At 63.6% G+C, this 57,671-nt stretch carries 49 protein-coding genes (1 of these 49 running past the window's edge); 18 read left to right on the forward strand and 31 right to left on the reverse strand.

Features of this window, described 5'->3' with window-relative positions; genetic code table 11:
• From BLV45_RS25470 to BLV45_RS25500, 7 genes are all read right to left on the reverse strand, one after another.
• Nucleotides 1–582: electron transfer flavoprotein subunit beta/FixA family protein (locus tag BLV45_RS25470; protein WP_090538011.1), on the reverse strand; the 582-nt coding region annotated here is incomplete at its 3' end.
• A gap of 51 nt (nucleotides 583–633) precedes the next feature.
• Nucleotides 634–1,593: an ABC transporter permease gene (locus BLV45_RS25475; RefSeq protein ID WP_090537871.1), complete on the reverse strand. Its 960-nt coding sequence runs from the start codon at nucleotides 1,591–1,593 to the stop codon at nucleotides 634–636.
• A gap of 7 nt (nucleotides 1,594–1,600) precedes the next feature.
• Entirely contained in the window at nucleotides 1,601–3,100 is a 1,500-nt protein-coding gene (locus BLV45_RS25480; RefSeq protein WP_090537873.1) for a sugar ABC transporter ATP-binding protein, read from the reverse strand.
• A gap of 17 nt (nucleotides 3,101–3,117) precedes the next feature.
• Nucleotides 3,118–4,137, reverse strand: a complete 1,020-nt coding sequence (locus BLV45_RS25485; protein ID WP_090537875.1) for an ABC transporter permease — start codon at nucleotides 4,135–4,137, stop codon at nucleotides 3,118–3,120.
• Nucleotides 4,134–5,213 carry a sugar ABC transporter substrate-binding protein gene (locus tag BLV45_RS25490; protein WP_090537876.1) on the reverse strand — a complete coding sequence of 360 codons (1,080 nt, stop codon included), beginning with the start codon at nucleotides 5,211–5,213 and terminating at the stop codon, nucleotides 4,134–4,136. The genes BLV45_RS25485 and BLV45_RS25490 overlap by 4 nt, the downstream gene beginning before the upstream one ends.
• Before the next feature lie 125 nt (nucleotides 5,214–5,338).
• Nucleotides 5,339–7,012: a GMC family oxidoreductase gene (locus BLV45_RS25495; RefSeq protein ID WP_090537878.1), complete on the reverse strand. Its 1,674-nt coding sequence runs from the start codon at nucleotides 7,010–7,012 to the stop codon at nucleotides 5,339–5,341.
• 105 nt (nucleotides 7,013–7,117) lie between these two features.
• Complete coding sequence (locus BLV45_RS25500) at nucleotides 7,118–8,626, reverse strand: aldehyde dehydrogenase family protein (RefSeq protein ID WP_090537880.1); 1,509 nt, start codon at nucleotides 8,624–8,626, stop codon at nucleotides 7,118–7,120.
• 211 nt (nucleotides 8,627–8,837) lie between these two features.
• Between BLV45_RS25500 and BLV45_RS25505 the strand changes: the two genes are divergently transcribed.
• Nucleotides 8,838–9,518: a TetR/AcrR family transcriptional regulator gene (locus tag BLV45_RS25505; RefSeq protein ID WP_090537882.1), complete on the forward strand. Its 681-nt coding sequence runs from the start codon at nucleotides 8,838–8,840 to the stop codon at nucleotides 9,516–9,518.
• Between the two features lie 53 nt (nucleotides 9,519–9,571).
• Here BLV45_RS25505 and BLV45_RS25510 read toward each other — a convergent pair whose 3' ends face one another.
• Nucleotides 9,572–11,104, reverse strand: coding sequence for an acyl CoA:acetate/3-ketoacid CoA transferase (locus BLV45_RS25510; protein ID WP_090538013.1), 1,533 nt, complete (start codon nucleotides 11,102–11,104; stop codon nucleotides 9,572–9,574).
• A gap of 213 nt (nucleotides 11,105–11,317) precedes the next feature.
• On the opposite strand from BLV45_RS25510, the gene BLV45_RS25515 reads away from it, so the two are divergent.
• From BLV45_RS25515 to BLV45_RS25540, 6 genes are read left to right on the forward strand one after another with little or no spacing between them, the layout of a single operon-like run.
• Nucleotides 11,318–12,463 (forward strand): acyl-CoA dehydrogenase family protein, encoded by a 1,146-nt coding sequence (locus BLV45_RS25515; RefSeq protein ID WP_090537884.1) that lies wholly within the window; start codon nucleotides 11,318–11,320, stop codon nucleotides 12,461–12,463.
• Nucleotides 12,460–13,239: a 3-ketoacyl-ACP reductase gene (locus BLV45_RS25520; RefSeq protein ID WP_090537886.1), complete on the forward strand. Its 780-nt coding sequence runs from the start codon at nucleotides 12,460–12,462 to the stop codon at nucleotides 13,237–13,239. The genes BLV45_RS25515 and BLV45_RS25520 overlap by 4 nt, the downstream gene beginning before the upstream one ends.
• Nucleotides 13,240–13,246: 7 nt before the next feature.
• Complete coding sequence (locus BLV45_RS25525) at nucleotides 13,247–14,416, forward strand: dihydrodipicolinate synthase family protein (protein ID WP_090537888.1); 1,170 nt, start codon at nucleotides 13,247–13,249, stop codon at nucleotides 14,414–14,416.
• Nucleotides 14,417–14,418: 2 nt separating this feature from the next.
• The gene (locus BLV45_RS25530; RefSeq protein ID WP_090537890.1) at nucleotides 14,419–14,838 is read left to right on the forward strand and encodes a Dabb family protein; all 420 of its coding nucleotides are present in this window, start codon (nucleotides 14,419–14,421) and stop codon (nucleotides 14,836–14,838) included.
• Entirely contained in the window at nucleotides 14,753–15,604 is an 852-nt protein-coding gene (locus tag BLV45_RS25535) for a sugar phosphate isomerase/epimerase family protein (protein ID WP_090537892.1), read from the forward strand. The genes BLV45_RS25530 and BLV45_RS25535 overlap by 86 nt, the downstream gene beginning before the upstream one ends.
• Before the next feature lie 39 nt (nucleotides 15,605–15,643).
• Nucleotides 15,644–16,612 (forward strand): Gfo/Idh/MocA family protein, encoded by a 969-nt coding sequence (locus BLV45_RS25540; RefSeq protein WP_090537894.1) that lies wholly within the window; start codon nucleotides 15,644–15,646, stop codon nucleotides 16,610–16,612.
• Between the two features lie 201 nt (nucleotides 16,613–16,813).
• Here BLV45_RS25540 and BLV45_RS25545 read toward each other — a convergent pair whose 3' ends face one another.
• Both BLV45_RS25545 and BLV45_RS25550 read right to left on the reverse strand, forming a co-directional pair.
• A complete protein-coding gene (locus BLV45_RS25545; protein ID WP_090537896.1) occupies nucleotides 16,814–18,061 on the reverse strand; it encodes an ABC transporter substrate-binding protein in 1,248 nt (415 codons plus the stop codon).
• A 102-nt stretch (nucleotides 18,062–18,163) separates the two neighbouring features.
• Nucleotides 18,164–19,408 carry a DUF1479 domain-containing protein gene (locus BLV45_RS25550; RefSeq protein WP_090537898.1) on the reverse strand — a complete coding sequence of 415 codons (1,245 nt, stop codon included), beginning with the start codon at nucleotides 19,406–19,408 and terminating at the stop codon, nucleotides 18,164–18,166.
• Between the two features lie 93 nt (nucleotides 19,409–19,501).
• On the opposite strand from BLV45_RS25550, the gene BLV45_RS25555 reads away from it, so the two are divergent.
• The 3 genes from BLV45_RS25555 (at nucleotide 19,502) to BLV45_RS25570 (ending at nucleotide 23,738) form a co-directional block, all read left to right on the forward strand.
• The gene (locus BLV45_RS25555; protein ID WP_090537900.1) at nucleotides 19,502–20,488 is read left to right on the forward strand and encodes a helix-turn-helix domain-containing protein; all 987 of its coding nucleotides are present in this window, start codon (nucleotides 19,502–19,504) and stop codon (nucleotides 20,486–20,488) included.
• A gap of 405 nt (nucleotides 20,489–20,893) precedes the next feature.
• Nucleotides 20,894–22,174: a YihY/virulence factor BrkB family protein gene (locus tag BLV45_RS25565; protein ID WP_090537902.1), complete on the forward strand. Its 1,281-nt coding sequence runs from the start codon at nucleotides 20,894–20,896 to the stop codon at nucleotides 22,172–22,174.
• 412 nt (nucleotides 22,175–22,586) lie between these two features.
• Entirely contained in the window at nucleotides 22,587–23,738 is a 1,152-nt protein-coding gene (locus tag BLV45_RS25570; RefSeq protein ID WP_090538015.1) for a porin, read from the forward strand.
• Between the two features lie 165 nt (nucleotides 23,739–23,903).
• Here the strand turns inward: BLV45_RS25570 and BLV45_RS25575 are convergent, their stop codons facing one another.
• The 16 genes from BLV45_RS25575 to BLV45_RS25655 all read right to left on the reverse strand — a co-directional run bounded on the left by BLV45_RS25575 (nucleotide 23,904) and on the right by BLV45_RS25655 (nucleotide 45,505).
• Complete coding sequence (locus BLV45_RS25575; protein WP_090538017.1) at nucleotides 23,904–24,797, reverse strand: proteasome-type protease; 894 nt, start codon at nucleotides 24,795–24,797, stop codon at nucleotides 23,904–23,906.
• Between the two features lie 138 nt (nucleotides 24,798–24,935).
• Nucleotides 24,936–25,736: a transglutaminase family protein gene (locus tag BLV45_RS25580; protein ID WP_090537904.1), complete on the reverse strand. Its 801-nt coding sequence runs from the start codon at nucleotides 25,734–25,736 to the stop codon at nucleotides 24,936–24,938.
• Nucleotides 25,737–25,749: 13 nt separating this feature from the next.
• The gene (locus BLV45_RS25585) at nucleotides 25,750–26,700 is read right to left on the reverse strand and encodes an alpha-E domain-containing protein (RefSeq protein ID WP_090537906.1); all 951 of its coding nucleotides are present in this window, start codon (nucleotides 26,698–26,700) and stop codon (nucleotides 25,750–25,752) included.
• Between the two features lie 143 nt (nucleotides 26,701–26,843).
• The gene (locus BLV45_RS25590) at nucleotides 26,844–28,253 is read right to left on the reverse strand and encodes a circularly permuted type 2 ATP-grasp protein (protein ID WP_090537908.1); all 1,410 of its coding nucleotides are present in this window, start codon (nucleotides 28,251–28,253) and stop codon (nucleotides 26,844–26,846) included.
• Nucleotides 28,254–28,678: 425 nt separating this feature from the next.
• Nucleotides 28,679–29,122 carry an HU family DNA-binding protein gene (locus BLV45_RS25600; RefSeq protein ID WP_090537912.1) on the reverse strand — a complete coding sequence of 148 codons (444 nt, stop codon included), beginning with the start codon at nucleotides 29,120–29,122 and terminating at the stop codon, nucleotides 28,679–28,681.
• 317 nt (nucleotides 29,123–29,439) lie between these two features.
• Nucleotides 29,440–30,900 carry a MocR-like pyridoxine biosynthesis transcription factor PdxR gene (pdxR, locus tag BLV45_RS25605; RefSeq protein WP_090537914.1) on the reverse strand — a complete coding sequence of 487 codons (1,461 nt, stop codon included), beginning with the start codon at nucleotides 30,898–30,900 and terminating at the stop codon, nucleotides 29,440–29,442.
• A 41-nt stretch (nucleotides 30,901–30,941) separates the two neighbouring features.
• Complete coding sequence (gene panE, locus BLV45_RS25610) at nucleotides 30,942–31,880, reverse strand: 2-dehydropantoate 2-reductase (RefSeq protein WP_090537916.1); 939 nt, start codon at nucleotides 31,878–31,880, stop codon at nucleotides 30,942–30,944.
• 133 nt (nucleotides 31,881–32,013) lie between these two features.
• On the reverse strand, nucleotides 32,014–33,198 hold the full coding sequence (locus tag BLV45_RS25615; protein WP_090537918.1) for a thiolase family protein: 1,185 nt from the start codon (nucleotides 33,196–33,198) through the stop codon (nucleotides 32,014–32,016).
• A gap of 44 nt (nucleotides 33,199–33,242) precedes the next feature.
• A complete protein-coding gene (locus BLV45_RS25620; protein WP_090537920.1) occupies nucleotides 33,243–34,694 on the reverse strand; it encodes an efflux transporter outer membrane subunit in 1,452 nt (483 codons plus the stop codon).
• Between the two features lie 10 nt (nucleotides 34,695–34,704).
• Nucleotides 34,705–36,294: a DHA2 family efflux MFS transporter permease subunit gene (locus tag BLV45_RS25625; RefSeq protein WP_090537922.1), complete on the reverse strand. Its 1,590-nt coding sequence runs from the start codon at nucleotides 36,292–36,294 to the stop codon at nucleotides 34,705–34,707.
• Nucleotides 36,295–36,312: 18 nt separating this feature from the next.
• Nucleotides 36,313–37,398 (reverse strand): HlyD family secretion protein, encoded by a 1,086-nt coding sequence (locus BLV45_RS25630; protein WP_176954251.1) that lies wholly within the window; start codon nucleotides 37,396–37,398, stop codon nucleotides 36,313–36,315.
• Between the two features lie 93 nt (nucleotides 37,399–37,491).
• A complete protein-coding gene (locus BLV45_RS25635) occupies nucleotides 37,492–37,917 on the reverse strand; it encodes a MarR family winged helix-turn-helix transcriptional regulator (RefSeq protein WP_090537926.1) in 426 nt (141 codons plus the stop codon).
• 62 nt (nucleotides 37,918–37,979) lie between these two features.
• Nucleotides 37,980–38,402: a MarR family winged helix-turn-helix transcriptional regulator gene (locus BLV45_RS25640; protein ID WP_090537928.1), complete on the reverse strand. Its 423-nt coding sequence runs from the start codon at nucleotides 38,400–38,402 to the stop codon at nucleotides 37,980–37,982.
• Nucleotides 38,403–38,499: 97 nt separating this feature from the next.
• Entirely contained in the window at nucleotides 38,500–39,390 is an 891-nt protein-coding gene (locus tag BLV45_RS25645; protein ID WP_090537931.1) for a transglutaminase family protein, read from the reverse strand.
• Nucleotides 39,387–41,972, reverse strand: coding sequence for a circularly permuted type 2 ATP-grasp protein (locus BLV45_RS25650; RefSeq protein WP_090537933.1), 2,586 nt, complete (start codon nucleotides 41,970–41,972; stop codon nucleotides 39,387–39,389). The genes BLV45_RS25645 and BLV45_RS25650 overlap by 4 nt, the downstream gene beginning before the upstream one ends.
• A gap of 26 nt (nucleotides 41,973–41,998) precedes the next feature.
• The gene (locus BLV45_RS25655; protein WP_090537935.1) at nucleotides 41,999–45,505 is read right to left on the reverse strand and encodes a transglutaminase family protein; all 3,507 of its coding nucleotides are present in this window, start codon (nucleotides 45,503–45,505) and stop codon (nucleotides 41,999–42,001) included.
• A 305-nt stretch (nucleotides 45,506–45,810) separates the two neighbouring features.
• Here BLV45_RS25655 and BLV45_RS25660 point away from each other — a divergent pair, with 305 nt between their 5' ends.
• The gene (locus BLV45_RS25660; protein ID WP_090537937.1) at nucleotides 45,811–46,881 is read left to right on the forward strand and encodes a zinc-binding metallopeptidase family protein; all 1,071 of its coding nucleotides are present in this window, start codon (nucleotides 45,811–45,813) and stop codon (nucleotides 46,879–46,881) included.
• A 93-nt stretch (nucleotides 46,882–46,974) separates the two neighbouring features.
• On the opposite strand, the gene BLV45_RS25665 is transcribed toward BLV45_RS25660, so the two are convergent.
• Nucleotides 46,975–47,385 (reverse strand): phasin family protein, encoded by a 411-nt coding sequence (locus BLV45_RS25665; RefSeq protein WP_090537939.1) that lies wholly within the window; start codon nucleotides 47,383–47,385, stop codon nucleotides 46,975–46,977.
• Nucleotides 47,386–47,702: 317 nt separating this feature from the next.
• Here BLV45_RS25665 and BLV45_RS25670 point away from each other — a divergent pair, with 317 nt between their 5' ends.
• Nucleotides 47,703–49,133: a cytochrome P450 gene (locus tag BLV45_RS25670; protein ID WP_245753558.1), complete on the forward strand. Its 1,431-nt coding sequence runs from the start codon at nucleotides 47,703–47,705 to the stop codon at nucleotides 49,131–49,133.
• Between the two features lie 34 nt (nucleotides 49,134–49,167).
• Here the strand turns inward: BLV45_RS25670 and BLV45_RS25675 are convergent, their stop codons facing one another.
• Nucleotides 49,168–49,704, reverse strand: coding sequence for a carboxymuconolactone decarboxylase family protein (locus BLV45_RS25675; protein ID WP_090537944.1), 537 nt, complete (start codon nucleotides 49,702–49,704; stop codon nucleotides 49,168–49,170).
• Between the two features lie 152 nt (nucleotides 49,705–49,856).
• Nucleotides 49,857–50,168, reverse strand: coding sequence for a hypothetical protein (locus BLV45_RS25680; RefSeq protein ID WP_090537946.1), 312 nt, complete (start codon nucleotides 50,166–50,168; stop codon nucleotides 49,857–49,859).
• A gap of 273 nt (nucleotides 50,169–50,441) precedes the next feature.
• Between BLV45_RS25680 and BLV45_RS25685 the strand changes: the two genes are divergently transcribed.
• Nucleotides 50,442–51,065 (forward strand): ABC transporter ATP-binding protein, encoded by a 624-nt coding sequence (locus BLV45_RS25685; RefSeq protein WP_090537949.1) that lies wholly within the window; start codon nucleotides 50,442–50,444, stop codon nucleotides 51,063–51,065.
• Between the two features lie 6 nt (nucleotides 51,066–51,071).
• On the opposite strand, the gene cynR is transcribed toward BLV45_RS25685, so the two are convergent.
• Nucleotides 51,072–51,986 carry a transcriptional regulator CynR gene (gene cynR / locus BLV45_RS25690; RefSeq protein ID WP_245753559.1) on the reverse strand — a complete coding sequence of 305 codons (915 nt, stop codon included), beginning with the start codon at nucleotides 51,984–51,986 and terminating at the stop codon, nucleotides 51,072–51,074.
• A 99-nt stretch (nucleotides 51,987–52,085) separates the two neighbouring features.
• Between cynR and BLV45_RS25695 the strand changes: the two genes are divergently transcribed.
• Nucleotides 52,086–52,298, forward strand: a complete 213-nt coding sequence (locus tag BLV45_RS25695; protein WP_090537953.1) for a hypothetical protein — start codon at nucleotides 52,086–52,088, stop codon at nucleotides 52,296–52,298.
• 180 nt (nucleotides 52,299–52,478) lie between these two features.
• Here the strand turns inward: BLV45_RS25695 and BLV45_RS25700 are convergent, their stop codons facing one another.
• On the reverse strand, nucleotides 52,479–53,564 hold the full coding sequence (locus tag BLV45_RS25700; RefSeq protein WP_245753562.1) for a LacI family DNA-binding transcriptional regulator: 1,086 nt from the start codon (nucleotides 53,562–53,564) through the stop codon (nucleotides 52,479–52,481).
• A 174-nt stretch (nucleotides 53,565–53,738) separates the two neighbouring features.
• On the opposite strand from BLV45_RS25700, the gene BLV45_RS25705 reads away from it, so the two are divergent.
• The 4 genes in view from BLV45_RS25705 to BLV45_RS25720 are tightly spaced (at most 40 nt apart) and all read left to right on the forward strand, a layout consistent with a single transcriptional unit that may run on beyond the window.
• Nucleotides 53,739–54,761 (forward strand): TRAP transporter substrate-binding protein, encoded by a 1,023-nt coding sequence (locus BLV45_RS25705; protein ID WP_090537956.1) that lies wholly within the window; start codon nucleotides 53,739–53,741, stop codon nucleotides 54,759–54,761.
• Between the two features lie 40 nt (nucleotides 54,762–54,801).
• Nucleotides 54,802–56,685 carry a TRAP transporter large permease gene (locus BLV45_RS25710; RefSeq protein WP_090537958.1) on the forward strand — a complete coding sequence of 628 codons (1,884 nt, stop codon included), beginning with the start codon at nucleotides 54,802–54,804 and terminating at the stop codon, nucleotides 56,683–56,685.
• 25 nt (nucleotides 56,686–56,710) lie between these two features.
• Nucleotides 56,711–57,250 (forward strand): VOC family protein, encoded by a 540-nt coding sequence (locus BLV45_RS25715; protein WP_090537960.1) that lies wholly within the window; start codon nucleotides 56,711–56,713, stop codon nucleotides 57,248–57,250.
• Nucleotides 57,247–57,671 carry the start of a ribulose-bisphosphate carboxylase large subunit family protein gene (locus tag BLV45_RS25720; RefSeq protein WP_090537962.1) on the forward strand. Its footprint extends 862 nt past the window's final position, so 425 of the gene's 1,287 nt are visible here — the first part of the coding sequence; its start codon is at nucleotides 57,247–57,249; its stop codon lies beyond the right edge, outside the window. The genes BLV45_RS25715 and BLV45_RS25720 overlap by 4 nt, the downstream gene beginning before the upstream one ends.

Consider the following 57,671-nt stretch of genomic DNA (forward strand, 5'->3'; position numbering starts at 1 on the left):
CGCCTTCATGATGTTGGGCAGCGTCACGTAGCGCGGCTCGTTCAGGCGCAGATCGGTGGTGACCACCGCCGGCAGCGTCAACGACAGCGTTTCCGCGCCGCCGTCCACTTCGCGCGACACCGTCGCCTTGCCGTCCGCTATCACCACCTTCGACGCGAACGTCGCCTGCGGCAGGTTGGCCAGCGCAGCCAGCATCTGGCCGGTCTGGTTCGAATCGTCGTCGATCGCCTGTTTGCCCAGAATAACCAGCGAGGGCTGTTCCCTGTCGACCAGCGCCTTGAGCAGCTTCGCAACCGCCAGCGGCTGCAGCTCCTCACTGGATTCGATCAGGATCGCGTGGTCCGCGCCGATCGCGAGCGCCGTGCGCAGCGTTTCCTGCGACTGCGTCACGCCGCACGACACCGCGATCACTTCGGTCGCGATGCCCGCCTCGCGAAGCCGCACCGCTTCCTCAACCGCGATCTCGTCGAACGGATTCATCGACATCTTCACGTTCGCGATGTCCACACCCGTGTTGTCCGACTTCACCCGGACCTTCACGTTGTAATCGACCACTCTCTTGACTGGCACCAATACTTTCATGTGCAAACAACTCCTTCAGGACAAACCGGCTCGAACAGGCCGGATCAGAACTTACTTGATGATCAGCACCTTCGAACGATCGAAGGCGACAGTCACTGCAACGATCAGGATCAACCCGAACACGATTTGCTGCGCGAACACGCTGATACCGACAAACGTCATGCCGACTCGCGCAACCGACACCAGCAGCGCGCCAACCAGCGTTCGGGCAATGCCTCCCGAGCCGCCCGTCAGCGCCGTCCCGCCAACGATCACCGCGGCGATGGCAGGCAGCAGGAACTGGTCGGCCAGCGTGGGCGAGCCGCTTCCAAGACGCCCGGCCATCACCACGCCCGCCAGGCCGGCGAAGAACGACGATGTCGCGAACACGAGGCATTTGGTCACCGGCACGCGCAGGCCCGATGCGATCGCCGCGGGCTCGCCAGCGCCGATCGCCTCGACATGCCGTCCGAAAACCGTGGAGCGATGCAGGAACACGCAAAATACGAGTACCGCGACACCGAGCAGGATCTCGTGCGGCACACCGAACGAAGAGCCGGTGGTCCAGCCCAGTGACGCGTTGCGCATCTCATCGCCGATCCCGATCGAGCGCGTACCCGAGAGCGTCAGCGCGGCAGCCGACGCGATCCCGCCCACCGCGAGCGTCGCGATGAAAGAAGGAATCCGCAGCACGGTCTGGATCACGCCGCTCAGCAGGCCGATGCCAAACGAAGCCGCGAGCGCCACGACCGCGGCCATCGCGCCGTAACGCGGCAGCAACATCGCGACGATCACGCTCGAGAGCGACGCCACCGCCTGCAACGACAGGTCGATGCTCCCGAGCAGCACGACGAACGTCGTGCCGGCCGCCATGATGAACAACGTGGAACTGTCAGCCAGCAAGCCGAGCTGCGTCGACAGCGCAAGGAAGCGAGGTTGTGCGAGCTCGATCAGCAGATACAGCGCGACAAGGGCGATAAAGGGTGCGTTGTCGCCGAGCTTCGCCTTGAGTGAAGCGTTCAGATGTGACATGTTGACCTCAGACCATGTGTTCGACGATTTCGACCTGCGAGGGCTTATGCCCGACTTCGCACGGCAGGATCGTTTGAGCGCGACCGTCCCGCATCACCATCACCCGGTGACTCAGGCCGAGAATCTCCTCGAGCGTATCGCCAGTCAGCACCACGGCGACGCCCTCCGCGGTCAGCTCGCGGATGAGCTGATAGACCTCCTCCTTCGCCCCCACGTCGAGACCGCGCGTCGGATGATCGAGCACGAGAATCCGGCTGCCCGCGAAACGCCATTTCGCAAGCACGACCTTTTGCTGGTTGCCGCCCGACAGGTTGCGGCAGGACGCATCAGGGCCTGGCGTCTTGATATGCAAACGCTGGATCCATTCGTTGGCAAGCGAGCGTTCGCTTGCCCTGCGCACCACGCCCGCACGGCTGACCGCGCCCAGACGCGGCAACGTCAGGTTTTGCGCCACGCTCATCTGGGTCACGAGCCCTTCCACCTTGCGCTCGCGCGGGACGTATCCGATGCCCAGCGCGACAGCATGATTCGCCTGTGGCCTGAGACGGGTCGTGCCCACGGTCACCTCGCCGCCGTCGAGCTTTTCGAGTCCCGCGATCACCCGGCACAACTCCTCCCGGCCTGACCCGACCACCCCCGCCACCCCGAACACCTCGCCGCGATACACCTCGAACGACACGTCGTTCAGCGCATGACCAAGCGACGCGTGACTCACCGACAGGGCCACCTCGTCGCGACAGGGTTTTTGCAGGTTCTCGCGGTAGTACTCGCCATGCAGCGAGCGGCCCACCATCAGTTCGTGGAGCTTCGCCACCGAAGCGCTACCAGCCGGCATTTCGGCGACCACCTTGCCGTCCTTCATCACATACACGCGGTCGCTGAGCGACAGCAGTTCGTCGAGCCGGTGCGAAACGAACACGAACGACGCGCGCGACTTGAGCTCGCCCACGAGCCGGAACAGAATCTCGATCTCCGCGGCCTCGAGCACGGAGGTGGGTTCGTCAAGCAGAATGATCGGCGTGCCGCCCGTCCGGCTCGCGAGAGAAAGGGCTCTCGCAAGCTCCACCATCTGGCGCTGGCCGAACGACAGGTCCTCGCACAGGGTCAGCGGATCGACGTCCAGATGCACCGTGGCGAGTTCTTTTCGGGCCGCGCGCTTGAGCTTTGTCCAGTTCAGTCGTCCGAAGGTGACGAAGTCCTCTTCACGACCCAGGAACAGATTCTCGGCAACGGTCAGGTTCGGCAGGATGGACTGTTCCTGATACACCATCGCGATACCCTTCGAGGTGGCGTCGCGTGGATTCCGGATCACCATCGGCTTGCCGTTGAGCATGATCTCGCCGGCGTCCTGGCGGTACGCACCCGTCAGCAGTTTCATGAGCGTGGACTTGCCCGCGCCGTTCTCGCCGATCAGACCGACGATTTCATTCGGCCTGATTTCGATGGTTACGTCGTCCAGCGCGAGCACGCCCGGAAAGCGTTTGGTGACGTTCTTGAGTGTCAGCATGTCTGTTCTCCGGCCGTTCACTTGACGATGCGCCGACGCGAGCGATTCAGCGCCAACGTGACCGCGACGATGATCAGCACGCCCTGGATGCCCTGTTGCACATAGGGTGGTACGCCAAGCAGAACCATGCCATTGGCGAGCACAACCACGATGAGCGTGCCGACCAGCGTGTTCATCGGCGTGCCGTTGCCGCCGGCGAGCGACGTTCCGCCCACCACGATCGCCGTAATGGCGACGAACAGTTGCCCGTTGGCGATGAGCGCATGACCCTGGCCATATTGCGCGACGGCGAGAATGCCCGCCACACCATAAAAAGCGCCAGCCAGAGCGAACACCACGATGCGCACACGCCTGACCCTCACGCCGCTCAGGCGGGCGAGATCCTCTCCGCCACCGATGGCCAGGGTGTGACGACCAAGCAGGGTATGCCGGTAGATAAACCATGCGATGGCGAGCACCAGCACCGCGATCCACACCGACAACGGCAGGCCGAGGTAGCGGGTGATTGCGATCGAGCGCAGGGCCGTGTCGCTGACCCGGATCGTGTTGCCCGACAGCCACGCCGTTCCGATCCCCGACGCGACGAAGCCGACCGCCAGCGTGGTGATGAACGACGGAATGCGCAGGAACACGTGCAGCAACCCGTTGGCAAGGCCCAGCACGACCCCGGCGCCGATTGCCACCGCCAGCACCCACAACCCGAAGTGGTTGTCGTTGTACGAGTTCTCGACGAGCATCGACACGGTGATCGCCGCGACCGCAACAATGCCTTCCGCCGACAGATCGATGCTACCGAGCTGGATGACGAATGTTCCACCCAGCGCGATGGTGAGCGGGATCGCGGCGGCAATCGCGATGCGCGACAGGTTCATCGGATCGAAGAAATCGTGATTGAACGCACCGATGCAAACGCCGAGCGCGAGGAGAACCAGCAGCGGCGAAAATCGCCGTACCAGCGCCTGCGCCGAAACGAACCGGGTCCCGGGAGTTGTTATGCGGATGGCCTGCCGGGTGGGCGCGACGGTGAGCTTGTTCATCGATACACCACGGGTCCCGCCACGCGGGCATAGAGGTTGTTCCAGTCCGCGCCCGGTGCGGACTCGCGGCTAATGACAGCCTGCACGTTGGACTTCGTGACGAGGGTCGCCTTGCAGAACGACTCACGCCGGTCCCTTGGCAACGCCGCGACGTCGACTTTTTTCTCCTTCGCCTGAAGACCCATCGACAACCCGATGCCGCCCAGCCAGTAAGGGTCCCAGTCAACCGTTGTCACGAGTTCGCCCACCTTGACGGCCGCGAGCCCGGGTGTGGTGCCGTCCATGCCGGAAACCGGCAACTGGCCGGCGAGCCCTTCTGCACGAAGCGCCTCGATCGCGCCCAACGCCATGTCGTCGTTTGCGGCCCACACGCCCTTGACCTTCGCGTTGAAACGGGTCAGCCACGCCTGCATGATCGGAAACGCCTTTTGCGAATCCCAGTCGGCGACCTGGAAGTCCAGCAACTGGATATCCGGGAATTTCTTCAGCGCGGCCATCAGACCCGCCTTGCGTTCGATAGCCGGCACGTTGCTGAAGATGCCGCCGAGCGCCACGACACCACCCTTGCCGCCCATGGCCTTGAACAGTTCGGTCGCGGTGGCCTCGCCGTAAGCCACGCCGTCGAACGACAGATGCGCCACGTAGTTGGGGTTGAAGTCCCACGGATGAAAATCTTTCGGCTTGTTCCAGATCGTTGTCACGTACGCGCCGGCCTTCGAGCATGTCTCGACGATGACCCGTGCGTCGGCCGAATCGTTCGGGTCGACGTTGAGGACGAGGTTGCCGCCGGTCTTCTGCAGCAGCGCGCGAATGTCCGCGATGCCTTTTTCCGAACTGCCTTCGGTGGTAAGCGGCACGTACGGCAGACCGACGCTCTTCGCGAAGCTCTGCGCGCCCTTGTTGAACGCGGTGTAATACGGATTGGTCAGCGAGCGGAACGAGCAGGCAAGCGTCGTCTGCCCCGCACCGAACGAAAGACCCGACATGCCGCCACCCGCGACGGCAAATGCCGCGCCCGCGCCGAGCTTGATAAAGTCGCGGCGCGATACGCCTGTGTGTTGATCCTGTTTCGACATGATGTCTCCTCCGAGCCAGAAAGACCCTTTGCATCAGGGTGGTTTATAAATAACCAGATATTTACCAAATCGCCAGAAAGACCCGGTTTTCCCGGGCGCTCCTCAACTAGCCTCACAGCCTGTCGTCAGACCGCTACCACCGTGGCCTCGCGCGCCGCACGACCCGAGGTGTGCGCGAGCCTGCCCGCCACGAGCGCCGGCGTTGCAGCCAGGCCGCGAATCAGATCAGCGGCCTTTTCCGCGATCATCAGCGTGGGCGCGTTCGTATTCGAACTCACGATCCGTGGCATCACCGACGAATCCGCGACCCGCAGCCCTTCGATGCCATAAACACGCAATTGCGGATCGACGACCGACCATTCGTCGACGCCCATCTTGCATGTGCCGACCGGGTGATAGCCGGTGCGGCCGTACTGTTCTGCGTAGGCCTCGTACTCGGCCTGCGTGCGCACCTTTCCGCCCGGAAAGTGCTCGCTCTTGATGTACTTGCCCAGCGCCTTCTGGCTCATGATTTCGCGACTCTGGCGGATCCCTTCGACGGCCACCTTCAGGTCATACGGGTCGCGAATATAGGCAGGGTCGATCACCGGCGCATCGGCGGGATCGGCGCTGTGCAGCGTCACGCTGCCACGGCTGCGTGGCCTGAGAAAGTAGGAGTTGAGCGTACAGCCCGAACCCGACGGTACCGGCGGCACACCGGCCTCGACGCCTGCGCCGGGCAGGAAGTGAAACTGAAGATCAGGTGTCGGTACGCCACTGTCCGAATACCAGAACGCACCGCCTTCGGCGATGTTGGACGTGACCGGCCCCTTGTTGAAGAGTTTGTACTCGAGGCCCGCGAGCAGCATCATGTGCTTCTTCGAATACTTGTCCAGGCTGTACGCACCGTTCAGCTCGTAGACGATATCGATGTCGAAGTGATCCTGCAGGTTCTGCCCGACACCGTTCAGCGCATGCACGGGCTTCACGCCAGCGCGCTCCAGGTCTTCGGCACGCCCGATGCCGGAGAGCATCAGCAGCTTCGGCGAACCGATGGCGCCAGCGGTCACGATGACTTCGCGTTCGGCGCGCGCAATCGTCACGTTCGAACGATCGCCCCCGGATGCAAATTCGACGCCGGTCGCGCGGCCGTTTTCGATGACCACGCGCGAAACGAGGCAACCGGTGCGCACCGTCAGATTGGGCCGCGAGCGAGCGTCGCGCAGATAGCCGACAGCCGCGCTGCAGCGCTTGCCGTTGCGCTGCGTGACCTGATAAACGCCCACGCCTTCCTGTTGCGCGCCGTTGAAGTCGCTGTTGTGCGGCATGCCGGCTTCCTGCCCGGCGAGGACAAAAGCCTTGGTCAATTCGTTGACGCTGATGAGATCCGACACGCCGAGCGGACCGCCAACGCCGTGATACTCGTTGCACAGGCGCTCGTTGTCTTCCATGCGACGCAGGTACGGCAGCACGCCGTCGCGAAAGCCCCAGCCGGTGCAGCCCTCGCGCTCCCAGCCGTCGTAGTCGGTGGGCTGACCTCGCGTGTAGACCATGGCGTTGATCGACCCGCCGCCGCCGAGCACGCGGCCCTGCGCGAACGGAATCTGGCGACGCCGGGTTTCCGCGGCGGCAACCGTGCTGTAGCCCCACGTCAACGGTCCGGACGTCATCTTGAAGAAGCCGACCGGCATGTGGATATACGGATCCGTATCGGCAGGTCCGGCTTCGAGAAGCAGCACCCGGTTGCCCGCGTCCTCGCTCAGACGCGCCGCCAGCGCACAACCCGCCGCGCCGCCCCCTACGATCACATAGTCATACATTGCTGTCTCCGATACGGTGTTCTGCCGTCACACTGCTGCGTGTGACTTCGTCATTCCTGAGGCTGTTACGGCGCTTGCCGGCCGTTTGGATTCAACCAGAGCGCGTCAGGCGATCCAGCGCGGCCGGTTGCCCAACTGGACATGTACCGACTTCAGTTCGGTGTATTCCTCGACGCCGTACCGCCCCGTTTCGCGGCCAATGCCCGATTGCTTGACGCCGCCGATCGGCATTTCCGGGCCGCCAGTGATGGTGCAGTTGACCCAGATCCGGCCCGCCTGTACGTCGCGAAAGCTCTTGATCGCACCCTGCAGGTCGCGCGTCCAGATGCTGGCCGCGAGGCCGTATGGCACGCCGTTCGCCAGTTGAATCGCCTGCTCGAAGGTGTCGAATGGCGTGACCGACAGCACAGGTCCGAAAATTTCCTCCTGCGCAAGCGCGCTGTGCGGCTCGACGTTGCGAAACATCGTGGGCTGGATGAAGAAGCGCTCGCCATCCCTGCTCGACGTGCCGCCGTGCACCAGTTGCGCGCCGTCGCGGCTGCCCGCTTCGATGAAACTGCAAATCCTGTCGAACTGACGCGCTTCGACAATCGCCCCAACGTGATTCGACGCATCGAGCGGATCGCCCACCCGCACCTTTTCGAGCACGCTCTTGACCCGGGCGACAAGTTCCTCTTCCACCGATCGATGCACGACGAGACGGCTGCCCGAAACGCAGCATTGACCCGCGTTGAAACAGATGCCAAAGGCGATGGCGTCCGCGGCATCGGCGAGATCGGCGTCCGCGAACACGATCTGCGGATTCTTGCCGCCCAGCTCGAGCCCGACCTTCTTCATGTTGCCGCCCGCTGCCGTCAGCACCGCGCGACCCACTGGCGTCGAACCGGTGAACGACACCATGTCGACATCCATGTGTTCCGCAAGCGCCTGGCCCACCGTCGCGCCGAGCCCGGTCACCACGTTCACGACGCCATCCGGCAGGCCGGCCTGCGTGAGGAGCGCAGCGAGCCTGAGCGTCGTGGTCGACGTGAGCTCGGCGGGTTTGACGACCGCCGTGCATCCCGCCGCCAGCACGAACGGCAGACGCTCGGACAGAATGAAAAACGGGAAATTCCATGGCGTGACGATGCCGACCACGCCGACCGGCTGGCGCACGACAAGACCGAACAGGTCGGTGCCGAGGTTGTCATGCGAGTCACCGTGCGCAACGCGTGCAAGACCCGCCGCGTATTCCCAGATCCCCGCGGCGGCATTGATCTCACCGCGCGACTGGCCGACCGGCTTGCCGGTTTCCAGCGTTTCCAGGTACGCAAGCGTCTCCACGTTTTCCCGGATGAGACTCGCCGTTTTCAGCAATACCGTCGCACGCTGCTCACCGGACAGACGCGACCAGCGCCCGTCGTCGAACGCACGGCGCGCCGAAGCAACCGCCACGTTCAGGTCGCCGACCGACGCGCGCACCGTGGATGTCACCGGCACGCCGTGGCCCGGACTCCTGCGCGTCACGAATTCGCCAGCGGGTCCAACGTAGTCCTTGCCGTCGACGAACATCGGGGTGCGCACGGGTTCCGACGGAAGACGAAGCGTTGCCGCCAGTTCATTCAGATTGCTCATTCCTGTCTCCAGAGTTTGCTCCCGCGCGCGCCATGAAGCGCGTCGCGGGCCAGGGGAATCGCGCCGTCAACGCAATACCCTTCACATTTTTTTGCGCCCATTCTGCACCATCCGGTTACTTCCGGGCAATGCTTTTTTGGTCTATAGTCGGTGCCACGACGCGAAATCGGCAACGACCGTCCCCACCCATTTATTGCAGCGAAAATCCAACATGACTCTTGCGAGCACGCCCCCCCGCCGGGCACTGAAAAATGCCGTCGCCGGTGCGGCGCAACCACGACAGCGAGACCCCGAGGTCACCCGGGCACGCATTCTCGAGGCCGCCAAAAAAGAGTTCTCCAAGCTCGGTCTGGCCGGCGCCCGCGTGGAAGCCATCGCAACACGCGCCAAGGCCAACAAGCGGATGATCTATCACTACTTCGGCAGCAAGGAGGAGCTCTTCCAGGCTGTCCTCGAAGATGCCTACGCCGACATCCGCTTCGCCGAACAGAAGCTCAATCTCGAACATCTCTCGCCGCAGGACGCCATCGTTGCGCTCACCACGCACACCTGGAACTACTACCTGAAAAACCCCGAGTTCATGACACTCGTCAACAGCGAGAACCTTCATAAGGCGCGTCATGTCAAGAATTCGGAACGGTTCAAGGAGTTGCATCACGGCTTCATCTCGATGTTGCAAGGCATACTCGATCGCGGCGTTAAAGCAGGCGTGTTTCGTCCGGGTGTCGACGCAAGGCAACTGCACATCACGATGGCCGCCGTCGGCTACTACTACCTGACCAACCGCTTCACCAGCGGGGTGATATTCGAAATCGACTTCATGAGCAAGGACGCGTTGAAAAATCGTCTCGACTTCAACATCGAAACCATTCTCCGGCTCGTACGCACCTGAGCACACCCACGCGGGGCGCCTGCCGCCGGCGCTCCGGATCGCGTGGCCGCTCATCACGCCACCCGCTCCCTCGACTCGTTCTCTCCACCGCTACAGTGTGCGAGTAACGCGTCGTCGACAAGCGGGCGAAACCCCATTCGCGCAAGCACGTCCTGCTCGACATTCACACCTTCCGCCACTTCGATCAGACGAACCCCGTTCTCTTCCAGCCTGAAGACGGCGCGCTCCGTCACGTACAGCACTTCCTGCTTCGCGATACGCGCCTGCACACCACTGAACGTGACGTGCTGCACGCGCTCCACGAGCTTCGGCACACTGCCCGGCGACACGATATTCAGGCGCTCGCCAACCTGCTCGACCTGAAGGCCCTTTGCTTCGAAACTGCCGCAAAACACGATCTTGCGGGCGCCCTGGGTGATATCGATGAAGCCGCCAGGTCCAACCACCGTCGAACCGAGTTTCGACACGTTGATGTTTCCGTCGCCATCCATCTCGCCCATGCCGAGAAACGAGATGTCGACTCCGCCACCGCTGTAGAAATCGAATTGATCGACACTTGAGAGAATCGCTTCTGCGTTGCGCGCGGAGCCGAACATCGGGCCGTCGAGCATCGCGCCGTTGTGGATACCCTGCTCAACCGATCCCCAGAACGTGCCGAGCCGTCCCTGTTGCGCCAGCAAGCCCGGAATGCCACCAGGAATGCCGAAACCAAAATTCGCCGAGTGCCCCTCGTGCAGTTCCCGCGCGGCGCGCGCTGCAATGACGTGGCGAATACCGGTAGGCACTTCATAGAAACCATCGGCGATGGTGCCCGGCGACTCGCCGCTCAGCGTGGGGTCGCAATCGGCGACGACGCACTGAACCTGCGCCGGTGTCTCGACGAGCGTATCGACGAGGACGCCCGGAATGCGCACCAGTCGCGCGGGTACATACCCGGCCGGCTCGCGCTCCTTGACCTGAACGATCACGCGGCCGCCGCTGTTATGGGCAGCCAGCGCCGCTGCATAGGTGTCGAGATCAACCGGCTCGCGGCGCAGCGTGACATTACCGCCCGCATCCGCGGATGACCCGCGCACAATCGCGAAATCAATCTTGAACGGCTTGTAGCGCAGGTATTCGCGCCCATCCAGCTCGATCAGTTCGACGAGATCCTCCGTGGCGCGCGCATTGATCTTGCCACCGTCGATGCGTGGATCGACGAACGTACGCAGGCCGACGTGCGTGACGAGCCCCGGCCGCCCCGCGCCAATCTCCCGCAGCAGCGTGGAGATTGCGCCAGCCGGAAAGCTGTATGCCTCGAACGCGTTGTCTTTCGCCATTTGCTGCATGGCCGGCGACCAGCTCCAGTGACCGCCGATAACACGCCGCACCATGCCGGGATGCGCGAAGCGGCCCAGCCCGCTGCCCTTTCCGTCACCGATTCCAAGCGCGTGGACCACCGTGAGATCCCGCGGATGCCCCGTCTCCAGAAACCGCTGCTCCAGTTTCGCGAGCACGGCATCCGGCTCGAGCATCCCGCCGCCGTTACTGGCCAGCGCGATTGTCGCCCCATCGAAGATCTGCTCAACCGCATCTTCGGCTTGCATCCAGTTTTTCAAACTACCCTCCAATCAAATCGGCCACAAAGCTCGTTGACATCGGTCATTCGTTGGTTTTAAATAACCATCCAGATGGTTACTTGATGCCAATGTTGGCACAGGAAATCACGTAATTCAAGCGGTGATGCGCGACGCTCGGGTTTACCTGCACCCGCGCAAAACAGGCACAAAACAGGTACCGATCATGAGGATGGAGACAGCATGAAACTCTCAGAAACCCACCAGCAGATTCGTGAAACCACCCGACGCTTTGCGCAGGAGGTGATTCGCCCAGCCGCCGAAGAACTGGATCGCGAGGAACGCTTCCCGGCGGAGATTTATGCCCAGATGGGCGAACTGGGCCTGTTCGGCATCACCGTGCCGGAAGAGTTCGGTGGTGCCGGACTGGACGTCACCGCATACGCACTCGTGATGGAAGAACTGTCGCGCGGCTATGCTTCGGTCGCGGATCAATGCGGCCTCCTTGAACTGGTCGGCACCCTTCTTTCCGTACACGGCAGCGCCGGGCAGCGCGCGACCTACATGGAGCCGCTCCTGCGCGCGAAACTGCGGCCGGCTTATTGCATCACCGAAGCCGACGCGGGCACCGACGTCTCGGGCATCCGGACCACCGCGACCCGCACCGCCGAGGGCTGGGAACTCAACGGCGCCAAGCTCTGGATTCACAACGCGCCGGTCGCCGACGTTGCATTCGTGCTCGCCCGAACCGACCCTGCGGCGGGCAGGCGCGGCATGAGCATCTTCATCGTGGACTGTTCGTTGGCAGGTGTCTCGAAAGGTCCCAAAGAGCACAAGATGGGACAGCGTGCGTCGCAGGTCGGCGAACTGAATTTCGACCGCGTGAAGCTGCCCCGGGACGCGCTCCTCGGCACGGAAGGCCGCGGCTTTCACATGATGATGAGCGCGCTCGACAAGGGGCGCGTGGGTATCGCCTCGCTTGCCGTCGGTATCGCCCAGGCGGGGCTCGAGGCGGCACTCGATTACTCGCAAACCCGCAAGCAGTTCGGCAGTCATATCGCCGAGTTGCAGGGCATCCAGTGGATGCTTGCGGATATGGCGAAGGACATTCAGGCAGCGCGCCTCCTCGTCCTCGACGCCGCGGAACGACTCGAAGCGGGCGACCGCGCCAGCATCGCCTGCTCGATGGCAAAGTGCTTTGCCGGCGATACAGCCGTCAAGCATAGCGCCAACGCCGTGCAGATTTTTGGCGGTAGCGGCTACATCCGCGGCTACGAAGTCGAGCGCCTGTATCGCGACGCGAAGATCACACAGATCTACGAAGGCACGAACCAGATCCAGCGCACGATCATCGCGCGCGATCTGATCGCCAACGGAGCATCGCTGTGAACGCGCGTCCGATTGCCCTTGTCACGGGCAGCCGCCGCGGCATCGGGCGCGCGATCGCCATCGAACTCGGTCGCGCCGGGTTCGACATCGCGTTGACCGATGCCGTGCCGTCGGACGAACTCGACGAGGCGGTTCGCGAGGTTCAGCAAACCGGCGCACGCGCGACCGCAGTGCTCTCCGACCTGGCCGACGTCGACGCGCATCCGGCAACGTTGCGCGCCATCGAAGCCTCGCTCGATGGTCAGATCGATTGCCTCGTGAACAATGCGGGCGTTTCCGTGATGTCACGTGGCGACCTGCTCGACGTCACGACGGAAAGTTTCGACCGCTGCATCGCGGTGAACACGCGCGGCACATTCTTTCTCACGCAGGCATTCGCGAAGCACTGCCTTGCGCGTTCAGGCGCAGCCGTTGCAGCGCATCCGTCGATCATCACCATCACTTCGTCGAATGCGATCGCGGCCTCGCCGTTGCGCGGCGAATATTGCGTATCCAAGGCCGGGCTTTCGATGGCCAGCACGCTCTTCTCGCTGCGCCTCGCCGAACACGGCATCAGCGTGTACGAAGTACAGCCCGGCCTGATCGAAACCGAAATGACCGCCCCGTCCCGCGCGCGCTACGACGCGCAGATCGAACAAGGGCTGACCGCCATCAAACGCTGGGGGACGCCGCAGGAAGTCGCAACCACCGTGCGAACGCTTGCCACCGGCGGTCTTCCCTACAGCGTCGGTCAGGCGATCCGTATCGACGGCGGCCTGCTCGTCACCAAATACTGAGTCCTATATGAACCTGTCAATCAGACTTCCGGCTGCGTCCGGCACACTGGAAACGTATCTCGTGCGGGGCGTGCCGCTCGAGGTAAAACCGCCTGTGCGTGAATTCAACCGCATCGCGTACTCCGCCGCCCACGTGGTAGCCGATCCGTTGCGCGCGGGTGAACTGAACGCCGCGCCCGCCATCGACTGGGACCGCACCATCGCTTACCGGCGCTACCTTCTGCAACAGGGGCTCGGCATCGCGGAGGCCATGGACACGGCGCAACGCGGCATGGGTTTGCCATGGAGCACCGCCCTCGAACTGATTACGCGCAGCATCGAAGGCACGCGCGATATTGCCGGGGCTGCGATCGCCTCGGGTTGCGGCACCGACCACATCACGCCCGCTTCGGTGACGAACTGCGACCAGGTGATTCGTGCGTACGCGGAGCAGCTCGAAGCCGTGCAACGCGTCGGCGGACGCGTGATCCTGATGGCGAGTCGCGCGCTCGCCAAAGTAGCGCGCTCACCGGACGATTACCGGCGCGTCTATCGCGAAGTGCTCGCCATGTGCGACCGGCCGGTGATCCTGCACTGGCTCGGCGACATGTTCGACCCGGAACTCGCGGGCTACTGGGGCGCCAGCGGATTTCCAGATGCAGCGGAAGTTTGCCTCGATATCATCGAGGCCAATGCGGCGAAAGTGGATGGCATCAAGATCTCGTTGCTCGACGAGCAAAAAGAGATCACGTTCCGCCGTCGCCTGCCTCAAAACGTGAAGATGTACACCGGCGACGACTTCAACTATCCAGCGCTGATCGCTGGCGACGGCACACATTTTTCGCACGCGTTGCTTGGCATTTTCGACGCCATTGCACCCGCGGCGTCCCAGGCGCTGGCAGCCTTCTCCGCGGGCGACGTCGAGACGTACAACCGGTTGCTAGGGCCGACGGTTCCGCTTTCGCGTCACATTTTTCGCGCGCCGACCCAGTACTACAAGACCGGCGTGGTGTTCCTCGCGTACCTGAATGGCTTCCAGGATCACTTCTTCATGCCGGGCGGCCACCATGGCATGCGGCCGCCGGCTTATCTGGCCGACGTATTCCGCCTCGCCGACGAGGCCCGCTTGCTGCGCGACCCAGGCGATGCGCTCGCCCGCATTCGCAGGGTCATGGCGCCGCTAGGCTGCGGAGACTGACCATGGCGCGATCCGGGGGGCCAGTACGGCACATGGTGTTTTGCCGGTTCCGCAACGAAGTGACGCCGGCACGCCGCCTCGCGTTCTTCGAGCAGATCCGGCGACTGACGGAAGTACCGGGCATAGCCTTCACCAACTTTCAGTGCGGGCCCAACGTATCGCCAGAAGGCTATGGCATGACTTTATCCGACGGCTTCATGATGGATTTCGCGAGCCGCGACGACTGCTTTGCCTATCTGGCGCATCCCACGCATCAAGCCATCGGCGCACGTCTTCTGGAAGTACTCGAAGACGGTGCGCGAAGCCTGCTCGTCTTCGATATCGATCTGGAAACTCATGAGAAACCTTCAGGGAAGACTCGACCTGTGCTCCATCAATACCGCAACACTGGGCCATCGGGAGCCCCTCAACCGTACGATTGACCGCATTGCCCGAGTGGGCTTTGGCGGGATCGCGCCGTGGCGCCGCGAGGTCGAGGAAGGCGACCTCGCCCAGCTTGCCCGCCAGATCAGGGCGCTCGACCTGACGGTGACCGGCTATTGCCGCTCGACTTATTTGCCGGCGGCGACTTCCGCCGGATTCAGCGCGAACGTCGAAGCAAACCGGGCCGCATTGCGCGACGCGGCAGTGCTCGGCGCCCGCTGCTTCGTGATGGTGGCCGGTGGCCTTGTACCGGGTAGCCGCGATCTGGAAGGCACGCGATCCCAGGTGGTCGACGGCATCTCAATGCTACTGGACACCGCACGCGAATGCGGCGTGCCGCTCGCGCTCGAGCCACTTCATCCCATGTACGCAGCCAGCCGCGCCGTGGTCAACACCATCGCGCAGGCAATGCGTATCTGCGAAACCGTGGACCCGGACCGGTCAGGTTTTATCGGCATCGCAGTCGATGTCTACCATTGCTGGTGGGACCCGGAACTGACGGCATCCATCGCGGCAGCGGGGCGCGCGGGCCGCATTCTGGCGTATCACGTGTGCGACTGGCTGCAGGAAACAGGTGACATGCTGCTCGATCGCGGCATGATGGGCGACGGCGTCATCGATCTACCGGCAGTGCGTTCATGTGTCGAACGTAGCGGATACGACGGCATGGTGGAAACCGAAATCTTTTCGGCGCAAAACTGGTGGCAACGCGAGCCTGACGAAGTGCTCGCCATCTGCGCCGAACGTCTGCAGACTGTTTGTTGACAGCGCCGCGTCAAACGACACGAACACACGGAGACAAAAATGGCTGAAAAGATTCGCTGGGGCGTACTGGGCGCCGCAAAGATCGCCGACAACTTTGTAGTACCAGCGATCCAACGCTCGTCCAGCGGCCGCGTGACCACCGTCGCCAGCCGCGACCGTGACCGCGCACAGGCCTTCGCGACGAGGCATGGCATCGACCACGTATTGACAGGCTATGACGAGGTGATCGAAAGCCGCGACGTAGATGCGATCTATATTCCGTTGCCAACGGCCAGCCACGTCGAATGGTGCAGGAAGGCCCTGCTCGGTGGCAAGCACGTGCTATGCGAGAAACCCGTCGCAATGAATGCCGGCGAGGTGCTCGAGTTGATCGCCTTGCGCGACAAAACAGGGCTTGTGTGTGGAGAAGCGTTCATGGTGGCGCATCACCCGCAATGGGCTTTTGTTCGCGACAGCCTGGCCCAGGGCCTGATAGGCGATCTCACGCTGATCGAAGGGTCGTTCACCTACTTCAACGACGATCCCAATGCGCTCAAGAACAATCTTTCACTCGGCGGCGGCGGCGTCCGTGACATCGGCGTCTACCCGGTCGTGACCACGCGGCTTGCGACAGGACGCGAACCGGTTCGCGTCGATGCCGAGGTCCTGCTCGATCTCCGCTTCGGCACCGACCGGTTCGCACGTTGCACCGCCGAATTCACCGGATTCTCGATGACGTTCTACTGCGGCACGCAAATGGCGCGCCGCCAGCACATGATCTTTCACGGAACGAAAGGCTGGTTAAGCGTGGACGCACCATTCAATCCGGGAGTCTACGGTCCCGCGCAAGTTCGCCATCGTTCGGATGAAACAGGTCAAACACGCGCAATCGAATTCGGCGACGTCGACCAGTATCAGTTGATGGTGGAGGACTTTGCCAGAACGGTGTTGCGAGAAAAAGCGGACCTGGTTTTCACCCTTGAGAATTCGCTTGGCAATCAGCGGGTCATCGACCAGATCCTTGCGTGACGGGCAAACAGGCGAACGCCAGGGGCGCTATCGTCACCGCCCGCGAAGCACCGGCGGAATTCTGCCTTCCGGGCTGAAATACCACCGGCGTTCCGGGCTGAAGTGAAGCGCCATGATCTGATCCGGCAGGATGCGCCGCCCCCTGATCAACGCCGCCGAATCCTCCCTACTGACCAGACCAGGCTGCCACGCAGCGCCCGCCTACTTGACCTTCGCGGCAGCGGCAAGCTTGCGCACCCCTTCTTGCGGGTCCTCGTTCGAGTTCATGAAATTCGTGACGACATCGGTCATCGCGCCAGCGGTAACCGACGACTGAAGTTCGCCAAAGGCCAGCGACGGCAGGAACCCACCCGATTTAATCGTAGCCAGCTCGTCTGCACGTGATTTTTTGGCGCAGTCATCGAACTTGTCCATGGGCACATCCAGCCGGACCGGAATCGAGCCCTTGTAGAGACTGAACTCCTGCTGGAAATCAGGGGACATGATCGTCTTCGCAAGTGCGAGCTGCCCAGGCGTTGCCTCCTTCTTGCCGTGCTGCTGGAAGAACACGAACGCATCCACCGTGTAGGTGAACGCATTCGACGTGCCAGGCGCCGCCGCGCAGATATAGTCGACATCCGACTTTTTGTTTGCATTCGCAAACTCGCCTTTCGCCCAGTCGCCCATGAACTGCATCCCACCCGAGCCGGAAATAACCATGGCCGTCGCGAGATTCCAGTCACGGCCGTGGTAGCCCTTGTCGAAGTAAGTCCGGATCTTCTGGACGGTCTCGAACACCTGCACCATCTGCGGCGAGGTCAGCGTTTTCTGGTCAAGGTCAACCAGCGCTTTGCGGTAGAAGTCCTGCCCCTGGGAAAGCACAACCGTCTCCCAGATGGTCATGTCCTGCCAGGGCTGACCGCCATGCGCGACGGCCGTGATGCCCGCCGCGCGAAACTTGTCGGCAAGCGCGAAGAATTCCGGCCACGTCGTGGGCGCCTTGCCGCCGACCTTGTCGAGGTCGGCCTTGTTGATCCACAACCAGTTGATCCGGTGAACGGAGAATGGTGCCGCCACGTAATGACCGTGTGCCTTCATGGCGTTGTCGATTCGCGCTGGCGAATGCGCTTTCCAGTCCGTGGCGGATTGATCGATGTCGACCAGCACGCCCTGATCGGCCCAATCCTGAATCAGCGGACCCTTGACCTGCGCAGCCGACGGCGCATTACCCGAGATCACCTGCGTCTTGAGCGCCGTCATGGCCGCCGCGCCCGCGCCTCCCGCTATGGCGAAGTCCTTCCACTCGTAGCCCTGTTTGTTCATGTCGTCCTTCAGTACCCTGATCGCCTTCGATTCGCCGCCGGAGGTCCACCAGTGCAGCACCGAAAGCGGCTCGGCACCAAGTACAGAATGCGTTCCGCCCACGAGCAGCGCGATAGTCGTTGCAACCGATGTCAGTGATCGTTTCATTGCAGTCTCCGAATTTTTCGTTATGGATCGGGCGATGCATTCGCGGCCAGAGCGAACGCGCATGCGTGCCCGTTTTCATGCGTGTCAAACGTCTTTGTCGATCTACAGGTCAAACCCAAGTTGCGCCTGGCCGAGCGGTGTCAGGTCGTCGGCGGTCGCGCGGCCGGTGAAATCTACTTCGAAATGGTCAGCCGGGAAATCGGGCGGGCTTTCACCCTTGAGGAAGCTCGGCAACTGGCGCTTCAGGTAAGCGTCGTTTTTGGCGCACGCGGGTGCCGAGGCGATATACATCACGTTGCTGTAGCCCGCGCCCGTATGCTCGTCTTCGACCGCATGGATGACGTCGCTGTGCCAGAACACGGTGTCGCCCGCTTCCATTTTGGGAATCGACGACAGCGCCTCGAACAGGGGTGCATGAAATTCCGGCTTGATCGACAGCGCCCGCCCGGGCATCGCGCCGCACAGGTCGTCCTCCGCGACGTCGTCCTGAAGCGCGCGCAACAGGATGTACGCCATCGAACTGGCGATGGGCACGAGCTGTAGCGTGCCGTCGCCCGGACCTTGCGGCGTCAGCGCAGTCCATCCCTGGAACGTGCGGAACATCGAACATACGGCGGGCGACGCGATCTCCTGCACGTCAGGCCGGAAAGCCGCGTCGAACGGATCGTAGTCCCGCCAGTTCCCTGCAAACACGTGCCGGTACACCTTCCGGAAATTGCTGTCGATCCAGCGCTCGACCGACCCGCCGTCGCAATGCGCCGACAAGCCAAGCGACGCGGAGCCCGGCGGCCTGCGACGCAGACGATCGGCATAGACCGGCACGCGCTCCGGATCGAAATGCACGCGGCCTTCGCTCTCGTTGCGCCACAGCCGGTTCAGGAACACGCGCGCCACGGTCAGCGACGCCGACTGACGGGCCAGCACCTGTGGCTTCGACCAGTACACGCCATAGATCTGCGGCTTGCTGGACGCCAGCTGGCCAAAGTATTTGTCCTCGGCACGGTTTTCCAGGCGCTTGTCGAGATTGTTGCGCTCGACATAGCGGGCAATATCCTCGTCCCAACCCTGCACCAGCGCGCGGGGAAAGACATTGCGAATCACACAGGCGCCGCGCGCCTTGACGAGCGCGACCTGGTCCGCCGTCACGCGCTGTTCGCTGATGCCGGAAAACTGGATCTCCGGAATGACGTCTTCTCCACGATCGCGCTGCTGGGCGATTCGCTTCGCCTCGGCGCTGATCGCTTTTTCGACATCGGCAAAGACCTCCCGGTAGTTCGGCAACGCCGCGCGCAACTCCTTTTTCGCTTGCCGGATCGCGCCCGGCAAATCGTCGATTTTCAACGCCATGATTGTCTCCACAGAAATTTGATATGCCCGAGGATATGACGTGCATGGACGTGCCGGTGATACTATTCAGGCGATTCATTTGCGTTTTCAGCCATGAAACCAGCCTATGAGCACGTCGAGTTCGGTGAGGACTGTTCGGTCCGGGTTTACCATCGGCGGCTTCCACGTATTCCGTTCGAGTGGCATCACCACCCGGAGTACGAGTTAACGCTGACGATGAACAGTCATGGCAAGCGCTACATCGGCGACTCCGTCAGCGAATATGAGGCTGAGGATCTCGTCCTCGTGCCGCCGGATCTCCCGCACACATGGGCGTCGAATCGATCGATCGAGCCATCCTCGCCGCAGGTCGCCATCGTTATCTGGTTTGATGGCGACTGGGCGCGGCGCATGGCGGATTGTTGCCCCGAATATGAACCGCTGCGCAAGCTGTTGCGCAGGGCCGCGTGTGGGCTGGCCTTCGAGTCGCCTGCTGGCACATGGATGCGCGGCCGCCTCGATCCATTACTGTCAAGCGGGGCGCGCGAGCGCCTTGGCGCCGCCCTCGATATCCTGTGCGTGCTCGCCGACGCGCCGGGCGAGCCGCTCGCCTCGCCGAGTGCGTTCAACCAGACAAGCGCCGGCCCATCTGGCCACGAGCCCGAACGGATCAACCGGGTTCTTTCGATGATCGACGCGCGCTTTGCCGAGCCACTGCGACTGTCAGAGCTCTGCGCGGCCGCCAGCCTGTCGGAACGCACGCTCACGCGCTACTTTGTTCAACATATCGGCGAGAGCGTCGGCCGGTATATCGCCCGGGTTCGTATTGGTCACGCATGCCGGATGCTGGCCGACACCGCGCTGCCCGTTGCCGTCATCGCTGCCCGTTCGGGCTTTGCGAACGTCGCCAACTTCAACCGGCAGTTCAGGGCCGCAAAGCAAACGACGCCGGCCGAATATCGACGGCTGTTCACGGCCGCGGGTGCTCCCGACAAGGACGCGGCGGCTCGCCTGACCGAACGGTCTCCGTCACTTCAAAGGAAGCGGAAACCAGCCGGTGAGCCAGGCGACGAAGAAACGGCTTATCCGCACAGCCTGTGATTCTGGCGACGGCACTTTGCACGCGCTGTGTGCCGCGTGCTACGCAGGTCAACGCGCGCTCTCATGTGACAAGCCTGGACTAGAGGCTTTCGCACCGCCCGGTCAAGCCGATGCGATCAACCCTCGCGAATCCCGCAGCCGGTTCCCGCAACCATTTATTTGCCCACGAAGTGCATCGCCACTTGCCGGAACCCGCGGGCCGGTATTCCGGATATACGAAGCCGCTCGGGCTGTCGATGAAGTCGATCAGGCTTGCCCTCATCGGACAAAGCGTGCCGCGATTGAACGCAGCCTGACGATGCGCCTTGACTGAGCGCCATGGCATCGCGGCACGCGTTGATATAGTGGCAGGCATACGGCTTGCGCCAGCTGCAACGGGCAACGCGCCCACGACGAAGGACGACCATGGATACGCTTTCCACCGACAAGCTGCAGTCCGCGGCCCGCAAGCAGGCATCGTGGGCGGTCGGCGCATTCAAACAGTTCGCGGAAGATCGTTGCGCCGCGATGGCCGCAAGCATCGCGTTCTACGCGGCCTTTTCGCTCGCGCCGACGCTCGTCATGGTGATCGCGATCGCCGGCTGGTTCTTTGGCGCGGACGCGGCGCGCGGCCAGCTCTTCAACCAGGTGCATGGCGTGCTCGGCGACGACGCGGCAGCGGCCGTGCAAACCATCGTCCAGAACGCACATCACAGCGGCAGCGCGGGTGGCATCGCAGCGGCCATCTCGTTCGTGCTGCTTGCGGTCGGCGCATCCGCGACGTTTTCGTCGCTCAACAGCGCACTCAATATCGTGTGGCCCGCCACGGGGCCGCGCACGTCCAGCGTGATCGCACTCGTTCGCGTGCGGCTGATTTCGTTCGGGCTGGTGCTCGGCGTCGCGTTCCTGCTGATCGTTTCGCTCGTGCTCGATGCGGCCATCACGTTCATCGGCAACTGGCTGCTCGGCGATTCGCCCTACATCGTGATCGGCAACCTGGTGCAGCTCGCGGTCGGCCTGCTCGTGCTGGCTGTCGCGTTCGCCGGGCTGCTCAAGTTTCTGCCCGACGCGCCGGTCCAGTGGCGCGATGCGATGGTCGGCGGACTGGTTGCGGCCGTGCTGTTCTCGGCCGGCAAGAAGATGTTCGCGCTCTACCTTGCGCACGCCGGCATGGCCAACTCGTTCGGCGCAGCCGGCTCGCTTGCGATCCTGCTGATGTGGCTGTACTTCTCGGCGGCCGTGCTGCTGCTCGGCGCGGAGTTCTCGGCGGCCCGCGGACGCCTGCACGATCCACGCGGCCCGTGGGCGTTGCAGGACGACACGCCGCCGCCCGGAAGCCGGGCGATGCTCGCTTCGGTGATGGCGGCCTCGACGATGCCGGCCGCCGTATCCAGCGGCGCACCGAACCGCGATGCACCGACGGCCGCCGCCGATGCGCGCGTGGCCGAACACCCCGAAGCGTCACGGGTGCCGCCGCGACCTTCGACAACCGCAGCGGCAATGCGTATCGGCCGTTCGGTGGTGCGCGCCGAAACCCAGGTGACGCGGACGGCGGCCGCGAGCATCGTCAGGGCGGAGCGCCATATCCGTCGGCATCCGTGGAGATCGATGGTCCTCGCGGCTGCGGCGGCGTTCGCCGTCACGACATTCGCGGGGCGCCGCGACGACGCCGGAAGCGCCCAATCCAGTGCGGCCGACCATCGTTAGTCGAAGTGAATCAAGGCCGGCCGGGCCAGCAAACCCGTCCGCCAGCCGTGCAAACAAGGCCAGACTGCATTCCTCCGACGAACTCCGAAACGCCGGTCTCTCCCACCCCCAAAACGTCGAAACAGGTGACAGATCACCCGGCACAGTTAGTCGACTTATTTACAATTCACCCACTATTACGCAGCTATTTTGCGCAATTAGCCGCGATCACTGTCAATGAAACAACAATATTGCGCGGTCAACGATTCAATATTGCTATATCCGCAATACTGGCTGGCAAGCTTTATTTATAAGGCTTCCGGCCCTGTGTCACTTTTTAGAGACACTCATTTTTTTTCAGTTCTTGCGTTCAGACACACTGCGTTATTCTCCAATCCGCAACAACTAAACCAATCATTTGCGTGGAGAAATGATGAAACGATTCGCACTTTCGACCCTCTCGCTGGCACTGCTCGGCACCGCAGGCGTCGCGCACGCTCAAAGCAGCGTCACTCTTTATGGCGTGCTGGATGACTCGATCCAGTACGTTTCGAACGTCGGTGGTCACAGCCTGTGGAACATGGCTGCAGGCAACCTGCAGGGCAATCGCTGGGGCATGAAGGGTTCGGAAGACCTGGGCGGCGGCCTGAAGGCAATTTTCCAGTTGGAAAACGGCTTTAACCCGAACAACGGCGCGCTGGGTCAAGGTAGCCGCATGTTCGGCCGCCAGGCGTATGTTGGCCTGTCCGGCGACTCGTGGGGTACCGCTACTCTGGGTCGTCAGTACGATCCGGTGGTTGACCTCGTTCAGCCGCTGACGGCTGACAACTACTGGGGCAGCACGTTCGCCACGACGGGCGACGTCGACAACAACGACAACAGCTCGCGTACGAACAACTCGATCAAGTACGCGTCGCCGGTTTGGGGTGGCTTCCAGTTCGAAGCCATGTACGCACTGGGCGGCGTGGCAGGCTCGACGGGTTCGGGTCAAACGTGGGCAGGTGCCGCAACGTACGCAACGGGTCCGTTCTCCGTCGCCGCTGGCTACATCCGCATGGACAACTCGTCGTCGGCTGCAGCACGCACGACCTGGACCGGCACGTCGGACGCTACTACACCCAACCTCATCCCTTCGCCCTACGCAACGGCTAAATCGATCGGCATCGCGTCGGTCGCTCTGCAATACGTGGCAGGTCCGTTCACGTTCGGCGGCCGTTACAGCAACGCACAGTACAAGCCGGATGCACAATCGGGTTTCGGCACGACCCAGAAGTATGACGTGGGCGCTGGCTTTGTGAACTACCAGCTGACCCCGGCAGCGCTGCTCGGCCTGGGCTACACGTACACACACGGCAAGGGCGACGCCAACGCGACGTACCACCAGATCTCGCTGGGTGGCGACTACAACCTGTCGAAGCGCACGGACATCTACCTGGTTGGCGCATACCAGCATGCTAACGGCAACCAGCGCAATGCCGCTACCGGTGCTCTGGATCCGGCAGTGGGATCGGTGGCTGACTATAGCTTCGCCTCGTCGAGCGACAACCAGACGATCGTCAGCCTCGGCATCCGTCACAAGTTCTAAGCACAGAACCTGTTACGTAGCTCTGGCAGAAGCTGTATAAAACCAGCCGCAGGCGCAAGCCGGCGGCTGGTTTTTTTACGTCTGTCCCTGCCAGAGCCAGCGTCACAAACGCAAAAAAGCCGGACGTGTCCGGCTTTTTGCGTTTGCAGCGGTGCTGCTGCGTAACTAGCGCTGCTTCTTCTGCGCGTCCGCGCCCGCCTGGGCAAGCGTCTGCTCCGGCCGCGCGTCGCCACGTCCGGCCACCACGTCAGCCGCGTCCCGTTGCGACACCACCGGCGCCCGGCTACGCTGCCGATGCGGCACGTCGCCCGAGTTTTCCCATGCCGGGTCGGGAATCGCGCTGAACACCTGACGCAACTGCTCGCCCCACGTGCGGTGAATCATCTGATAGTACGCATTGTCCTGATCGACGGAGACGAACCGCGTCACACGGAGCGCGTCTTTCTCATAGACCAGCAGGTCCAGCGGCAGCCCGACCGACAGATTCGAGCGCAGCGTCGAATCCATCGAGATCAACGCGCACTTGGCGGCCTCGTCGAGCGGGGTGGAAGGAATCAGCACGCGGTCGATGATCGGCTTGCCGTACTTCGATTCGCCGATCTGGAAATACGGGCAGACGCTCGACGCCTCGATGAAATTGCCCGCGGAGTAGATCATGAAAAGACGCGGCGTCGAAGGCGCGCCGCTATCGGCCGACGCGACGATCTGTCCGCCCAGAATGAACGAGCAGTTGAAGTCGACGCCGAATTCCTGCAGTACCCGCGCCTCGCGCAGATACACCTGGCGCACCGCATCGCCGACCACGCGCGCGGCCTCGGGCATCGACGAAACCGTCCAGAGCGTGGGTTTGCCAGCCTCCGTGGGCTCACTGAGCGTCTGCAGCACCGCCTGGGTCAGCGAGAGATTGCCGGCGCCCAGCAGCACGAGCACGCGCTCGCCAGGCTGTTCGAACACGGACATCTTGCGCGCCGTGCTGATGTGATCGACGCCCGCGTTGGTGCGCGTGTCCGAGAGAAACACGAGCCCTTCATCGACGCACATCGCCACGCAGTAAGTCATGATCGCCAACCTGGAAAACGACGGAACGCCGTTATTGTAATGCGCCGGCACGCCGCCTCTGACGCGTCTTCCGGTATTACGGCGCCAAAACGGCCTTTATGAAGGCCGCGTCGTTCCAGGATGCGGATTTCCCATGCCCTACTGCGGTGTCTGTGAGCTGACCGTCACCGACACGTCGAGCTTTTCCTCGCGCCCGCCGATTCGCCGTCCACGCACAGGCGAAGCCGCTTCGTAGTCGCGCCCGACAGCGAGCCGGCAATAGATGTTGCTCGCAAACGCCGCGTGCGTGACGTCGACGGACGTCCAGCCCACGCCATCGATCCAGACGTCGACCCATGCGTGACTGGCGCCGTGCTCGACGTCGCCCGGTTCGATATAGCCGCTCACGTAGCGCGCCGGCACGCCGCGCGCGCGGCAGCAGGCGAGCATCAGATGCGCGTGGTCCTGACAGACACCCTTGCCGAGCGCCAGCGCTTCTGCCGCGGTGCTCGTGACCTCGGTGATGCCGGACTGGAACTGCACGCGCTGCACGATCTGCTCCGACAACGCGATCAGCGAAGCCGGCGTGTCGAGCGCGGCCACCGAAGCCGCGAGTTCGCGCACCGCGGCATCACAGTCGGTCAAGGGCGTCGAGCACGTGAAGTGCTCGAGCGGAATCGGGCCGACGCCATCGGGCAGCCGTCCGTCGACGAGCGCGAACGTGTCGACCTCGCCCGAAACACGCACGCGGATCTCGCTGTGCGGCTTGTTCAGCACGAGCGTGTGCAACACGTTGCCGTACGCATCGAAGGTGGAGTCCAGCTTGCCCGGCGCATCAAGCGTCCAGCGGCGCACGACCTGCGCGCCGCCGCTCGCGGGCGTCAGGCGCAACTGCTGGATCGAATAGTGGACCGTTGATTCATAACGGTACGAGGTTTCGTGTCGAATCGTGAGATACATGAGTCAGGCTCCGTCAGGCAACCGGCAACATCAGATAGGTGCGTGCCACCAGTCCGCCGAGTTCGAACACGCGGGCAAGGAACTGCGTCAGATACGCATGCAGTCCCGCCTCGAAAATCTGCCGGATATCGGAATACACGAGTTCCGCGCGCAGCTTGCCGGCAAAGCGCTCGCATTCGTTCGATCCCGACGTGCGCAGCATCGCGAGATTCGCGCACACGCCTTCGAGCGACGCGAGCAGCGAGCGCGGCATCTGCTGGTTCAGGATCATCAGTTCGACCACGCGCGCGGGCGTCACGACGTCGCGATAGACCTTGCGATAGATTTCGAGCGCCGAAACCGAGCTCAGGATCGACGTCCAGTAGTAGAAATCCTCGAGCTGTCGCGCCGCGTCGCGCGAATTCGGCTCGACGTTGGCGAACCGCACGTCGAGAATCCGTGCCGTGTTGTCGGCGCGTTCGAGGAAGGTGCCCAATTGTGTGAAGAAAAACGCGTCGTCCTGCAACGCGGTGCCGAGCGTCACGCCGCGCGACAGATGCGAGCGGAACTTGACCCATTCGAAGAGCGCCACCGGATGCGCCATCAACTGCCCGGACGACGCACGTTCGTTGAACTCGAGCCACGTGTCGTTGATCGTTTCCCACCATTCGGTGGTCAACGTGCCGCGCACGGCGCGGGCGTTTTCGCGCGTCGCCTGCAGACATGAGTAAATGCTCGAAGGATTGGTGGAATCGGCCACCATGAAATGCAGCACGTGTTCGCGCGAAGGTTCGTCGTAGCGTTCCGCGAACGCGCCCTCGAGCTCGGAGATACGCAGCACGGAGCGCTGCGTACGCGCTTCCTGTTCGGGCGTCTGCGGCAGCAGCAGCGCCTTCAGGTTGATGTCGAGCATGCGGGCGGTGTTCTCCGCGCGCTCCATGTAACGGGCCATCCAGAAGAGATGATCGGCAGTGCGGCTTAGCATGACGGCTTTCCGTTATCGATGGGCGCATGGCCCGACATCGTCGAGGTCTGCGCGGGTTACCGGACATTTTCCGTTTGTCACCTGTCACCGGCGACACGCGTCGCCGGTGCGGTCCTCGCTGGTTGCGGCTGCAACCACCCGTTTCAGTCGACCATCCACGTGTCCTTGGTGCCGCCGCCCTGCGACGAGTTGACGACAAGCGAGCCTTCCTGCAACGCGACACGCGTGAGGCCACCCGCCACCATCGTCGTCGTCTTGCCGGACAGCACGAACGGCCGCAGGTCGATGTGGCGCGGCGCGATACCCGATTCGACGAACGTCGGACACGCGGAAAGCGCGAGCGTCGGCTGCGCGATATAACCCGCCGGCCGCTCGATCAGGCGCTTGCGGAAGTCCTCGATTTCAGCCGTGGTGGATGCCGGTCCCACCAGCATGCCGTAGCCGCCCGCGCCATGTACTTCCTTCACGACGAGTTCGGGCAGATGCGCGAGCGTGTAGGCGAGATCGTCCGGCTTGCGACACTGGAACGTGGGGACGTTGTTGAGAACCGGCTTCTCGCCGAGATAAAACTCGATCATCTCGGGCACGTATGGATAGATCGACTTGTCGTCGGCGATACCGGTGCCCATTGCGTTCGCAAGCGCGACGCGGCCGGCCCGATAGGCGGTGAGCAGACCCGGCACGCCAAGCGCGGAATCGCTGCGGAACGCGAGCGGATCGAGAAAATCATCGTCGACGCGGCGATAGATCACGTCGACGCGCTTCGGCCCCTGCGTCGTGCGCATGAACACGTAGTTGTCGTCGACGAAGAGATCCTTGCCCTCGACCAGCTCGACGCCCATCTGCTGCGCGAGGAACGTGTGTTCGAAGTACGCCGAGTTGTACATGCCCGGCGTCAGCACGACGACGACCGGATCGTCGACGCCTTCAGGCGCCACCGAGCGCAGCGTATCGAGCAGCAGGTCGGGGTAATGCGCGACCGGCGCGATCCGGTTCTGCACGAAAAGCTCGGGGAAAAGCCGCATCATCATCTTGCGGTTTTCCAGCATGTACGACACGCCCGACGGCACGCGCAGGTTGTCTTCGAGCACGAAGAACTGGCCGTCGTCGCCCGCACGCACCACGTCGACGCCGGCGATGTGCGCGTAGATGCCGAGCGGCACCTTCACGCCCTGCATTTCCGGCCGGTACTGTGCGTTCGTATACACCTGCGCGGCCGGCACGATGCCCGCGCGCACGATGTTGCGGTCGTGATAGACGTCGTGGATGAACAGGTTGAGCGCCTGCACGCGCTGGCGCAAACCGGCTTCGAGCGTCTGCCATTCGCTGCGCGGAATGATGCGCGGAATCAGGTCGAAAGGAATCAGCCGCTCGGTACCGGACAGGTCGCCGTTGACCGCGAAAGTGATGCCGACGCGCCGGAACAGCAAATCCGCCTCGGCACGCTTGCGGGCAATCGCATCCCCGCCCTGCTGAACGAGCCAGCGCTCGAACCGCGCGTAGTGCGGTCGTACGGCTTCGTCTTGAAGACGCATCTCGTCATAGCATCGCATGTCACGCCCCGCTCTTTTTGCCGGATGGAAGGCGAATGCGCTGCGCATTCGGTGTTCGACAACCGTATGTTTCAAGCAAGCGCTATGCCATTCGCTTCGCGCTGAAATCGGGTGCCGGATGCACCGGAAGTGCGCATCCGGCAGACACGGACGACGTCCCTATCGTACCGCTGCGCCAATCGACGCGCTACTGCGGTGCATTGGGCGTCGAAGCGTCAATGATCGGGTTCGTGATCAAAGCGCTGTTCGGGGCCGCTCGACGACGAGCGCGCGTGCGCGCCCCTCCGGATACGCACTAAAACGCGAACTAAAACGCGCACGAAAAAAATCCCCATGGGCTTGCGCCCACAGGGATTCTTTTACAGCGCGTTACGCGACCGGTCGTGAGCACCGCCTGAAGGGCGCCGCTTACGACTCGAACCGCTTCAGCCTGCTGCGTCTTTCAGCTTCTTCAGCGCGCGTGCCTTGATGCGCACGCTAGCCGGCTTGGCCGGGAACCAGCGCTCTTCACCCGAGAACGGGTCCTTGCCGAAGCGCTTCTTCTTCGCCGGCACGGATTGAACAACAATCTTCAGAAGACCGGACAGCGTGAATTCGCCAGCGCCCTTCTTGTGAACCGCGCCGAGGATCGTGTCTTCGAGCGCGGCCAGAACGGCCTTGGCAGCCTTCAGTTCGACAGCAGCACGATCTGCGACGTGTGCGGCCAGCGAGGCCTTCGTGAAGGTGTCCTTGATCGGCGACGGTGCGCCGGACGCCTTCACGGCGACCTTCTTAGCTGCTACTTTCTTCGCAGGCACTTTCTTCGCTGCAACCTTTTTGGCCGGTACAGTGGCAGCCTTCTTGGCCACCTTTTTTGCGGAAGTCGGCATGTTTCTCCTACCTGTTGTGGTCAGTGAATGCACTGAAGGGCACGCGGTATGCGCGCGCTTCAGTGCCGGATTCTACAAGCGCTCCTGGGTTTCGCGTGAATCTTTTGTGCATGACACCGCAGGTTTGTTGCGTGGCGCTGACTCCTCAACACATTTTGACACCTGTTTTAGCGGGTAAAACGTATTTCGGGGATCACCACGCGCATGCCCTCGAGAGTGAGGTAAACACCAGGGCAACACAAAACCGGCCATGCGATGGCGGCTTCTTTCACGCGCCTTCACGCAAACGGGCCCGTGTATCAGGGCCCTTTTGAAGATCAGCGGGCAAGCCCTGGCATCCGTTGCGCAAGCGCGGTGAGTGCCGTGTCGATCTGTTCGACGTCGATCCCCCCATAGCCAAACATCAGGCCGGGCCGCGCTTTCTCGCGCACATGGAACGGCGTGAGCCCGTACAGCCCGATCGACGCGGCACGTCCTGCCTCGACGACCGCCGCCTCCGTGAGTGGCGCCCGGAGCCTTGCGGCAAGGTGAATGCCGGCGGTCGGCACGATCGGCTCGAACCACGGCGCGAGCCCGTTTTGCAGGTGTGAAAGCAGCATCGCGCGCCGCGCCGCATAGTGTTTATGCATGCGCCGAAGGTGTTTCGCGAAGTCGCCGTTGAGCATGAAGGTGGCAAGCGCGGTCTGCGTGAGTGTGCAGCCGTGCCAGTCGCCGACCTGCCGCGCGCACCGCAACGGACCCAGCAGCGAGGCGGGCGGCACCACGTAACCCATGCGCAGCTCGGGGAAAATCGTCTTCGAAAACGTGCCGACGTACGCCACCAGACCCGCGCGGTCGAGGCTCTTGAGCGGCTCCGTTGGACGCCCTTCGAAGCGGTATTCGCAGTCGTAGTCGTCTTCGATGATGACGGCGCCGCGCTGTTGCGCCCATTCGAGCAGTTCGACCCGGCGCTCGAGGCTCATCGGCATGCCGAGCGGAAACTGGTGGGATGGCGTCACATAGACGAGCCGCGCGTTCTTCGGCAGCCGGCTCACGACAAGACCCTGTTCGTCGACGGGAACCGGCACGACCTTCGCGTCGAGCGCCGCGAAACACGCGCGCGCCGGCGGATAACCGGGGTCTTCGACGGCGACGGTGTCGCCGCGGCGCAGCACCACGCGGGCCACGAGATCGAGCGCCTGCTGCGCGCCCTGCGTGATGACGACGTCGTCCCAGTTGCTGACGACCGCGCGGTTGAACGCCAGATAGCGCGACACGGCGAGCCGCAGTTCCTGCTCGCCGGCGGAGTCGTGGTAGGTGCCGCGGCCGCGCGACTGCACGCGCAGCGCGTGGTTGATGCAGGTGCGCCACACGTCGAACGGAAACAGCGATTTGTCCGTCACGCCGCCGACAAAGTCGAGCGTGACCTGGGGGTCCGGCTGCGGCAACGCCAGCGACGCCGCGAGTTCGTCCCACACTTCGCGCGCTCGCGCCGCCGGTTGCACCTTCGCCGCTTCGACGGCTTTCGCATGCGACGATTTCTCGCCAGGCAGGCGCTGCAAGCCGTCGGACACGAACGTGCCGGAGCCCGGGCGCGCCGACAGAAACCCTTCGGAAAGCAGGCGCTCGAACACGTCGAGCGTGGTCTTGCGCGATACGCCGAGCTGCGTCGCCAGATCGCGCGTGGACGGCAACTGCACGCCACCCGCGAGCCGCCCTTCGACAATGCCCGCGCGCAACTGTCGATAAATCTGCCCCGCCAGATCCTGGCGCCCCTGAATCGTGATGTGGATATCCATCCGGCTGGCTGCCTGAAGTATGCCTGCGCGCGATTATGCCTCTATGCCTCGCGCGCCTGCCGCGATTCGTAAGCCTTCAGATGGTTATACGCAAGGCGCAGCAGCGACACGTGCGCTTCGTCGTGCTGCGCGGCGTCGCCCCGGCGGATCAGGTCGCCAAGAATGTGATCGGCCTCGATCCGCGAACGGTTCTCCACGTCGCGCAGCATCGAGGCCGTCATCGGCGAGCCCGCCGCGAAGAGCGTGCCGCTCACGCGCGCCACGAAGTCCTCGCCCATCGGATAACCGTTGTGTGCCGACACCGCGCGGCATTCGGACAGCAGGCCCTCGATCACGCGTTTGCCGTCGGGCGCCGCCAGAATGTCGCCGATGGAAGCACGAAAAAGGCACGTGCTGGCCGCCAGCGTCGAGAGGAACACCCACTTCGCCCACATCTGCTGAAGTACCGCGTCGCTCAATGCGACGTCAAAGCCCGCACCCTGCAGCGTGGCATCGATGGCGCGGGCACGCGCTGTCGACCCGCCGGCGAGTTCGCCGAACGTGATCGAATGCAGGTCGTTCAGATGCACGATTTCGCGCGCGGGGTTCAACGTCGCGGCGATCACGCACTGGCCGCCCAGCACGCGCGCGGCGCCGAATTTCTCCGTCAGCGTATCGACGTGCGCCATGCCGTTCAAAAGCGGCAGGATCGCCGTATCGGGTCCGACGAACGGCGCGAATGCCTTCACCGCGTCGTCGAGGCTGTACGCCTTGCAGCTCAGCACGATGAGATCGAACGGTTTCGCGGCGTCGCTCGCCTGAACGGTCTTCACGTCGCGCAGCGTGAGATCGCCGCGTGGACTGCGGATCACGAGACCCGTGCGCTTCAGTTCCTCCGCCCGTTGCGCGCGGACCAGAAACGTCACGTCGCGCCCCGCCGCGGCGAGACGTCCGCCGAAATAACCGCCCGTCGCCCCCGCACCCACAACCAGAATTCGCATCACGTCTCCTTGAGATCATTCGTGTGGCGCGTGCGCGCCAGTCCATCTGTTCGTCCCTGCATATGGAAAATACAGCAAAGTATCGCCGGACGCAGGGACACGCCGCGCACGTTTCAACGCGTTTAAAGCGGCCTTACAGCGCCTCGAGCGCAAGCGCGATGCCCTGACCACCACCGATGCACAGCGTGACGATACCGCGCCTCAAACCGTCGCGTCGCATCGAATGGATGAGCCGCGTCGCCAGCACCGCGCCGGTCGCGCCGATCGGGTGACCGTGCGCGATCGCGCCGCCTTCCACGTTGATGATGTCATCCGGCAGGCCGAGCTTTTGCGCGACGGCAATCGGCACGGCGGCGAACGCTTCGTTGATCTCGATGCGTTCGATGTCGCCGGGATTCCACCCGGCCCGCTCGAGCGCCATCCGCACGGCCGGCACCGGACCGAGGCCGAACATACCCGGCTCGACCGCCGCCACGCCGTACGCGACGAGCCGCGCGAACGGTTCGATGCCATGCGCTTCCGCGAAGCCGCGGTCCGCGACGATCATCGCAGCCGCGCCGCTGTTCAGCCCGGGCGCGTTGCCCGCGGTGATCGAGCCGTCCGGACGAAACGCGGGGCGCAGCTTCGCCAGAATCTCGACCGTGGTGTCGCCGCGCGGCTGCTCGTCGCGGGCGAAAAGCACGGGCCCCTTGCGTCCCTTCACCTCGATCGCGGCGAGTTCGGCTTCGAACGCGCCGCGTTCCTGTGCCGCGACAAAGCGCTGCTGCGACCGCGCGGCCCAGCGGTCCTGTGCGTCGCGCGTGATCGAAAGCTGCGTCACGAGGTCTTCGGTGTGCCAGCCGGAATGCTCGCTGGAAAACGCGTCGACAAGACCATCGCGCAACATGCTGTCGTGAATCTGCGCGCTCCCCATGCGGTAACCGTGGCGGGCGCCATCCATCAGATACGGCGCGCGATCCATGTTCTCCATGCCGCCCGCCACCGCGACGTGGCCCAGACCCAGCGCGATTTCCTGGGCTGCGGAGACGACCGCCTGCGCGCCCGAGCCGCAGACGCGGTTGACGGTCAGCGCCGGCACGGCCACCGGCACGCCGCCGCCGATCGACGCCTGGCGGGCCGGGTTCATGCGGTTGCCCGCCTGGATCACGTTGCCCATCACCACCGACGACAGCACAGCCGCATCGACACCGCCACGCCGCAGCGTTTCGCGGACGGCGGCGGCGCCGAGGTCGGTGGCGGGCACCTCCTTCAGTGAACCGTTGAAGGCGCCAATCGGGGTTCTCACCGGATGGCTGATCACAATTTCGCGTGTACTCATGGTCGATTCCCTCTTCGAGGTGGAAAGTAAAGTGACGGGTCTGTTCAGCGGGCGGCGGACGACGTCGCGGCAACGCTCGCGACATCGGCGAAATCCTGCGTATCCCATCCGCCGCCCAGCGAGCGATACAGCGCGACCGCGGCAAGCGCGTGTTCGCGTTTCGCCTGGTTCAGCGATTCCGCGTCCTGCAGATACGCTTCCTGCGCGGCGAGCACGTCGAGGAAGCTCGACGCGCCGCCCTTGTACAGCTCGCTCGAAAGACGCAGCGCCTGGCTGGATGCATCGAGCGCGCCGGAGAGTCGCTGAGCCTGCTCCGACGTGCTGATGAGATCGCTGCGCGTGTCCTCGATTTCCTTCAGCGCCTCTAGCATCGTCTGACGCAGGCCGAGTTGCGACTCGCGCATGCGGCTCTCGCTTTCGTCGATACCCGCATTGATGCGGCCGGCGTTGAAGATCGGACTCGTCGCGCTCAGGGCCGCGCTGAACAGGTTGTCGGTGAGCGTCGGCAAGCCGAGATACGACGCGGCGAGCAGGCCGTCCGACAGCGTCAGCCTGAACTGCGGATAACGCTGCGCCTTCGATACGCCGACTTCCGCCGCGCGCTGCTCGACGCCCGCATACGCGGTGCGCACGTCCGGGCGACGCAGCAGCGCCTCCGAAGGCAGCGTCCGCGGCACGCTCTGCGACGGCACGGGAATCGCCTGTGCGTTCGCGAGCAGCAACCCGTCGACGCTCTCCGGCGTGCGGCCCGAATACACCGCGATCAGGCTGAGCTGGTGCTGGATCGTCGACTGCACGCGCGGAATCTGCGCCTGAAGATCGGACAGCTGGTTCTGCGCACGCGCGACGTCGAGCTGCGTCGACAGGCCGTAATGCAGGCGCTCCTGCGTCAGACGCAACGCGCGGCTGCGGATCTGCTCGTTATCCTTGACGATCTTCATCTGCGACTGCGCCCAGCGCAGGTCGATGTACGCAGCCGCCGTATTCGCGGCGAGCGCGAGACGCACGGCGTTCAGCGCTTCCTTGCGGCCCGACACCTGCGCCTGCGCCGCGAGCAGCGCGAGATGCTCGCCGCCGAATACGTCGGGCGCCCAGCTCGCGGCGAGACCGATGCCTGCCTGGCGCACGTAACCGAGCGGCGGCGGCGTGTTCTGGCGCGTATCGGCGGCCCGCGCGACCGCGTCGAGTTCGGGCAGCAGATCCGCGTGAAGTTGCGTCGCGATCGACTGCGCCTGCTTGACCCGTTCCGCGGCGGCCTGCACGTCGAGGTTGCCTTCCAGCACCGATGTCACCAGCTCATGCATGACGGGGTCGCCGAAGTTGTTCCACCACGCGTCGGCGTTGACGGACGCCTGCGGCGCGTCGACGCTCCACGCGTCGGGCGCGACGGTCTGCACGGTCTTCGGCAGATCGGCGTGGGTTTCCGGCTGCACGGCGCAGGCGGCGAGACTCAGCACGGCGATGCCCGCCAGAGCCTTTGCGATGATCGATTTCATGTCGGGTACCTTAGTGAGCGTCGGGAGGCGGTGCGGTGTTGCCGAACGGGCGCGAGAACAGCACGCTGGCGAGTCCCACCACGAAGCACAGCGCCAGCGCAAAGAACGTATCGGAGAAAGTGAGCACGAGCGCCTCGCGCATCAGCAACCCGTGCAGGACGTCGAGGCCGGCCGTCGTCGCGTTGAGCGCGTCGCCGCCCACCGCGGCCAGATGCGCGGCCTGCTGCTGGATGACCGCTTCGATCACCGGACGGCCAGCCGTCACGTGTTCGTCGAGACGCTCGTAATGCAGGTTCAAACGGTCGTTGAGCATCGTGCTGGCAACGGCAATGCCAATTGCGCCGCCGAGGTTGCGCATCAGGTTGAACAGGCCACTGGCGGATTTGAGACGCGACGGGGGCAGCGAACCGAGCGCCATCGTGACGATCGGCGGAATGCAGAACTGCTGGCCGATGCCGCGCAGCGCCTGCGGAATCAGCAGTTCCTGCCAGCCCCACTGGTTCGTGAGCGGCACGTAGAGATACACGCCGACGCCGAAGCACACGAGCCCGAACACCATCAGCCAGCGCATGTCGACCATGCGCGCAAGCCATGAATACGCGACCAGCGCCACCAGCTGGAAACAGCCGACGGAAAGCAGCGCAAGGCCGATCTGCAACGAATCGAAGCCACGCACGCGGGCGAGAAACACCGGCGTCAGGAACACCGCACAGAAAATGCCGATGCCGGTAATGAACGACAGCAGACTGCCGATACTGAAGTTACGGATGGCGAGCGCGCGCAGATCGACAACCGGATCTTTTGCCGTGAACGCATGGACGAGGAACAGGAACCCGCAGATGCCGCAGATCCATGCGCACGTCAGGATCACGTCGTCGCCAAACCAGTTCTTGCGCGGCCCTTCCTCGAGCACATACTCGAGGCAGCCCAGAAAGCCCGACATCAACGCCATGCCGAGGTAGTCGCCCTTTTTCAGCAGGGACATATCGACATGATCAATGTGTACGAACCTCGGCACCAGCACGGTCACGAGAACGCCCGGCACGAGGTTCAGGTAGAACAGCCAGTGCCACGACCACTGCGACGTGATCCAGCCGCCGATCACGGGGCCGATCGTCGGCGCGAGCGAGGCGAGCGCGCTGATCGTCGTCGACGCGATCAGCCGCTGTTTGCCGGGAAACAGCACGAATGCCGTGGTGAACACCGTCGGGATCATCGCCGCGCCGAGCGCGCCCTGGAGCCCGCGAAACAGGATCATCGAGTTGATGTCCCACGCCATGCCGCACAGCATGCTCGTGATCGTGAAGCCGAGCGCCGACGCCGCGAACAGCCAGCGCGTGGAAAACACGCGCGACAGCCAGCCCGACATCGGAATCACGAGAATTTCCGCGATCAGATACGACGTTTGCACCCAGGAGAGCTCATCCTGACTGGCGGACAGGCCACCGCCAATGTCCCTGAGCGAGGAAGCAACGATCTGGATGTCGAGCGTCGCCATGAAGAACCCGAGGCACATCAGCGCGAACGCGAAGGCTTTCGTGCGTATGGGCTGATCGGCGGGGTTCGCGAGGGGTGCTGCGTGCGCGTGGGTGCGGTTCATGATCGGCTCGCTTCGGGCTTACGCGTGGGCTGCGAGATGAACCTTGACCGTCGCCGAGAGCCCCGGGCGCAGCACGCCCTGCATCTCCTTCGGCACGTCGAGACGGATGCGCACCGGCACGCGCTGCACGATCTTCGTGAAGTTGCCGGTCGCGTTTTCCGCGGGCAGCACGCTGAACGTAGCCCCGGTTGCCGGCGCAAGGCTCTCGACGACGCCATGAATCCCCCTGTTCGACGCGTCCAGCTCGACGTCGACGCTGTCGCCGACACGCATCTTCTTCAACTGGTCTTCCTTGAAGTTGGCGTCGATCCACAGGCCGCTCGAAGGCACGACGGTCAGCAGCGACACGCCCGTGTTGGCGAGCAGGCCGACACGCGCGGTGCGGTTGCCGACGTAGCCGTCGATCGGCGAGCGGATCGTCGTGTATTCGACGTTGAGCGCCGCGACGCGCTGCGCCGCCTGCGCGGTCGCGATGCGCGCCTCGGCGTCGCCGATCTGCGCGTCCAGCACGACCAGCTGACGCTGCGCGGCGACGAACGCGGCATTGCTGCGATCGACGGCGGCGCGCGCCTTGAGCAGGTCCGCATCGGCGCGCTCGACGACCTGGCTCGACACAGCATCGTCTTTCACGAGCTCGCGGTAACGTGTCTGGTCGGCTGCGCTGCGCGTCAGTTCGGCACCGGACGCGCGCACTTCGGCGCCCTGTTCGTTGATCGTCGCGAGCTGGAGCGACTTCTTCGCCTGCAACTCGGTGACGGCGGCTTTCGCGCTGTCCACTTCGGCGTTCGCCTGCGCAAGACGGGCGTCGTAATCGCGTGCGTCCAGCCGGATCAGCACCTGGTTTTCATGCACGTGTTCGTTGTCTTTCACCAGCACGTCGGTCACGAAGCCATTCACCTTCGGCGCCATGACGGTGACGTCGCCGCCGATATACGCGTCATCGGTGCTTTCGACAAAGCGCCCGACCATGAACCAGTACGACCCGGCCGCAACCAGCACGACGAGCACCGCGATGACCGCGAGCAGCATCCACGGGATGCGTCGCGTGGGATTGACACGATCCACCACGCTGGCGGGTACGACTGTCGAAGGAGTAGTGGACATGTTGATATGTGCGTATGCACTTCGTTGCCTGAAAAAATCGGCGCGAGGAACGCGCCGGCCGATGCTGCTGCCCGCTTCACGCGAGCTTCGAATCTAGTCCCGGGTCATCGCAAACAGTTCGCGTCGCAGCGCTTCCGCGCGCTGCGGCCCGAACCGCGCTTCGAACTCTTCCTGTGCCGCGTACCAATGCTCACGCGCCGCGCGAAGCCGCACCTCGCCCGCTTCGGTCAAACCGATCGACAGTTCGCGCCGGTCCGGTTCGAGCGTTTCGCTGAATACGAGTCCGTCGCGACGCAGCGGCTGGATGGCACGCACGAGCGTCGTGCGCTGCATCACCATCTGGTCGGCGAGCTCCTTCATCGTCGCGCGGCCGGCGCGCCGGATCCTGCCCATGATCGAGAACTGCGTCGTCGTCAAACCGACCTGCGCGAGGTGCCGGTCGTAGAGCTGCGAGACATAGCGCGCCGCCTGGCGAATCGCGAAACAGTCGTCTTCTGCCGGAAATAACGTGGATTTCATTTATAAGTGCGTATGCACATATTAAGACACAACAACAGCGGACCAATACACCGCATCCACCGTTATTCCGTGATGTCGAACAGTTCCGAGCGCAGCGCCTGCGCGCGTGCCCGGCCGAAGCGGCTTTCGAATTCGTCCTGCGCGGCACGCCATGCGATGGCGGCCTTGTCAAAGGTTTTCTCGCCCTTGCCCGTCAGGCTGAACAGAAACGTGCGACCGTCATGCGCGGCCGGCTCGATGGATACGAGACCGTCGCGTTGCAGCGGCTTCATCGCACGGACCAGCGTTGTACGGTCCATGACCATCGCGTCCGCCAGATCCATCATGGTCAGGTTCGGCGTGCGCGCGAGCTTGGCAAGAATCGTGAAATGCGCCGCCGACAAACCCACGGCCGACAGATGCCGCTCGTAAATCTGCGTGACATGCCGTGCCGCCTGCCGCAGCGCAAAGCAATTGCATTCGTCGTAGGAGAGAGGCCGGTTCATGGGTTGGACTATAGATGTGCATACGCACACTGTCAAGTTTTTTGCTGCGGTTTTTTGTTGCCGGACGGATGACCGGCGCAGGTGTGTCCCCGTACGCTCAAAGCGCGAGCACGCTCACGCCCACCTCGACGCGGTGCGCGCCGCCGCCAAGAATCATGCCGCGCAACAGCGACACGTCGCTGTAGTCGCGGCCCGTTGCCAGCGTCACGTGATCGGTGTCGGCGAGCACGTCGTTGGTCGGATCGAGATCGATCCAGCCGCTGCCCGGGCAATGGACCGACACCCACGCGTGCGACGCATCCGCGCCGATCAGCCGTGCCTGTCCGGGCGGCGGGTCGTTGCGCAGATAACCGCTGACGTAACGCGCGGGCAACCCCAGTGAGCGCAGGCAACCGATCATCACCTGCGCGAAATCCTGGCACACGCCGCGCCTCAATTCGAACGCGCGTTCGGCGGGCGTATCGAACATCGTCGCCGACGGGGTGTATTCGAAGTCCGCGTGAATGCGATGCATCAGGTCGACCGCGCCCGCCGCGACCGGCATGCCCGGCGGAAAACTCCGCCGTGCGTATTCGCGCAGCGCGGGGCGCGGCACGATATTCGGCGAAGCGAAGCAGAACTCCGTCTCCGGCCTGAACGTCCCGCCGACGCTAAAGTGCAGCGCGCCGGCAACCGCGTCCCACGCAGGCGTCGATTGCGGATCGAGCGACGTCCAGCGCGGCGTCAGCTGCACCGTCGTTTCGCTCACGAGCTGCAGCCGTTCGTGCGGGGTGTCGAGCGCGAAATACAGTACGTCGTTGCCGAACGCATCGATGCGGCTATGCGCATACGAAGGCGTCGGCTCGATGCGTTCGGTGTGGTTCACCACGCGCTGCCACGCACACGCGAGCGGCCGGATGGTCGCCAGGTGCTGCGCCGTTTCGACCAGCGTCGAATAGCGATACGTGGTGCGATGCGACACCGACAGCACGGTATGCCCCGCCGTCATGACGACACCCGCAACGCGAGCGTATTCGCGTGGCTGAAATAACGCGCGCTGATTTCATTGGCTGCGAGCGCGACCAGCGCATTCAGTTCACTGCACACTTCGATGAGTTCGGTATGGACGCCATCCGCACCGGTTGCGCACAGGCGTTCGAGAGACGGCAAGGATTCGACGGAGCGCATCAGGCCGGAAAACGTCGCATGGCGCGAACTGCCGGCGGCGACGGTGATCTCGTCGAGCTTGCGGCACAGGCGTTCATAGACGCCGTACAGGCCGCGCGGATTGGTAGGCTCGACCACCAGCAGGTCGAGCAGCGCGGGCACCTCGAAGCGGCCCGGATACAGCGAGCGATACGTCAGCGTGCTGTCGAAAAGCTGCAGCAGCAGATCGAAGCCGGCCGGCGTCGCGAGCTGGCACCCTCCGGCGACGACGCGCAGATACGCAGTCATCGCCGACACACGCTCGATATGACGCCCGACGAACAGCAGGCGCCACGCTTCGTCGCGGGTCATCCGGTCGCCCTGTGCGCCGCTGATCGCGAGGAGCTGCGTCGATAGATGTTCCAGTGCATTGATCAGCGTGACGCGGTCGTAGCGGTCGTGTCGCGCGGGCACGGGCGACGAAGGCGTCAGCACGGTCAGCGCGTCGCGGAAATCGTTGCGCGCGGCCACAATCGTGCGCCAGTGGTCGCCCGAAAGACGGCCGCGAATCTCGCCGCTCGCGCGCGCCTGCGAGGCCAGGTTCTGGCCGATGCTGGCCGCGCCCGTGTGCTCGTTGAGGTTGGCCACCAGCGTGCGTTCGAACGTCTGCGGCGATGGCTCCGCGAGCATGTCGACCTGCGGCACGAGGCCGTTCTGCAGCGCCAGTTCGACGAGCGTCGAGAACATCGCGTCGCTATCGCTGTTTTCCAGTGAGCCGAGAATCAGGCGCAGGAGGCGCACGTTGTTTTCGGCGCGCTCGCCGTAGCGGCCGGACCAGAACAGGTTCTCCGCCGCGCGGCTGGAAACGGTGCGATGCTTGCGCGCGAGGTCACCGGGTTTGAGCGGCGAAGGCAGCAGCGAAAACGTGGAGTGCGGTTGGCTCGACAGCACCCACGTATCGACGCTGCTGCCGCCGAACTGCATCGACACCGTGCTTTGCCGTTCAGCCGCGAGACGCGTGAAGCCGCCTGGCATCACGTGCCAGCCGCCGTTGAAATCGGCGATCGCGAAGAGGCGCAGCACCGAAGGCCGGTTGCCGATCATGCGCGCTTCATGGCGCGGCGTGCAGGAATACGGCAGCGGCTGCTGGACCGTGAACGCGTCCGGCATCGTTTCGATGCGCGCGCGCCAGGCGTCAAGGCGCTGTACGCCGGCCGCCATGCCGGGCGCGCCGTCGCGCTGCGATTCGGGCCACGTCGGCACGAGGAACGCCGAATCCTGTCGCGCGAACGCGTTCGCGCGCGCGGCGTCTTCACCGCACCACCACGTCGGCACGTCGGGCAACTCGAGCGGCTCGTCGAGCAGCGCGTCCGCGATGCCCGCCATGAAGCCGTGCAATGCGGGCGACTCCGCGAAACCCGCACCGGGCACGTTCGAGACCACCACGTTGCCCGCCCGCATCACCTGAAGCAGGCCGGGCACGCCGATCGTCGAATCGGCGCGCAGCTCGACCGGATCGCAGAACGCGTCGTCGAGGCGGCGCAGCACGACATGCACGCGCTCCAGTCCCGCAAGCGTCTTCAGATACAGCATGTCGCCGCGCACCGTGAGGTCCTTGCCCTCGACCAGCGTCACGCCAAGATAGCGCGCGAGGAACGTGTGCTCGAAGTAGGTTTCGCTATAGGGCCCAGGCGTGAGCAGCGCGATATGCGGCGCTTCGTCCCGCGCGCCGCGCATCGTCGCGCGGGCCAGTTGCGCGAGCGTGGCGACCAGCTGCGAGAACGACGCAGCCAGACGGCTCACGCGCATCGCCCGGAACGGATCGGTGAAGAGGCTCGCGACGATCATCCGGTTTTCGAGCGCATAGCCGAGGCCGGATGGCGCCTCGGTGCGGTGCGCCATCACCGTCCAGCGGCCGTTCGGAGCGCGCGCGAGGTCGATGGCGACGAGCTGCAGATACTGGCCGCCAGGCGGCACGTAATCCTTCACCGCGCGCAGATAACCCGGATGACCGAATACCAGCGCGGGCGGCAGCAGGCCGCGCTGCAACAACGTCTGTTGACCGTACACGTCCGCGACGATCGCATTCAGCAGATGCGCGCGCTGCTTCACGCCGCGCTCGATTCCGGCCCATTCCGCTTCGTCGATCAGGAACGGCAGCAGGTCCAGCGACCACGGACGCGACTCGCCGTTGTCGGCGTACACGTTGTAGCTGATGTCGTTGTCGCGGATCTGCCGGGCGATCGACGCGGCGTCCTGATCGAGACCGGCGATACCGTCTTCGCCCAGCAGCTCGAAAAACCGGCGCCACGGCTCACGCAGCACACCCGACGCGTCGCGCATCTCGTCCCAGTGTCCTTCGCGAACGGGCAACGCGCGCAGGACCGCGAGCGCGTCGGCGAGGCCCGCGTTCGGCTCGAAGGGAAAAGTCGATTGAAAGGCCAAGATCGTGTCGCGTGTTGTTTTTCAGGTCACCAGTAGCGTAGATCCAGCGTGAAGGGAAATTCCAGGCTGTGCCGCGGCGCTTCGACAGAAAGCGGCCCAGGTGTGTGGCCGGTCGTGAAGAAGCGCGCGCGCCGCCGGCTCTCGGCCTCGTACGCGTTCACCGGGAACGTCTGGTAATTGCGTCCACCCGGATGAGCCACATGATACTGGCAACCGCCCATTGAGTGCCCCGTCCATGTGTCGACGATGTCGAACGTGAGCGGCGCGTCGACGCCGATCGTCGGATGCAGCGCCGATGGCTGCGACCACGCGCGAAAACGCACGCCCGCCACGTGTTCGCTGACGCGGCCCGTTGGTTGCATCGGCAACGGCACGCCGTTCACCGTGATCACGTGGCGGTTTTCGTTGAGGCCGAGCGCGCACACCTCGATGCGTTCCACCGACGAATCGACGTAACGCACCGTGCCGCCCGGCGAGCCTTCTTCGCCCATCACGTGCCACGGCTCCAGCGCGCTGCGAATCGTCAGCGCAATGCCGCTCGTCGCGATTTCGCCCACCAGCGGGAAGCGGAACTCGAAATGCGGCGCGAACCACGCCGTGTCGAAGGCGAAGCCGGCCGCGTCGAGGTCGGCGATCACGTCGTCGAAATCCACCCGCACGAACGTGCCGAGCAGATAACGGTCGTGCAGTTCGGTGCCCCAGCGCGTGAGACGCGTCGTGTACGGCTTGTTCCAGAAGCGCGCGACGAGCGCGCGCAGCAGCAACTGCTGCACGAGGCTCATGTGCGCGTGTGGCGGCATTTCGAAGCCGCGCAGTTCGAGCAGGCCGAGCCGTCCTGTCGGACCATCGGGCGAATACAGCTTGTCGATACAGAACTCGGCGCGGTGCGTGTTGCCGCTCACGTCGATCAGGATGTTGCGCAGCGCACGGTCGACGAGCCACGACGGAAGTTGCCAGCCGTCGCGCCCGCCGAGCCGGTCGATCTGGCGTTGCAGTTCGAGAAACGCGAGTTCCAGCTCATACACCTGGTCGTTGCGCGCTTCGTCGACGCGCGGCGCCTGGCTCGTCGGTCCGATAAAGAGGCCGGAAAACAGGTACGACAGCGAAGGATGGTTGTGCCAGTACGCAATCAGGCTCGCCAGCAGGTCGGGGCGCCGCAGGAACGGACTGTCGGCGGCCGTCGCGCCGCCCAGCACGAGGTGATTGCCGCCGCCGGTGCCGGTATGGCGGCCGTCGAGCATGAATTTCTCGCTCGACAGCCACGTTTCGTGCGCGGACTGATACAGGTATTCGGTGTGATCGACCAATTGCTCCCAGTTCGACGCCGGGTGGATGTTCACTTCGATCACGCCCGGATCGGGCGTCACCTGCAGCATCTTCAGACGCGCGTCGCGCGGCGGTGGGTAGCCCTCGATGATCACCTTCATCTGCAATTCGGCCGCCGTGGCCTCGATTGCGGCGAGCAGGTCGAGATAGTCGTCGAGCGCGCTGAGCGGCGGCATGAAAACGTGCAGCAGCTTGCGGCCGCTGCCGAACTTTTCCGCCTCCACTTTCGGCCCTGCTGCGCGCGCCGGATCGCGCGCCTCGACGCACAGCGCCGTGCGCGAAACCCAGCTAGCGGATTCGCCACGCTCGGGCATGCGCGCCGCGTCGCGGGCCCAGCCGGTCATGTCGCCGTCGCCCGAACCCGCGGCGGGGCCGTTGCCCGGCGAAACGCCGTTGTCCGCGCCAGGTGCGACGGCCGTGGCCGCACGGGTGGACATCACGGGCCTGAACGTCGGGCCTGTCCCGTACTGCATCCGCAACTGCGCCGCCGGACGCAGCGGCGCGAGGGGCGCAAACGGATCCTGCGCGTGCTGCCACGGGTAATCGTTCGACGAAACCCACGGCAGCGATTCGAGCGGCAGCCGGTAGCCCATCGGCGAATCGCCGGGGATCAGGTACATGCGCTCGTCGCGGAAGTACCACGGGCCGCTCACCCACTTCGGTCCGTTCAACGGCAGGTGGCTCGTGCGCGCGAGCGGCAGCACATAACCCGTCACGCTCGACAGCCCGGCATCGAACACGCGACGCAGACGTACACGTTCAAGTTCGTCGTCGAGTTTCGATTCGAACGGATCGACGTTGACCGGCAGACGGCGCTCGCGCCACAGGTAATACCAGATGTCTTCGTAGCCCGGCTGGATGGTCTTCGTATCGAGCGAGAGCTTGCCGGCCAGATGATGGATGAAGCGCTCCGCGTCTTCCGCCGTGTAGTGGTCGAGGCCAGGGTCGGGGCCGGGGTCGCGCTCATCGGCGAACAGCGACGGGTCGTGCCAGCATGGCTCGCCATCGGCACGCCAGTAGAGCGACATCACCCAGCGCGGCAGTTGCTCGCCCGGATACCACTTGCCCTGCCCGACGTGCAGAAAGCCGTTCGCGCCGTAGCGCGCGCGCAACCTGTCCATCAGCGCGACCGCATAACCGCGCTTGGTCGGGCCGAGTGCATCGGTGTTCCATTCGGCCGCGTCGCGATCACGCACGGCGACGAAGGTCGGCTCGCCGCCCATCGTCAGGCGCACGTCCATGTCGGCGAGCTGGCGGTCGACCTGTGCGCCCATCGCCAGCACGTCGGACCACGCTTCTTCCGTATAGGGCTTCGTCACGCGCGGCGTTTCCAGCACGCGCTGGATCGACATCGTGTGCCCGAACTCGACTTCGGATTTTTCGACCGCGCCCGAGACCGGCGCCGCGCTTCCCGGCTCCGGCGTACACGCCACCGGGATGTGGCCTTCGCCCGCCAGCAGCCCGGAGGTCGGATCGAGCCCGATCCAGCCGGCGCCCGGCAGGAACACCTCGCACCACGCGTGCAGGTCGGTGAAGTCGACTTCCGTGCCGCTCGGGCCTTCGAGCGCTTTCGTATCGGGCGCGAGTTGCAGCAGATAGCCGGAAACAAAGCGCGCGGCGAGACCCAGTTGACGCAGTGTTTCCACCAGCAGCCAGCCCGAATCGCGACACGAGCCCGACGCGTTGACGAGCGTTTCCTCGGGCGTCTGAACGCCCGGCTCCATCCGGATCAGATAGCGGATGTCGCGCTGCAGACGCTGGTTCAGCTCGACGAGGAAATCGGCGGTCGCGCGCGGCGTGCGCTCGATGCTCGCGACGAACGCCGCGAAACGCGGCGTCGGTTCGCGCTTGACGCGGTACGGCGCGAGTTCGAGCGCGAGGCCCGGATCGTATTCGAAGGGAAACGTCTCGGCGGAGGGTTCGAGGAAGAAATCGAACGGGTTATAGACGGCCATCTCCGCGACGAAATCGACCGTGACCTTGAACTCGCGCGTCTTCCCGGGAAAAACCAGCCGGGCCTGATAGTTGGCGAACGCGTCCTGCTGCCAGTTCGTGAAGTGCTCTTCTGGCTCGACGCGCATGGAATACGACAGGATGGGCGTCCGGCAGTGCGGCGCCGGCCGCAGGCGCACCACCTGCGGCGAAAGCGCGACCGCACGGTCGTAACGGTAATGTGTGACATGGGTCAACGCGACACGTATAGACACACCGGACTCCTGCGCAAAGGATGGAAGCCGCAAAGATGGCAGGCGCAAAAAGCAAGCTTCATGCCGTTTGTCGTGAGACCTCCCCCGCCTCGCCGGTCAGGGCGGAACGGCTTGCCCCGACCCATCCGGACGCCACGACCGGCGCATTTCCGCTTTACGCACCAAAGCGGCGCAGCGCTCACGCCCCATCATGCACATAATGCGTGAGAAAGAAATGTTCAGCGATACGTCGCGGCACGGGGATTGCGTCGAATGGCGCTGTCAGGTTGACCGCTCCGTCTTCCATTTCCCTGCCTTGAAAACAGATGAAAACCTTCCATTGCAACCGGTGCTCACAGTTCGTGTTCTTCGAGAACGTGCTGTGCGAGCGCTGCAACGCGTTGCTCGGCTATGTGCCCGGGCTGACCGAAATCAGCGCCTTCGAGGACGCGGGCGAAGGTCTGTGGCGCAGCCTGCATCCGCGCGCCGGCGGCGCGTTATACCGCCAGTGCCACAACTTCGCGGTCGAGCAGGTCTGCAACTGGATGATCCCGGCGGATTCCCCCGATACGCTGTGCGCTGCCTGCCAGCTGACCCATACCATTCCCGACCTGAGCGAGCCGGACAACCGGCTGTACTGGTTTCGCCTCGAAACCGCCAAGCGGCGGCTGCTGTACACGCTGGCATCGCTGGGGCTCACGGTCGAATCGCGGCAAAGCGACCCTGTTCATGGCCTCGCGTTCGAGTTTCTCGAAGACGGCGGCGACGGCGCACGGGTCATGACGGGCCACGACAACGGCCTGATCACGCTGAATATCGCCGAAGCCGACGACGCCCATCGCGAGCGCGTGCGCAGCGCGATGGGCGAGCCGTATCGCACGCTGCTCGGGCATTTCCGGCATGAGAGCGGCCATTACTTCTTCGACCGCCTGATCGAAGGCACCCGGTGGGTCGAACCGTATCGCAAGCTGTTCGGCGACGAGCGGGCCGACTACGGCGAAGCGCTCGACGCCTACTATCAGAACGGGCCGCCCGCCGACTGGAACACCGCGTATATCAGCGCGTACGCCACCATGCATCCCTGGGAAGACTGGTCCGAGACGTGGGCGCACTATCTGCTGATCGTCGATGCGCTGGACACGGCCGCTTCGTACGGCCTCGCGCTGCTGCCCGACAGCCCCGACGAACCGACGCTCACCGATGCCACGCCCGTCGAGGACGCCAGCTTCGATAACCTCGTGAAGCGCTGGTTTCCGCTGACAAACGTGCTGAACAGCCTGAACCGGAGCGTCGGCGTGGCGGACGGCTATCCGTTCACGCTGGCGACGCCCGTCATCGACAAGCTGCGCTTTGTGCATCGCGTGATCGCATCGCACGTGGTCAAAGGCGCGCCTTGACCACGTGCGATGCATGCAGGAAAGAGAAAAGCCGCGACAGTCTGCCTGTCGCGGCCTTTCATTGCGTTTCCATGCGATGGCGGATGCGCGCGATTACTTCTTCTGCTGCATCAACGTCCTGAGTTCCTCGACGTTTTCCTCAACGCGCTTCTGGATCACCGCATACGACTCCGCCTGCGACTGATACGCAGCCTGAGCAAGCTGCTGCATGTTCGCGAGCGCCTTGTGCAGCGTTTGCTGCACAAGTTCGGCGGCCTGCGGCGACGGAGCGCCGCCCGAGGAAGCCAGCGCCTGCAATTCGCCCAGCGTCGCGCGCAGCATTTCGCCCTGCTTCTGCGCGAGCGACTGCATGCCCTGAAACGCTGTCTGGTTGGCCGTGACGAGCGCCTCGACGTCCTTGCGCCGCGCTTCCATGATGGCGGGTACGTCGAAGCCGGGCAGCTTGAACTGCTCGAGCATTTTGGTGAATTCGCCAAACGGATTGGCGGCGTCGAATTTTTCCATGCTGGATCCCCTCCCGGGACGTGTGAACATACGGCCGGTGCGCGAAGATTCAACCGAGCCACCCGCGCACAGCAGCCAACCTTTGACATGACATGGCGCGCCACCTCGATATCGCCGGCACCTGTCGGGTAACGGGGACATGCCTGGGGCCACGTCTTGGGATCATGCGCTTTCTGCCTGCATTGCGCCAGCACGCGTTCGCCGCGCACGTGTCCCCGATGCGCCGAAGGTCATCGGCAATCATGGCGCAATGCTCTATTCTCTCTAACTGGAGCGACGCGCCCGATACGCAGGCGCCGCCACGAGAGGGCTACAACATGGATGCAGATGCAGCGAATACCCACGCCACCCGCATGCGCCAGATCGCCGATCTGCCCTGCCCCAAGGGCCTGCCGTTGATCGGCAACCTGCATCAGCTCGCGCCCGCGAAGCTCCATCTGATCCTGGAGCGCTGGGCCGAAGAGTTCGGCACGCCGTTCAGGTTCCAGATAGCGGGCATGCCGGTTACCGTCTGGACCGATACCGAGCTTTGCCAGAGCATCATGCGCGAGCGGCCGCATCGCTATCGCCGGTATGCGACGCTCGAATCGGTGCTGGAGGAAATCGGCTGCAATGGCCTCTTTTCCGCAGAAGGCGCCGCATGGGAACCGCAACGGCGGCTCGTCATGCAGGCGCTGTCGATTCCACATATCAAGGCGTTCTACCCGACGCTGGCCGCGATCACCGAACGCCTGCGCGTGCGCTGGGCTCGCGCGGCTGAACAGGGCAGCGTCGTCGAAATGACAGAAGACCTCAAGCGCTACACGGTGGACGTGACAAGCGCGCTCGCGTTCGGCGAAGACCCGCATACGATCGAAAAAAATCGCGGCGTGATCCAGGAGCACCTCGCGCTGATCTTCCCGATGCTGATGACGCGCATCAACGCGCCCTTCCCGTACTGGCGTTACATCCGCCTGCCGCGCGACAGGCGCGTGGACCGCGCACTGGCCGAGGTGCATCGCTATGTCCGGCAGATGATGGAACGCGCGCGCGCCCATATGCGCGACGATCCGTCGGAGACGCCGCGGCATCTGCTCGAAGCGATGCTGATGATGCGCGACCAGCCCGACTCCGGCATCACCGACGACCAGGTTGCCGCCAACGTGCTCACGTTGCTGCTTGCAGGCGAGGACACCACCGCCAATTCGATTGCATGGGCGCTGCTTTACCTCGCCGACGACAAGCCGCTGCAACAGCGCATGGCCGACGAAGCGCGCGCGGCGCTGGGGGCGTCGCCCATCTGCCCCGACTATGGCGCGTTGAAGTCGCTGGATCTGTTCGAAGCGGTGTGTACCGAAGCAAGCCGCCTGAAACCCGTGGCCGCGATCAATTCGTTCGAGCCGCTGGAAGACGTGTGCCTGCAGGGTGTGTCGCTGCCCGCGGGCAGCAAGCACTTTTTCTTGAACCGGCCCGCGATGCTCGACGCACACAACTTCGCCGAGCCGCTGAAGTTCGACCCGGACCGCTGGCTGCGTCAGCGCGATGCCGCGCACGGCGCGCATGAAATGCGCGCGTACCTGCAGTTTGGCGCGGGGCCGCGCGTGTGCCCCGGACGGCATCTGGCGGGTGTCGAGATGCGGCTCGTGCTGTCGATGCTGATGGCGAATTTCACGGTCCATCTCGCGGTCGACCCGGACACCATCGAAGAAATCTCCGCGTTCACGATGGTGCCCAGTTCGATGCCGGTGAGGCTCGCCGTGCGGCCTTAGTGCTTGCGACCGTTATGCGTCCGTTATGCGTCCGTTATGCGACGGCCGGGAAATCGAGCGTCGTGTCGTTCACGCGGTTCACGAGATTCGTGAAGGTGATCGACGCAACTGTCAGACAGATTTCGATAACCTGACGCTCGCTATAGCCCGCGTCGCGCACGGCGTCGAGTTCGGCAGCCGGCACGGTGCCGCGCGTATCCACCAGCGTGCGAACGAAGTGCACCAGTGCGTCGCGCCTTGCGTCGCCGGTTGCAACGCCCGCACGGACCTGCTTCATCGCTTCCGGCGAGAGGCCCGCGAACTTGCCCATCAGCGTATGAGCGGCGATACAGTAATCACAACCCGCTACTTCGCTGACAGCGAGCCTGATGGTTTCGATGTCGGCCTTTTCGAGGCTGCCATGCGAGATGACGCCGTCGACAGCGAGCATTGCGCCGAGCCCTTCAGGGCTGTGCGTGCCGATGGTGGCGTACGCGTTCGGCACCTTGCCGGCAGCCTTCCTGATCGCGGCGAACAGGTCGGCGGTGGCGCCAGTTGCTTCGTTGGGGTTGATAGCGGAAAGACGTGACATGATCGACTCCTTGAGTGTTGGGTTTTATCTGCTAGCCATGTCGTATGGCATGGGAGTCAGTTTAGGCAGATGAAGTGCGCTTATTAATGCTCCAACACAGCAAATTCATGCTCAATCGTCTCATTCGAGAACGTCGCGCGGGCCAGCTTCATTCATTTCACGCGTCGTCGCGCCTTGAGCCGCGACGCCACCGCAACCAGCACCACGCCCGCAAGAACGATGAGCAGTCGATGCCGCGGGTCGAACGTACCCGTCATCTTCCATTCGAAGAGACCCTGGCCGATGCCCCACAACAGCACCAGCGTGCCGGCGAAATCGATCAACGCAATCCATGTGGGGTTTTGTGCATCCCGAGCGCCCAGCGCCTTGACGTGTCGCATCAGCCTGAACGGAAGCACACACAGAAAATACGTGAGACCGATGAGCAGAAGGGAAGCAAGGGCTAGCTTGATGATCAGCAACATGACGTTGGCGATGTCCAGTACGAACGACTGATTGAGGGCCAGCCCATTCTAGCGGAACAGGCGCGGTATGTGCTTATTGACTTCAGCAGGTCCAGGCCAATGAATTGTGTACGGCGTCTTCAATCGCAGCGCCGGGGGAATCAGGAACGCTTTAGCGCGGCTGTTACACTTGCGCGGGTACGTCCACCACAAAAAACACGCGCCGCTCCAGTGCGAATTGCAATGGACGTCACTCGCGCACGGCAAATTCCCGTCTGACCGACCTCGCCACTCATGCTTCGATTCGAGAACCTCTCCAAGCGCTACGATGCGCGCATCCTCTTTCAGGGTCTGCATTTCAGCGTCGATTCCGGATGCGTCGCGCTGGATGACGAAAGCGGAAGTGGCAAGTCCACGTTGCTGGGCATCCTCGCCGGCACGATCCAGGCCGACAGGGGCGAAGTCTGGGTCGGCGGTCATTCCTTGCGCGACTCGCCCGTCGAGGCGAAATCCGCCATCGCCTATGTCCCCGAAGACTGCATGACGTATCCGGATCAAACCGGGCGGGCGTATCTCGAGGACATTGCTTCGACGCGCAAGACGGCGCTCACCCCCCACGCACTCGAACTCGCTGACCGCTTTGGTCTGACGACGCATCTCGACAAGCGCTTCGAGCAGATGTCGTTTGGCACCCGCAAGAAAATGTTCCTGACAGCGGCCGCTTTGGGCGACGTAAAGGTCGTCGTCGCGGATGAGCCCGTCGGAGGACTCGACGCCGCCGCGCGTGCGGTGTTGATCGACCTCTTCAAGACGCTGTCGAAAAACCGCACGGTCTTCTTCACCAGTTACGACGCGGATTTTTCGCGCGCCTGCGAAGCCAGAACGATCAGCTTCGCGGAACTTGGAAAGAACACCTGACCGGCCTCAACTCGCGGCAGTGGTTAGCGAAGACAGGGCGCCCGTCCCCAGCAACGTTCTGAGCGTGGTGGAAAACGCAGCAGCGGTCGCGGTCTGGTAAGCGCCCTTGCGCCGAAGCAGCGCCACGGTTCGCGACGGAAATTTCGGCTCGATCGTCACGTATTTCAGGTCGCGATGCTCATATTGAAGCGCGCCGGGCAAAAGCGTCGCGACCTTGCCCGTGCGTACGATCTTCAACAGGGCGCTGATCGAATTCGCCTGCATCGCAACGTGTGGCTTGAATCCGTGCGACTCGAAGTAACTGTCGACAAAAAAGCGCGACACGAACTGCCCGCTGAGCAACGCTAGCGGGAGTGTCGCAAGCTTTCTGCCTGTAATGGGTGAACGGTGTTGCGCGACCGGATGATCGTGGCTCACAACCAGCGTGATCTGCTCCTGAAACAGCGCTTCCGATTCGATATCGTCCGAGCGGATGTCCGTGAATCCGATCGCCAGATCGAGGCGGTCATCGCTCAAGCCGCCTTCAATGCCCTCCTGCGACATTTCCGTCATCTCGATCGTGATGTCCGGATACGCCGCATGGAAATGCTCAATGACGGGCGTCACCAGATATTCGGTGAACGTTGGCGTGAACGCGAGCCGCAGATGGCCTCGCGACAGATCGCGCACGTCGTGCAGCGCACGCTGCCCGGCTTCGAGGTCCAGCAGCGCGCGGCGTGCGAATTCGATGTAGGCGCTGCCGAAGTCGGTCAGTTGAACCACCCGGCCACTGCGATCGAACAGCTGGCCGCCGATCTCGCTCTCCAGCTGGCGTATCTGCTGCGACAGCGCGGGCTGCGAAATATGCAGGCTGTCGGCCGCACGCGTGAAGTTGCGATGTTCGGCGACCGCAAGCAGATAGCGAATATGACGGAGTATCACGCGTGTCTCATAAGTTTTAATTATCAAGGTCATTCTAAACCGGTCTTGGACTCTATAGGCGCGGACGACCACAATGAGTCAAAACCGACAGGATTTCATATGCAATTACTTATCGTCGCCGTGATTACCGCGTTGTCTTTTGGTGCGATGACAACGTACCTGATTGCCCAGCTTCTTTCCGAGGACGTCATGTTGAAGAGCGCGCGCCACGGCCGCTACGCGTATCTCGGCGAAGACGACGGAGAAGCAACCTCGTGGCCGGCCCGACATCAGGCGGTCGTGCCGCCGCGGCACGTTCGCGACGCCCGGTAGGCAAACCGCGGCCAGCATGAGCCGGCGCAGCGCGGGGCGCCGGTATTTCGTCCGGGTTCCGGGGATAAGTTAGTTTGTCGAACTACTTAAAGCCCAACGCTTGAACGTGTCAACGTCCATCAGGATGCACGTCACGGATATAAAACCAGATACCAGCTCCTCGCGGAAACCACCGCTCAACTACGGCAAGTTCTCGCGCAGCACGATACTGAAATGAATGGGCTTGACCCCATCTGCGGTGTCGCGTCCTTCGCGCACGTTATTGAAAATCTTGAGACAGTTGCCAACGATCGCCTGAGGCGTCTGGGTGATAAGCGCGTCCATGGTTCCATCGATTAATAGCGCGCGCGTATCGGGCGTGAGGCCGTGTCCGATGAACAGGATCTTCTGCTCGGGCCGGGCTTCCACGATCGCCCTCGCCACGCCCTCGGAGCCGCCACCGCTGTTGTAGATTCCCGCCAGATCGGGATGTTGCGCGAGCAGATTGCGCGTCTGGTCGTAATTGCGCTCACTGTCGTCATGTCCTTCCCTGAGCCCCAGCACGCGCACGTTCGGAAACGAAGATTCAATCAGATGAAGGAAGCCGATCTCCCGCTCCTCATGCCCGCGGTAATTCAGGCTACCCGCCAGCATGGCAATCTTGCCGCATGGACGCGGCCCCAAAAACCGGCCAAGCAACAAAGCCGCTGTACGTCCCGCCGACCGGTTATCGATACCGACATAAGCCAGCCTGCGAGCGTTCGACAGATCCGAAATCATCGTGATCGCGGGCACGCCTTGTGCGGCAAGCGTATCGACGGCGTCGCGCACAAGCGGGTGTTCCAGCGCCATGAACACCACGCCGTCCGCCCGCTGCCCATAGTGTAGAAGGCGATCGGCGAGCTCCGCCGGGTTGAAGCTTTCGACGTAATGCACCCGGCACTTGATGCCCTGAGCCGCCCATTGCGCGTGGGCAAACTCGATGTAGTCGCCCAGCATTCGCAGATAGGGATTCGTCCCGGCCGGCATCAGGAACTCGATGCGCATGGGCTTTGCAGCCTCTCTCGCGGGCTTGCCCGTCTCGATCAGATAACCCGCGTTCGCGGCCGCCTGAAGCACGCGTTGCGCTGTCGCGGGACGCACGCCGTCGCGGCCATTCAACACACGATCGACGGTCGCCGTCGACACACCGGCCGCCCCTGCAATGTCGGCAATTCGCGCACGCGCGTTGAGAAGCGGGCTCGATGACGCGTCAGACATAGGCGTTGAATGCTCCTCGGAAACCATCAAAAACCATCATTTTGTGAGTTTGACAGCGGTAGGCGTCGTCCTTAGTCTTGCCGCAAGGGTAAGCCAGATTCTCATGGTAGTTCAAGCCTGCACGACAAGAATCAATCTGGCTTGATGGGATTTGATGGGATCAGGGTTTACATCAAATATCAAATAATCGGAGACAACCGGATGACCCATCTCACCCGCCGCGCGCTGCTGCGCGCCGCAGTCGCCGCACCGCTCGCGGGCCTGGCCGGCGTGCCACTCGTCGCGCGCGCCGGTACGCCGCAATTCGTGTTCAAGTACGGCAACAACCTGCCCTTGACGCACCCGCTGAACGTGCGCGCGCAGGAGGCTGCGAACCAGATTCGCGAAGCGTCGAAGGGGCGCATGGAGATCCGGATATTCCCGAACAACCAGTTGGGCGGCGACACCGACATGCTCGCGCAGGTGCGAAGCGGCGGCATCGAAATGTTCACGCCGTCCGCGCTGGTGGTCTCGACGCTCGCGCCGGTCGCCGCGATCAACGCCATCGGTTTCGCGTTCAACGACTACGATCAGGTGTGGGCCGCGATGGACGGCAAGGTCGGCGCATACGTGCGCGCGGCGATGCAGAAAGCCGGCCTCGAATCGTTCCCGAAGATGTGGGACAACGGCTTTCGCGAGACGACAACGAGCACGCGTCCCATCACGAATGCGGCCGACATGCACAGCCTGAAGATTCGCGTGCCCGTGAGTCCGCTTAGCATCGACATGTTCAAGGGTCTCGGCGCCGCGCCCACGAGCCTGCAGTTCAGCGAGGTGTATTCGTCGCTGCAAACCCATATTGTCGATGCGCAGGAAAACCCGCTACCGATCGTCCAGGTCGCCAAACTGTACGAAGTCCAGAAGTATTGTTCGCTGACCAACCACATCTGGGACGGCTTCTGGTTCGTCCTGAACCAGCGCGCCTGGCAACGGCTTCCCAAAGACCTCCAGGCGATCGCATCGGATGCGTTCGATCAGGCGGCGCTCAAGCAGCGCGACGACGTGCGCAAGCTCAACGAAGCCGCCGTTGCCGATCTGAAGTCGAAGGGGCTCGCGATCAATCGCCCCGCGCCCGATACCTTCCGCGCGGCGCTGCGTCAGGCGAATTTCTACACTCAATGGAAAGGCAAGTTTGGCGACCAGGCGTGGTCGCTTCTGGAGAGTTATACGGGCAAGCTGGCTTGACCACGCCCGGTTGCCCGTTATCCTGCCGGAGAAGAAAAACATGGCGAACCACGTTTTGACGCCCTGTTCCGCGTCCGCTGACGTACTGGCCAGCAGCCCGCGTCGCTGGCTGAAGCGCTTCGATCGTGCGCTGATCGTGCTGGTCGAAGGTGTGTGCGCGATCCTGCTCGCGGCCGATGTGCTCGTGCTGTTCGCGGGGGTTATCTGCCGCTACGCGCTTCATCAACCGCTGGTCTGGTCCGATGAACTCGCCGGCATCCTGTTCCTCTGGCTGTCCATGTTCGGCGCCGTCCTCGCGCTGCGACGCGGAGAGCACATGCGGATGACGGCGTTCGTCAGCCGTCTGTCACCGCAGGGACGTGCGTTCGTGGACACGCTGGCGATCACGTTATCGGTGGCGGTTCTGGTCCTTGTGTTCGTTCCGGCGCTCGACTATGCAACGGGCGAAGCGGCCATCGTCACACCCGCCCTGCAGATCAGCAATGCGTGGCGCGCGCTCGCGCTGCCCGTCGGCGCCGCGTTCATGCTCGTGGTCGGACTGATCCGGTTGTTCGAAGTCGGCCGCATGCGCGACATCGTCATTGCGCTGGCTGTCTGCGCCGTGGCCGCCGCAGGGATCGCGCTTGTCGCGCCTGTCCTGCTCGAACTCGGAAAAGCGAACCTGATTATTTTCTTTGTCGGCGTGGTGGCGATCGGCATTTTTTCCGGCGTGCCCATCTGCTTTTCGTTTGCGCTCGCAACCTTCGGCTATCTCGGCCTGACGACCTACACGCCGCTCGAAGTGATCGTCGGACGGATGGACGAAGGCATGTCGCATCTTGTCCTGCTCGCCGTGCCGCTGTTCGTTTTTCTGGGCCTGATGATCGAAATGGCCGGCCTCGCGCGCGCCATGATCCAGTTTCTCGCCAGTCTCGTCGGTCATGTTCATGGTGGGCTGTCTTACGTTCTCATCGGCACGATGTACCTTGTTTCAGGCATCTCTGGCTCGAAAGTCGCCGATATGGCCGCGATCGCGCCCATCCTTTTTCCTGAAATGAAAAAGCGCGGCGCGAACGAAGGCGATCTTGTCGCCCTGCTGTCGACGGCGGGTGCGCAGACGGAAACGGTGCCCCCCAGCATCGTGCTGATCACGATCGGTTCGGTGACCGGCCTGTCCATCTCCGCGCTTTTCACGGCCGGCATGCTGCCCGCCATCGTGCTTGCGGTCATGCTGTGTTTCGTCGTGTGGATGCGCTACCGGAAAGAAGACCTGCGTCACGTGCAGCGCTTCAGCCGCCGTGAAATGGGGCGAATGTTTCTCGTCGCATTGCCGGCGCTCGCGTTGCCGTTCGTGATCCGCGCGGCCGTGGTCGAAGGGATCGCGACGGCGACCGAGGTGTCGACGATCGGCATTGTCTACGCGATGGTCACAGGCGTGTTCGTATATCGCCAGTTTCAGTGGTCGAAACTGCCGCGCATGCTGGTCGATGCCGCCACGTTGTCGGGCGCGATCATCTTCATCATCGGCTGCGCGACGGCGATGGCGTGGGCGCTCACGCAGTCCGGGTTCTCACAGGATCTCGCGGATCTGATGATGCATCTGCCCGGGGGCGCGTATGCATTCATGGCGCTGTCGATTGTCGTGTTCATTCTGCTGGGTAGCGTGCTGGAGGGCATTCCCGCCATCGTGCTGTTCGGGCCGCTTCTCTTTCCCATCGCGCGGCTCGCGGGGATCAACGAGATCCACTACGCGATCGTCGTGATTCTTTCGATGGGCGTCGGCCTCTTCTCTCCGCCCTTTGGCGTCGGTTATTACTCGGCCTGCGCGATCAGCAAGGTCAACCCCGATGCCGGCATGCGGCCGATCATCGGCTATATGGGCGCGTTGATCGTCGGCCTGATTCTGGTCGCCGCCGTGCCATGGCTATCGACCGGCTTTCTCTGAAGCCTTATTTCTCCGGAGTGTTTTGATGAGTCGTTATTTTGGCGAGATTCGCCAGGCGGGCTATGTCGTGCGCGATATCGAAGCGGCGATGGATCACTGGAGCCGCGTGCTGGGCGTCGGCCCCTGGTTCTACAACGAGCGCGTGCCCATCGAAGACTATGTGTATCGCGGAAAATCCTATGACGTCCATAACTCGGTCGCACTCGCCAATTCCGGGAGCCTCCAGGTTGAACTCATCCAGACGCGCAACGACGCCCCGTCCATGTATCGCGATTTCCTGGCCGCCGGCCATACCGGCTTGCAGCACAACGCTTACTGGACGACGCATTTCGATGCCGATCTCGAACGCCTGGAACGCCAGGGCTTCAAGGTCGCGATGAGCGGCAAGGTAGGCGAGAACGGACGCTTCGTGTACTTCGATACGGAAAGCCATCCGGGAACGGTGATCGAATTGTCGGAGATCGCCGGACCGAAGGGCCGGCTCTTCGAGCTGATTCATGCAGCGTCGCTCGACTGGGACGGACGCGATGCCGTGCGGCCGTTTCCTGAATTGAGCCGGCTATGAACGCAGCGCGCGGAGAGGATGGATTGATCGAGGCCGACTACCTGATCGAGACGCCGCTTGATCCTGCGCGCGTCGGCGACATCATGGCGGGCGAGCAATCGAGCGGCACTTTCGTGCGTGTGGCCAATGAAACCGATGCACTGCGCGCCCGCAGTCGTGCCGACGTCGTGCGCGTGGTCGAACTCGAACCGGCGCACCAGCCGGGCTTGCCGAGCGCCATGCTGGCCCGCAAGGGCGTGACGGGACCATGGCGCCGGGCGCGGATCACGCTCGCTTTTCCCGTGGCGAACATAGGCGCCAATCTGCCGACGCTGGCCGCGACCGTCGCGGGCAATCTATACGACCTCGGCGAAGTCACGGGCATGCGGTTGCTGGCAGTCCGGCTTCCCGCCCCGTACCGGAAGCGCTTTGACCTGCCGGC

This window comes from Paraburkholderia sartisoli (assembly GCF_900107685.1).
Lineage (GTDB): Bacteria > Pseudomonadota > Gammaproteobacteria > Burkholderiales > Burkholderiaceae > Paraburkholderia > Paraburkholderia sartisoli.

Excerpts from the sequence above, each read along its gene's own strand:
- BLV45_RS25475 (WP_090537871.1), bottom strand. The coding sequence starts at position 1,593 with ATGTCACATCTGAACGCTTCACTCAAGGCGAAGCTCGGCGACAACGCA.
- BLV45_RS25480 (WP_090537873.1), bottom strand. The coding sequence starts at position 3,100 with ATGCTGACACTCAAGAACGTCACCAAACGCTTTCCGGGCGTGCTCGCG.
- BLV45_RS25485 (WP_090537875.1), bottom strand. The coding sequence starts at position 4,137 with ATGAACAAGCTCACCGTCGCGCCCACCCGGCAGGCCATCCGCATAACA.
- BLV45_RS25490 (WP_090537876.1), bottom strand. The coding sequence starts at position 5,213 with ATGTCGAAACAGGATCAACACACAGGCGTATCGCGCCGCGACTTTATC.
- BLV45_RS25495 (WP_090537878.1), bottom strand. The coding sequence starts at position 7,012 with ATGTATGACTATGTGATCGTAGGGGGCGGCGCGGCGGGTTGTGCGCTG.
- BLV45_RS25500 (WP_090537880.1), bottom strand. The coding sequence starts at position 8,626 with ATGAGCAATCTGAATGAACTGGCGGCAACGCTTCGTCTTCCGTCGGAA.
- BLV45_RS25505 (WP_090537882.1), top strand. The coding sequence starts at position 8,838 with ATGACTCTTGCGAGCACGCCCCCCCGCCGGGCACTGAAAAATGCCGTC.
- BLV45_RS25510 (WP_090538013.1), bottom strand. The coding sequence starts at position 11,104 with ATGCAAGCCGAAGATGCGGTTGAGCAGATCTTCGATGGGGCGACAATC.
- BLV45_RS25515 (WP_090537884.1), top strand. The coding sequence starts at position 11,318 with ATGAAACTCTCAGAAACCCACCAGCAGATTCGTGAAACCACCCGACGC.
- BLV45_RS25525 (WP_090537888.1), top strand. The coding sequence starts at position 13,247 with ATGAACCTGTCAATCAGACTTCCGGCTGCGTCCGGCACACTGGAAACG.
- BLV45_RS25530 (WP_090537890.1), top strand. The coding sequence starts at position 14,419 with ATGGCGCGATCCGGGGGGCCAGTACGGCACATGGTGTTTTGCCGGTTC.
- BLV45_RS25535 (WP_090537892.1), top strand. The coding sequence starts at position 14,753 with ATGAGAAACCTTCAGGGAAGACTCGACCTGTGCTCCATCAATACCGCA.
- BLV45_RS25540 (WP_090537894.1), top strand. The coding sequence starts at position 15,644 with ATGGCTGAAAAGATTCGCTGGGGCGTACTGGGCGCCGCAAAGATCGCC.
- BLV45_RS25545 (WP_090537896.1), bottom strand. The coding sequence starts at position 18,061 with ATGAAACGATCACTGACATCGGTTGCAACGACTATCGCGCTGCTCGTG.
- BLV45_RS25550 (WP_090537898.1), bottom strand. The coding sequence starts at position 19,408 with ATGGCGTTGAAAATCGACGATTTGCCGGGCGCGATCCGGCAAGCGAAA.
- BLV45_RS25555 (WP_090537900.1), top strand. The coding sequence starts at position 19,502 with ATGAAACCAGCCTATGAGCACGTCGAGTTCGGTGAGGACTGTTCGGTC.
- BLV45_RS25565 (WP_090537902.1), top strand. The coding sequence starts at position 20,894 with ATGGATACGCTTTCCACCGACAAGCTGCAGTCCGCGGCCCGCAAGCAG.
- BLV45_RS25570 (WP_090538015.1), top strand. The coding sequence starts at position 22,587 with ATGAAACGATTCGCACTTTCGACCCTCTCGCTGGCACTGCTCGGCACC.
- BLV45_RS25575 (WP_090538017.1), bottom strand. The coding sequence starts at position 24,797 with ATGACTTACTGCGTGGCGATGTGCGTCGATGAAGGGCTCGTGTTTCTC.
- BLV45_RS25580 (WP_090537904.1), bottom strand. The coding sequence starts at position 25,736 with ATGTATCTCACGATTCGACACGAAACCTCGTACCGTTATGAATCAACG.
- BLV45_RS25585 (WP_090537906.1), bottom strand. The coding sequence starts at position 26,700 with ATGCTAAGCCGCACTGCCGATCATCTCTTCTGGATGGCCCGTTACATG.
- BLV45_RS25590 (WP_090537908.1), bottom strand. The coding sequence starts at position 28,253 with ATGCGATGCTATGACGAGATGCGTCTTCAAGACGAAGCCGTACGACCG.
- BLV45_RS25600 (WP_090537912.1), bottom strand. The coding sequence starts at position 29,122 with ATGCCGACTTCCGCAAAAAAGGTGGCCAAGAAGGCTGCCACTGTACCG.
- pdxR (WP_090537914.1), bottom strand. The coding sequence starts at position 30,900 with ATGGATATCCACATCACGATTCAGGGGCGCCAGGATCTGGCGGGGCAG.
- panE (WP_090537916.1), bottom strand. The coding sequence starts at position 31,880 with ATGCGAATTCTGGTTGTGGGTGCGGGGGCGACGGGCGGTTATTTCGGC.
- BLV45_RS25615 (WP_090537918.1), bottom strand. The coding sequence starts at position 33,198 with ATGAGTACACGCGAAATTGTGATCAGCCATCCGGTGAGAACCCCGATT.
- BLV45_RS25620 (WP_090537920.1), bottom strand. The coding sequence starts at position 34,694 with ATGAAATCGATCATCGCAAAGGCTCTGGCGGGCATCGCCGTGCTGAGT.
- BLV45_RS25625 (WP_090537922.1), bottom strand. The coding sequence starts at position 36,294 with ATGAACCGCACCCACGCGCACGCAGCACCCCTCGCGAACCCCGCCGAT.
- BLV45_RS25630 (WP_176954251.1), bottom strand. The coding sequence starts at position 37,398 with ATGTCCACTACTCCTTCGACAGTCGTACCCGCCAGCGTGGTGGATCGT.
- BLV45_RS25635 (WP_090537926.1), bottom strand. The coding sequence starts at position 37,917 with ATGAAATCCACGTTATTTCCGGCAGAAGACGACTGTTTCGCGATTCGC.
- BLV45_RS25640 (WP_090537928.1), bottom strand. The coding sequence starts at position 38,402 with ATGAACCGGCCTCTCTCCTACGACGAATGCAATTGCTTTGCGCTGCGG.
- BLV45_RS25645 (WP_090537931.1), bottom strand. The coding sequence starts at position 39,390 with ATGACGGCGGGGCATACCGTGCTGTCGGTGTCGCATCGCACCACGTAT.
- BLV45_RS25660 (WP_090537937.1), top strand. The coding sequence starts at position 45,811 with ATGAAAACCTTCCATTGCAACCGGTGCTCACAGTTCGTGTTCTTCGAG.
- BLV45_RS25665 (WP_090537939.1), bottom strand. The coding sequence starts at position 47,385 with ATGGAAAAATTCGACGCCGCCAATCCGTTTGGCGAATTCACCAAAATG.
- BLV45_RS25670 (WP_245753558.1), top strand. The coding sequence starts at position 47,703 with ATGGATGCAGATGCAGCGAATACCCACGCCACCCGCATGCGCCAGATC.
- BLV45_RS25675 (WP_090537944.1), bottom strand. The coding sequence starts at position 49,704 with ATGTCACGTCTTTCCGCTATCAACCCCAACGAAGCAACTGGCGCCACC.
- BLV45_RS25680 (WP_090537946.1), bottom strand. The coding sequence starts at position 50,168 with ATGTTGCTGATCATCAAGCTAGCCCTTGCTTCCCTTCTGCTCATCGGT.
- BLV45_RS25685 (WP_090537949.1), top strand. The coding sequence starts at position 50,442 with ATGCTTCGATTCGAGAACCTCTCCAAGCGCTACGATGCGCGCATCCTC.
- BLV45_RS25695 (WP_090537953.1), top strand. The coding sequence starts at position 52,086 with ATGCAATTACTTATCGTCGCCGTGATTACCGCGTTGTCTTTTGGTGCG.
- BLV45_RS25700 (WP_245753562.1), bottom strand. The coding sequence starts at position 53,564 with ATGGTTTCCGAGGAGCATTCAACGCCTATGTCTGACGCGTCATCGAGC.
- BLV45_RS25705 (WP_090537956.1), top strand. The coding sequence starts at position 53,739 with ATGACCCATCTCACCCGCCGCGCGCTGCTGCGCGCCGCAGTCGCCGCA.
- BLV45_RS25710 (WP_090537958.1), top strand. The coding sequence starts at position 54,802 with ATGGCGAACCACGTTTTGACGCCCTGTTCCGCGTCCGCTGACGTACTG.
- BLV45_RS25715 (WP_090537960.1), top strand. The coding sequence starts at position 56,711 with ATGAGTCGTTATTTTGGCGAGATTCGCCAGGCGGGCTATGTCGTGCGC.